Raw genomic sequence first — 57,671 nt, forward strand, 5'->3', positions numbered from 1 at the left:
GCGATTTCATTTGTCGTGGCCTTATTCGGTGGTGCAGCGGGCTTGTCTTTGACCAAAGACTTGTCGCGCAAATCAGTTGCGCAGCGCAAACTTGCGGTGGCATTGGCGTCGATTGCCTTCGGGGGTGGCATCTGGTCGATGCACTTCATTGCGATGCTGGGTTTGAGCATGCCGATTTTGTTTTATTATGACGCGGCGCTGACTTTGGTTTCGGCTTTGATGGCGATTTTGATCGTAGCGCTGGCTTTGGTGATCCTGCATTTCACCCCGCGTACCAAGTTGAGCATCATGTTTGCAGGCGCTCTTGTCGGCGCTGGCATTTTGGCGATGCATTATGTTGGCATGGCGGGGATGCAGTTGTGTCGGCCCGTGTATACGGTTTACGGGGTGCTAAGTTCGTCCGTGTTGGCAATCGGTCTGTGCATCGTCGCGTTTAGCGTGGCGTATCGGCAGCGGTCCAATCGGACGATTTTGATCGGAACGCTGTGTTTTGGGCTGGCGGTGTTTTCAGTGCATTTCATTGCGATGTCCGAGACCAATTTCATCGCTTTGCCCTCGATCCGCGAGTTTGGACCTTTGATCAGCAATGAGACCATGGCAATTGGCGTGATCTTGTCGAGCTTTGTAATTTTGGGAGCGTTTTTGTGGGTGGGATCAACGATTTTGATTCCGACGGAAACGGCAATTGATCCAAGCCAGAACACATCAGCGGACACTGCACGGGCCGCAAGCGCGCAGGCTGATAGTGAACGCCAAGCCGCCTTGCGGCGCATTCCATGCGAGCGCGATGGCGGTAAGGTTTTTGTCGCCCCTAGTGACATCAATTTTGTGCGTGCGGATGGGCATTACTGCCAAGTCTACACGGCCAGCGCGCGCTATTTTTGCGTCTGGCCGATCACTGAAGCGACCAAACGGTTGGTGCCTGCAGGATTTATCAAAGTGCATCGCAGCTATCTGGTGAACCCGTCCAAGGTCACGCGGTTTGAGCGGAGCAAAGATAAAGGCCAGTGCTTTTTTGCCGAGGACAAAATGCCGCCTGTGCCCGTTAGCCGATCGCAATTGAAAGATGCCGAGGCCGCCTTCAACGACGCGGCGGCGCAACTCGTGCGCTGAGAGGCGCATTTCGTGCAAAATGCGCGGAATTTAAGCGTTTTGAAAAGCGTCTGCATGCATTGGTGTGCAGCCTCTCCCTAGCCAGAAATTAAGCTTAGGGAGGAAAAGCGATGATTCCAGCGGCGTTTGAATACTATCGCCCGACAGATATGGACGGTGTTTTAGCCATCCTGGCCGAGCATGGGGATGATGCTCGTGTTCTTGCGGGCGGGCATAGCTTGATCCCAATGATGAAGTTGCGCATGGCAGAGGTGCCGCATCTTATTGATTTGCAAGATGTCGGCGGACTAAAAGGAATTACAGTCGAAGGCGGCACAATCCGCCTTGGCGCGATGACCACACAAACCGAAATCATCGGCAGCGATACTTTGACTGCGGCGGCGCCTATTTTGCGCGAAGCCTCTTTGCAAATTGCTGATCCACAAGTGCGCTACATGGGGACGATTGGCGGTAATGTTGCCAATGGCGATCCGGGCAATGACATGCCGGGGTTGATGCAATGTCTTGATGCGACCTTTCATTTGATCGGACCTGATGGCACTCGCTATGTTGCTGCGCGTGATTTTTATGAAGCGGCTTACATGACTGACCGCGAAGACGACGAAGTTTTAACCGCAGTGTCTTTTGACCAGCCGGTAGGCGGCTACGCTTATGAGAAACAAAAGCGCAAAATCGGTGATTACGCGACGGCTGCTGCTGCGGTGCAAATCGTGAAAGAGGGCGGCAAATGCACGTCTGCCTCAATCGCGATGACAAACCTCAGTGACACGCCGATTTATTCGCAAGAGGCCGGCGCGGCTTTGGTTGGCACGGTTGTGGATGATGCGGCGATGGACGCCGCCGTTGCGGCGATGCTCGGCGATATTGACCCGACTGAAGACAACCGTGGGCCGATCGAATTCAAACGCCATGTGGCATCTTTGATCTTGCGCCGTGCGATCGCACGGGCGTGGTCACGGGCGTAAAGGGAGAACATTATGTCAAATAAAATGCACATCAAGCTGACTGTGAATGGCGAAGCGCACGAATTTCTTGCCGAGCCACGCGAGCTGTTGATCCACACATTGCGCGAGCGGCTGGACATTACGGGGCCACATATCGGTTGTGAAACAACACATTGCGGTGCCTGCACCGTGACGATGAATGGCAAGTCTGTGAAATCTTGTACGGTTTTCGTCGCACAAGCCAATGGGGCCGATCTGACCACAATCGAGGGCATCGGCGATCCAGACAATCTGCACGCATTACAAACGTCGTTCAAAGAACATCACGGGCTGCAATGTGGGTTTTGTACCCCCGGTATGATCACCCGCGCCGCCAAGTTTTTGGAAGAAAACCCAAATCCGACTGAAGAAGACGTGCGCTTTGGTATGGCGGGCAACTTGTGTCGCTGCACGGGGTACCAAAACATCGTGAAAGCGATCCTCGCCACGGCGGACGAGTTGAACGCAGCTAAGGAGGCGGCAGAATGAAGGACGATATCACCCGCGAAGATCGCGTCGATGCTTTGGGCGGCATGGGCTGTAAACGCAAACGTGTTGAAGATGCGCGCTTCACCCAAGGCAAAGGCAACTATGTCGATGACATCAAATTGCCCGGCATGCTGTTTGGCGATTTTGTGCGCTCTCCCTACGCACACGCACGGATCACATCGATCAACAAAGAGGCCGCTTTGGCCATCGACGGCGTTGTTGCCGTTCTAACGGCCGAAGATTTGGCGCCACTTGGCTTGCATTGGATGCCCACGCTTGCGGGCGACAAACAGATGGTTTTGGCAGACGGTAAAGTGCTGTTCCAAGGTCAAGAAGTGGCCTTTATCGTTGCCAAAGATCGCTATGTTGCCGCCGACGCAGTTGAAATGCTCGATGTGCAATATGAAGAACTTCCTGTCATCACTGATCCTTATGAAGCGCTGCAATCTGACGTGGTTCTGCGCGAAGATCTGGACACGAATGTGCCCGGCGCGCATGGCCCACGCAAACACCACAACCATATTTTTACATGGGAAGTGGGCGATGAGCCTGCGACGAACCAAGTCATGGATGACGCAGAAGTCGTGGCAGAAGAATCCATGTATTATCACCGCACGCACCCTTGTCCGCTTGAGACCTGTGGGTCTGTTGCGTCTATGGACAAAATCAACGGCAAGCTGACCCTATGGGGCACCTTCCAAGCGCCGCATGTTGTGCGCACAGTTGCGTCTATGTTGTCTGGTATCGAAGAGCATAACATCCGCGTTGTCTCGCCTGATATCGGGGGTGGTTTTGGCAACAAAGTTGGCGTTTATCCGGGGTATATCTGTTCCATCGTCGCCTCCATCGTGACGGGCAAGCCTGTTAAATGGGTCGAAGACCGTATGGAAAACCTGATGTCCACCGCCTTTGCGCGCGACTACTGGATGAAGGGTAAAATCTCGGCCACTAAGGACGGCAAAATCACCGGTCTGCATTGTCATGTGACAGCCGACCACGGTGCCTTTGATGCCTGTGCCGATCCGACCAAATTCCCTGCTGGATTTATGAACATCTGTACAGGGTCCTACGATATTCCTGTGGCTTACCTTGGGGTTGATGGGGTTTACACCAACAAAGCGCCGGGCGGTGTGTCATATCGCTGTTCGTTCCGTGTGACCGAAGCTGTCTACTTTATCGAGCGGATGATCGAAGTTCTGGCCATCAAGTTGAACATGGATTCAGCTGAACTGCGTCGGATCAACTTTATCCGCAAAGATCAGTTCCCGTACAAGGCCGCCTTGGGCTGGGAATACGATTCTGGGGATTACCACACAGCATGGGACAAGGCGCTGAAAGCCGTCGATTATGATGGGTTGCGGGCCGAACAAGCCCAGCGTGTGGAAGACTTCAAAGCTGGCAAAACCCGCAAACTTATGGGCGTTGGTCTGTCGTTCTTTACCGAGATCGTTGGCGCTGGTCCTGTGAAAAACTGTGACATCCTTGGGATGGGCATGTTCGACAGCTGTGAAATCCGTATTCACCCGACGGGCTCTGCGATTGCGCGTCTTGGTACGATTTCGCAAGGCCAAGGTCACGCGACAACATTCGCGCAAATTCTTGCCACGGAAATCGGCCTGCCTGCGGATAGTATCACCATCGAAGAAGGCGATACAGATACGGCGCCTTATGGTCTTGGCACATATGGGTCACGCTCGACCCCTGTGGCGGGGGCGGCCACAGCCCTTGCAGGTCGTAAAATCCGCGCAAAAGCGCAGATGATCGCGGCTTACCTTTTGGAAGTGCACGACAGTGATGTCGAATTTGATGTGGATCGTTTCACAGTCAAAGGCGCGCCTGAAAAGTTCAAAACCATGAAGGAAATCGCTTACGCCGCCTATAACCAAGCCATTCCAGGTTTGGAACCCGGCTTGGAAGCGGTCAGCTATTATGATCCGCCCAACATGACCTATCCTTTCGGCGCATATGTCTGCGTGATGGATGTCGATGTTGATACAGGTGTGACAGACATTCGGCGCTTTTACGCGCTTGATGACTGTGGCACACGCATCAATCCGATGATCATCGATGGTCAAATCCATGGCGGTTTGACTGAGGCGCTGGCTGTGGCTTTGGGGCAGGAAATTGCCTACGACAAACAAGGCAACGTGAAAACCGGTACATTGATGGACTTCTTCCTGCCCACAGCATGGGAAGTTCCAAACTATGAAACCGATTTTACCGTCACCCCAAGCCCGCATCACCCGATCGGTGCAAAAGGTGTTGGTGAAAGCCCGCACGTGGGCGGTGTTCCGTGTTTCTCAAACGCGGTCAACGATGCCTTCCGCGCCTTTGGTCTGACCCACACCAATATGCCACACGATCACTGGCGCATTTGGAAAACGGCCAACGCCCTTGGCTTGCACGATTAAGCCACTTGCACGCGTAAACCAAAAGTAGGGTGGGCTTCGGCCCGCCCGAACAAGGACAGACCCATGACTTGGACTTCGCTTCAAACTGCTCTGGCAGATCAAAATTATATTGCCTCAGACGATCTGGCTGTGGCGCTTCATTTGGCTTTGTCGCTTGAGCGGCCGATGCTGCTTGAAGGCGCTGCGGGCGTTGGCAAAACCGAAGTGGCGCGTGTGATCGCGGCGGCGCGTGACACCAAACTGATCCGTCTGCAATGTTATGAAGGCTTGGACGCCGCACAAGCGATTTACGAGTGGAATTATCAACGACAACTGCTTGCGATCCGTGCTGGCAGCGCATCGGGGACAGAGAGCGGGCAAGAGATCGAACAGCGCATTTTTTCGCGCGACTACCTGTTAGAACGCCCGCTGTTGCAGGCCATCACCCAAGACACGCCCCCTGTGCTGTTGATCGATGAGATCGACCGCGCGGATGAAGAATTCGAAGCCTTTTTGCTGGAAATGTTGGCGGAAAACCAGATCACTGTGCCCGAGCTTGGCACCATAACCGCGACCACAAAACCGATTGTGATTTTGACCTCGAACGGCACGCGCGATCTGTCGGACGCTCTGCGCCGCCGGTGTTTGTATGCTTATGTTGAATACCCGGATCGCGATACAGAATTGGCGATTTTGCAGACCCGCTGTGCTGATGTCGAGGCGCGCTTGGCCGATCAAATCGTTGGTTTTGTGCAAAAGCTGCGCGAACAAGAGCTTGAAAAAACACCGGGTATTGCCGAGATGCTTGATTTTGCCGCAGCCCTGATGGGGCTTGGCATCGCCGATCTATCACACGATCCCAAAGCCCTGCACGCAACATTGACCACGTTGCTGAAAACCCAAAGTGACCGCGCAAATATTACGCAAGATGTGGCACAGCGCATTGCAGGCAAAGCCGCATGAGCCGGATCACCAAATTTGCAGGTCGCGATCCAGGCCCCGCCGCACGTATGGGCGGTTTCATCGCCCATATGCGCGACAACGGTCTGCGCCTTGGGGTGAGGGAAACCCAAACGGCGCTCGCCGCTTTGGCATGTTTGGACGACATCACTCCCGCGCAAGCGCGTGCTGCGCTCAAGGCGGTGTGTGCCAGCTGCAAAGAGGACGCCGAGCGGTTTGATGACCTGTTTAATTCTTACTGGATGGACATGGGCCGCGTGCGCCAAAAGGTGATCTCGACGCCCAATCCGGCCAAGCCCACGGACGATATGCATTCCTCGCGTGATGCCAAAGGCGAAGACAGCTCTGGGACGGGCGATGCGACCCGTCCAGATGGCGGCGAGGGCGAGTCGACAAGTGACGGTGAAGGCAAATTGATTGCTGTTGAGATGCGCAACCTCGCGCGCCGCGATCTGCGTGACTTGGTGCGCCCTGAAGAAGTGAAAGACGCTGAAGAGGTTGCACGTCGTCTTGGCGCAGCCCTGCGGGATCGTCGCTCGCGCCGCCGGATTGCTGCGCGCAAAGGCGACCGTTTGCATTTTCGCAAAATCATTCGGCGGTCACTATCGACGGGGGGGGAACCTTTGCATCTTTACCGCAAAAAACGCCCTGATCGCAGTTCCAAAATCGTCGCGATTTGTGATGTCTCTGGCTCGATGAGTGTCTATGCGCAGGTGTTTTTGGCCTTTCTTGCGGGGCTGATGCGCGCTGATGCGGACTCTGACGCCTATGTGTTTCACACGCGGTTGGTTCGGATCACCGAAGCCTTGCGTGACAAAGACCCAATGCGTGCCGTTGGGCGTATGTCGCTTATGGCGGATGGCTTTGGCGGTGGGTCCAAAATCGGCGCATGTCTTGGGCGGTTCTCAGACACCTATGCACGCCGCTTTGTTGATGGGCGCTCGGTGGTGATCATTTTTTCTGATGGATTCGACACCACAGGGCCAGACCATATCGATGCGGCGCTGAGCAAACTTAGCAAACGCGGCTGTCGGATCATTTGGCTGAACCCGCTGAAAGGTTGGAAAGATTACGAACCCATGGCCGCTGGTATGGCCGCCGCCTTGCCGCATATCGATTTGTTTAGCGCGGCCAATACTTTGTCTGATTTGGCCGCTTTGGAAAAGGAGCTTGTTCGATTATGAGTTTTACAGAAATTCTTTCAACTGAGCTTACCACTGCCGCGCATGATCTGCGGGCAAAGGAAGAACCCTTTGCCTTTGCCACCATCGTGCGCACAGTGGGCACCACAGCGGCCAAGCCCGGCGCAAAAGCCTTGATTGGTTCTGATGGCGCCATCGTGCAGGGGTTTTTAGGCGGTGGATGTATCCGAGGTGCTGTGAAACGGGCAGCGCTTAAAGCGATTGAAAGCGGCAGACCGCAGTTGATTTCCGTGGCCCCTGATGAGGCGTTGAAAGACCTCGGCGTGGCTTCTGGCGCTGTCACTGCTGGTGTGACTTACGCGCGCAATGGCTGTCCGTCGCGAGGCACGATAGATATCTTTATTGAGCCGATCTTGCCGATGCCTGAGTTGGTTTTATACGGCGATTTGCCGATTGCCGATGCGCTTGCGCGCTTGGCGCCACAACTGCATTGGTCGGTCAGCCGTGAGGCGGATGCGCTGCCAATCACGCCGCGCTTTCGCGCCATTGTTGTGGCCACCCAAGGCCAAGGCGACTTGGACGCATTGATAGCTGCGGTGCAATCTGAGGCAGATCACGTGGCCTTTGTTGGCAGTGGTAAAAAGTTCGCGGTGCTGGCTGAAAAGCTCAAGGCCGCTGGCCTGTCTGAAGCGCGGATTGCCAAAATTTCCTCGCCCGCGGGTCTTGATATCGGCGCTGTGACGCCAGAAGAAATTGCGCTCTCTGTTATGGCAGAACTCACGCAATTGCGCCGCGCAGACAAAGGTATAAATCAAAATGGTGCGCGCGATGAATAACGTCGATGCGATCATTTTGGCGGGCGGTTTGTCGCGTCGCATGGGCGCGCAAAACAAGTTGCTTTTGGATTGGGGCGGCGTGCCAATCATCCGCAAAGTGGTGCAAACTTATTTGGATACAAATATCGCGCAAGTCACCGTTGTGACAGGGTTTGAAGCGGGTCGCGTGCAAGAGGCCTTGAACGATTTACCGCTGCATTGGTGTCATAATCCTGCGTTTGAACAGGGACAAAACACCACTGTTGCTGCGGGTTTGCGCCAGCCGTCAGATGCGGACGTGACCTTGATTGGGTTGGGCGATCAACCTTTGCTTGAGCCTGCTGACCTGCGTGCGTTGCTTGACCTGCATTTCGCCAGTGACCCGCATAAAATTTCCATTCCCGTTGATGGCGACAAGCGCGGCAATCCCGTTGTGTTGCCCAACGGTTTACGCCCGAGACTTTTGGAAAATCGCGCGCAGCCGGGCTGTAAGCGATTTATCCAGATGAACTCCGAATTTGTGCAACGGCAAAGCCTGAGCGCTGCGGGGTTTTACACCGATATCGATACGCCCGAAATCTATGCCCATCATCAAGGAGACCCCCATGAAATCTCTCACTAAATGGATCAAGGCACGATTGACCCTCACACCTGCGCAGGCCGATGCTTTGGCCCGCATGAAATTCCCCTGCTGTTAATAAAAGGAAAAACAATGGAACTTGCCGACGAAATTAGAATCGCCGCCCCAATGCATGTGGTCTACGCCGCATTGAACGACCCAGAAGTGCTAAAGCAGTGCATCCCTGGATGTGAAGAGCTGATCAAGCATTCAGACACGGAGCTGGAAGCCAAAGTTGTGCTAAAGGTCGGCCCTGTGAAAGCAAAATTTGGTGGCAACGTGACGCTGGATACGGCGGGTGCACCCGAGGCGTTTTCATTAACAGGTCAAGGCAATGGCGGCACGGCGGGCCACGCTAAAGGCGGCGCTGATGTGACGTTGACAGCGGATGGCGACGAGACGATCCTAGTGTATAATGCCAAGGCTGAAATCGGCGGAAAACTTGCACAGCTTGGCAGCCGTTTGATCCAAAGCACGGCCAAAAAACTGGCGGCTAAGTTCTTTAAATCTTTCGCAGAGATTGTATCGCAAGAACATGCAGCCTGAGCGGATCACCTATGTGGAACACGCCGCCGATGTCATGGCGCATGCGGTTCGGCTGCATGCGTCTGACAAAGGTTTCGTGCTGGTCACCTCCATTGATATCAAAGGGGGGGCCGCGCGCGAACTTGGGTCGATCGCTGTGGTTGATCCAAACGGTGAAATGTTTGGCTATATGTCCAATGGCTGCATCGATCGCGACATCCAACTGCGTGCGATGCAAATGGTCGGAAGTGATCACGCACGAGTTATGCGATATGGCGAAGGCTCGTCGTCCTTTGATCTGAAATTGCCCTGTGGCGGTGCCTTGGAGCTGTTGTTAGATCCATCGCCCGACATGGATGCGATTGAGCGGGCCTATCGTGATTTGCAAAACAGAACGGCCAGCACGCTGTGCTTTGCTGTGCCAGATAGACCAGAGCCTATTTGCTTTGAATACACGCCCAAGCCGCGTCTGTGTTTGGCGGGGCGGGGGGCTGTGTTTCGGGCCACGGCGCAGGTTGCAGCAACAGCGGGATTTGAGGTGGCACTGTATTCACCAGAGGCAGAGGACCTAGAGGCCTTGGCCGATGTGCCAAGCGTTGAGGCGATCTTGCTGACCAGTCCAAGTGCAGTACCAGACTTAAAGATGGATTCTTATTGCGGGTTTTTGACCCTGTTTCATGATCACGATTGGGAACCTATGTTGCTGGCCGCAGCTGTCAAAACCGACGCGCGGTTTATCGGCAGTTTGGGCAGTCGTAAAACCCATGCGATCCGTTTGGAGACGCTCAAAGCGATGGGAGTTGACCCCGCACAGCTTGACCGATTGCGCGGCCCGATTGGGTTGGTGCCATCTTTGCGCAGTGCGCCGTTTATCGGAATTTCGTCCATCGCTGAACTCGTTGACGCGTTCCCGCGTACCATTTTTGTAAAGGACATTTAAAATCCGCGTATGCTTTACGCCTGATATAGCGCTGCCCATTTTGGGTCAGACGATATGCCTGCGCAGCATTGTCTAAACGCTTAGACACAAACGCCGTGGTGTAGGGCTGTGTTCAACACATTTGCTTTTTGTTGAACATGGATATATGTTCAACAAAGTATATTTTTGTTGAACATGGGTCTCGCGATGATAAATCGACATTCGACAACGGCACATGCGGCTTACCACGATCTTCAAAGATCGTTGTTAGACGCATCCATATCCAGCATGCGCGGCACACCAACACGGGTTGTTCGAAATCATAAAACCTATTGGTATGACAGTTATCGTATCGGCACCGATGTGCGTAAAACCTATATCGGGGAAGAAACACCAGAGTTGTTAGATCGTTTGAATCGTTTGAAGTCGTTGCGTCAAGACAGCGATGACCAGCGGAAACAACGCACACGACTGATCCGCATTTTGCGTGCTGAAGGGTTTCAAGGTGTCGACGCGGCCACGGGCAGTTTACTGTCCGCATTGGCGAGCGCGGGCGTGTTTCGATTGGGCGGGACAGTTGTCGGAACCCATGCGTTTCGATTGTATGAAGGGGTCTTGGGAGTTCAGTACCGCTTTGATGAGATGGCCCAAACCGGCGACATCGATATCGCCAGCTTTGAACAACTGTCATTGGCGCTGGACGACGTAGTGGCCCCCCCATTGCAGCAGGTTTTGGGAGAGTTTTCATTTGCGCCGGTCCCCAGCCTGAAGGGCAACAAAATCTGGCGCTGGCGGCAAACGCGTAATGATCTGATGGTCGAATTTTTAACCCCGTCTTTTCAAGAGGATGAAGGCATTCGGCCTTTGGCTGCGCTGGGGGTAGATGCGCAGTCTTTGCATCATCTAAATTATCTTATTGCCGATCCCATCAAAGCTGTTGTCGTGTATCGCAGCGGTGTTTTGGTGCAAATCCCACGGCCTGAACGCTTTGCGATACACAAGCTGATCGTGGCAGATCGGCGACGCAAAGGGGATGATAGCTTAAAGGCCGAAAAGGACCGTTTACAAGCCAGTTTCTTGATCAATGTCTTGGCCGAAGATCGCCCAGACGAGCTGTGGGAAGCCTATCAAGAGGCCCGCGACATAGGCCCCAAATGGTGTGCACGCCTTGATGCAACTTTGGACCGCCTGCCGCATATCCGCACCACGCTTGAAAGATTGGCGTAGGGTGGATGCGTGTTGACGGTATTGCCAAGTTGTTTTCGGCTTAAGCGGCGGTTTGAGGATGATGGACTGAATTGAGTTCATATTCATCACTTTTGTCTGGAGATATTGCATTATGTCTAGATTAATAGGAAAATGAGGCGAACAGACGGCAGGGTCAAGTCAGTCTAGCTACATGACCGTTTAGATTTTCTTTTTGGTCAACGTGGACAGGTTGTGCTTGGCGTGAGTTGCTGTTGCGCGCAAAGGCGTGCGCTGTATTAGTAGACACAAAGCATAAGAATTGGTCATTCATGAAAGTCACGTACAAAGAGGTCAAGTCTGATATTTTAGCAAAGATCATCAAAGGTGATTGGGCCCCCGGTGATTTGGTGCCGAACGAGGTAGACCTTGCCGAGACGTATAAATGTGCCCGTGCGACAGTTAATCGTGCGATGCGCGAACTGTCGGACGATGGCATTATCGAACGCCGCCGCAAGGCTGGTACACGCGTACGTATGTCTCCGATCCGCCAAGCTCGTTTTGATATTCCGGTTATACGTGACGAGATCGAAGACAAAGGCGCATCCTATCGGTATTCTTTGGCCCGTCGCAGCGTTCGGGTTGCGCCCGATTGGTTGCGCGCACGGCTTAGATTGCCTGATGACGGCATGGTCTTGCATCTGGTCTGTATGCATTACGCCGATGGCACTCCTTACGAACATGAAGATCGTTGGATCAATCTGAGCGCCCTACCAACAGCCGAAACTGCGGATTTTACCGAAAACGGCCCAAGCGAATGGTTGATCTCAACAATTCCTTTCTCTGAGGCCGAAATCAATTTTTCGGCCGGATTGGCAGATGAAAAGCTGTCAGAATATTTGGCTTGTTCTGTTGGCGATCCCTTGTTCACTATCGAACGTTCGACATGGTGGAAAAACGATGCGGTCACCTATGTGCGGTTTTCCTATCGCCCTGGCCATCGATTGACCACGCGCTTTTGACCTCAAAAACCGTAGATCAATGAACCGCCGCAACCCCAAGGTTACGGCGGTTTGTTCTTATAAAATTCCAGGTAGATTCAGACCATTTTCACGGGCGCAATCCAGTGCAATGTCATAGCCAGCGTCTGCGTGACGCATCACGCCTGTGGCCGGATCGTTCCATAACACACGTGCGATGCGGTGATCTGCGTCTTCAGATCCATCACAACAGATCACCATGCCAGAGTGCTGGGAAAAGCCCATGCCGACCCCGCCGCCGTGATGCAATGACACCCATGTCGCGCCTGAAGCCGTGTTCAGCAAAGCGTTCAACAGCGGCCAGTCAGAGACTGCGTCAGAGCCGTCTTTCATGCTTTCTGTTTCGCGGTTTGGCGAGGCAACAGACCCTGAATCCAAATGGTCGCGGCCGATTACGATGGGCGCGGACAATTCGCCGTTGCGCACCATCTCATTAAACGCGAGACCCAGCTTGTGACGCACACCCAAACCGACCCAGCAAATACGTGCTGGCAGACCTTGAAAGGCAATCCGCTCGCGCGCCATATCCAGCCAATTGTGCAGATGTTTGTCTTCGGCCAAAATTTCTTTCACCTTGGCGTCTGTTTTATAAATGTCCTCAGGATCTCCAGACAAAGCCGCCCAACGGAACGGACCGATGCCGCGACAGAACAGCGGACGGATGTAAGCTGGCACAAAACCAGGGAAGTCAAAGGCGTCTTTCAACCCTTCGTCCAAGGCCACCTGACGGATGTTATTGCCGTAATCAAAGGTCGGAACGCCCATTTTCTGCAAATCGAGCATCGCTTGAACATGCACTTTCATCGAGGCACGTGCCGCTGTTTCCACCGCTTTAGGGTCGCTTTCGCGCTTTTCTTTCCACTCCGCCATGGTCCAGCCTTGGGGCAGATAACCATTGATCGGATCATGGGCAGAGGTTTGGTCGGTCACCATATCAGGGCGAATGCCGCGGGCCGCGATTTCGGCAAAGACGTCGGCGGCGTTGCCCAAGAGTCCAACAGATTTCGCCTCACCCGCTTTCGTCCAGCGATCAATCATCGACAAGGCTTCGTCAAGCGATGACGCTTTTTCGTCCACATATTTTGTACGCAGACGGAAATCGATGCTCTCGGTATTGCATTCAACCGCCAAACAGCAAGCCCCCGCCATTACAGCCGCCAAAGGTTGCGCGCCGCCCATGCCGCCCAGACCACCGGTCAAAACCCATTTGCCCGTCAAATCACCGTTGTAATGCTGGCGACCTGCCTCGACAAACGTTTCATAAGTGCCTTGCACGATGCCTTGGCTGCCGATGTAGATCCAAGATCCAGCGGTCATCTGGCCATACATCGCCAGACCTTTTTTATCGAGCTCGTTGAAGTGATCCCATGTCGCCCAATGCGGCACAAGGTTGGAGTTCGCGATCAAAACGCGTGGTGCGTCTTTATGGGTTTGGAACACGCCAACTGGCTTGCCCGATTGCACCATCAAGGTTTGATCTTCTTCCAGATCACGCAAGGCAGCAACGATCAAATCATAGTCTTTCCACGTGCGCGCGGCGCGGCCAATACCACCATAAACCACCAATTCATGTGGGTTTTCCGCCACATCAGGGTGCAGGTTGTTCATCAACATCCGCAAAGGCGCTTCAGTGAGCCAGCTCTTGGCAGAAAGTTCTGTGCCTGTTGCGGGATAAATATCACGGGTGTTCTTGCGCGGATCGCTCATGATGTGCCTTTCAAAGTCGGGGCCAATGCAGCCAATTGTGTCAAAATAGAAGAAAGATGAACGCGCAGGCGTTCGGATTTATCGGCGTCATAGGTCCAAGGGGCAGATTCATCCCTCAGATACGTGCTTTGCGCCAACTCCATTTGGATGGTGTGGAACCCCTCTGCTGGACGGCCATAATGACGTGTGGTCCAGCCGCCCTTGAAACGACCATTTGTGATCGAGGTATAGCCAGCGGCAGCCCCGCACACCTCTTGTGTGAGGGCTTCGATTTCAGGTGCACATGTCGCGCCGAGGTTTGTACCGATGTTGAAATCTGGCAATGTGCCCTCAAACAAAAACGGAATGTTTGAACGGATCGAGTGGCAATCATACAAAATCGCGATGCCATGAATGTCGCGCACGCGATTCAACTCAGCTTGCAACGCGGCATGATAAGCCGCGTGATAGATCTGACGACGTACTTCAATCGCGGCCTCTGTTGGGACAATGGTCCAAATGTCATGACCGTCAAAATCGGTCAAGGGCACAAGCCCCGTGGTGTTTTGACCAGGGTAAAGCGAGACACCAGAAGGGTCGCGATTGGCATCCACAACATAACGGTGGAAGGTCGCGCGCACGGTTGTCGCACCATCTAAAACACCGTCATAAAGCTGATGAATGTGCCAGTCGGTATCATCCAGCCCACGCCCGCGATTGTTTAGGTCAGCTAAAACATCATCGGGAACAAAGGTCCCTGTATGTGGCAAGCCCAAAACGATTGGGCTGTCATCTTGGGTGATCTCTACAGGAGTCATAGGCTCAACTCCGGCATTACGATACCTGCCGCTGTGACGATGTCACCAGAGGTGATCATTACGGCCGCGCGTTCCAGATCAGGGGCGAGGTAGCGATCTTCGCCCATGGTTTCGACCTCTTGGCGCACGCGTGTCACGACCTTTTGCAAGGCGGCGCTGGTCGCCAAAGGCGCGCGAAATTCGATGCCTTGGGCCGCGCAAAGCAGCTCAACACCCAAAATACGCGCAAGGTTTTCATTCATCGCCCCCAAACGACGCGCCCCGTGGGCCGCCATGGACACGTGATCTTCTTGGTTGGCTGAGGTCGGCGTGCTGTCTGTCACACAAGGGTTTGCCAGATGTTTGTTTTCACTCATCAGCGCCGCAGTGGTAACTTCGGCGATCATATAGCCACTGTTCAGTCCCGGATTGGGCGTCAAGAAGGGTGGCAAATTAAAGCTGAGCACAGGATCAACGATCAAAGCCACACGACGTTGCGCAATCGCGCCAATCTCGGCAATCGCCAAGGCGATCATATCAGCAGCAAAGCCAACAGGTTCGGCATGGAAATTGCCCCCCGACACGATGACATCAGCCTCAATCAACACCAGTGGATTGTCTGTGGCGGCGTTGGCCTCAATCTCAAGCGTGCGCGCGGCCATGCGCAACACATCCATAGCCGCGCCTGTGACCTGCGGCTGGCAGCGGATGCAGTAAGGGTCTTGGACCCGCGCATCATCGACCACATGACTTTCGCGAATATCCGATCCGTCCAAAAGCGCCCGCATGGTTTCGCCCGCTTGAATCTGTCCAAGGTGGCCGCGTAGGGTGTGAATTTCAGGTTGCAGCGGCGCGGTGGACCCCATGATGGCATCCGTGGACAAGGCCGATGTGACCAATGCAGAATGGGCAGCACGCCAAGCACCAAACAATCCAGCAAGCGCGAAAGCGGTCGAGAACTGCGTGCCGTTGATCAACGCGAGACCTTCTTTGGGGCCAAGCACAACAGGCGTCAGGCCAGCAGCTTTCAGGGCTTTGTCGCCCGACATCACTTGGCCGTCAAATTCTGCCTCGCCATGCCCCATCATTGCGGCGGCCATATGGGCCAAAGGCGCCAAATCGCCAGAGGCCCCCACAGACCCCTGCGCGGGGATCACAGGCGTTATGCCTTTGGCAAGCATGCCTTCAATCAAAGTCACAACCTCAAGCCGCACACCCGATGCACCACGGCCCAAGCTGAGCAATTTAAGCGCCATCAACAAACGCGCATGACGGCGCGAAATCGCAGGGCCAACACCACAGCAATGCGACAAAATCAAATTGCGTTGCAGCGTCGTGGTGTCTTTGGATTCAATCTTGACCGAGGCCAATTTACCAAAGCCCGTGTTCACACCGTAAACGGCATCCGTTCCAGCCACGGCTTTTGAGATCCGCGCATGGGCACGCTCGATGTCAGGATGACACATAGGGTCGAGACGCACAGAGGCCTCATCCCAATAAATGGTCGCAAGATCGTCTAACGTAACAGCGCCAGGGGTGAGGGTTAATGTGGTCACGATGTGCCTCCAAAAATGCGCGAATGAAGTGGATTAAAGCCGATGCGATACGCCAGTTCGGCTGGGTGTTTAATGTCCCAAACGGCCATGTCAGCCCTCATGCCAACAGCCAATGTGCCGACATCTGTTAGGCCGAGCGCGCGTGCCGCATTTTGGGTCGCCCCGCGCAGGGCTTCTTCAGGTGTCATACGGAAAAGAGTACAGCCCATGTTTAGGGTCAAAAGCAGCGAATTGATCGGCGCAGTCCCTGGGTTAAGGTCCGTCGCCAAAGCCATCGGCACGCCGTGTTTGCGCAACAAATCAATGGGCGGCGCTTGGGTTTCGCGCAGGGTGTAGAACGCGCCGGGCAAGATCACCGCAACAGTGCCTGCTTGCGCCATCGCTTTGACGCCCTCCTCATCCAAATATTCGATATGATCTGCGGACAGCGCGCCAAGTTGCGCCGCGAGTTTCGCGCCACCGATATTGGACAACTGCTCTGCGTGCAGCTTGACCGGCAGGCCGAGTTGCTGTGCAACATTGAAAACGCGGGCGATCTGTGCGGGTTGAAAGGCGATGCCTTCGCAAAATCCGTCCACCGCATCAACCAAACCTTCAGCATGAGCGGCGCGCAATGTGGGGATGCAAATCTGGTCGATATAAGCGTCATCGCGGCCTGCAAATTCGGCAGGGGTCGCATGGGCGCCAAGGAATGTGGTTTTCACGCGAATAGGGCGGTGGTCTGCAATGGCGCGCGCGACACGCAGCATCCGCAGCTCTGTCTCGACATCCAAACCATAGCCCGACTTCACCTCTATGGTGGTCACGCCTTCCGCAATAAACGCGTCTACACGGCGCAGCGCGGATGCGAGAAGCTCTTGGTCTGACGCAGCTCGTGTGGCTTTCACGGTCGAAATAATACCACCGCCTGCGCGTGCGACCTCTTCGTAGCTGGCCCCATTCAGACGCATCTCAAACTCAACCGCGCGGTCACCGCCATGAACAACATGTGTGTGACAATCGATCAGGCCGGGGGTCACAACGCGCCCCCCAAGATCGGTGCTCGGCAGGTTTTTATAAGTGTTTGGCAGATCATCCACAGGGCCAAGCCAGTCGATCATACTCTCCGTCACCACGATGGCGCCATCTTCGATCCAGCCATAAGCCGCATCCGATTCGCCCATCGTCGTAAGGTTTAAATTCACAAAAACCTGAGTATCTTGGGTCATTTTGGCTCCGCCACAGTTGAATTTGTACTTTTCTAGTATGTGTAAGTGTGCTTTATGTCTATACATAAAAATTGAGGACCGCCAAATGATTTTTGCAAAACAAGCTAAGCTTTCATCCGGATGGGCCACAAATGTGCGCGTGATCCTCGCCGATGGCAAGATCACGTCAGTGGCAGAAAACCAGTCGCCGGTGCAGGGTGATACCATCGTTGATACGCTACTGCCCGCGCTTGGAAACCTGCACAGTCACAGCTTTCAACGCGCGATGTCAGGCATGACCGAGTACCGCATGGCGGGCAAAGACAGCTTTTGGACATGGCGCGATTTGATGTATCGGTTCACGTCACATCTGACGCCAGAGCACGTTGAAGCCATCGCCGGATTTGTGTTTTTGGAAATGCAAGAAGCAGGTTATGCCAGCGTTGGCGAGTTTCATTATTTGCACCACCAACCAAACGGCACGCCCTATGATAACTTGGGCGAATTGTCGTCACGCATCGCGGCTGCGGCCAGTGAAACAGGCATTGGCCTGACGCATTTACCCGTTTTATACACCTACGGCGGCGCAGGCAAAGTGCCGCTTGCAGCAGGGCAAGCGCGTTTTGGCAACCCCGTGGATCGGTTCAACGATTTGGTGGGGCAGGCGCAAGTGGCCGTGTCAAACCTGCCCGCAGATTGCCGCGTCGGCATTGCACCGCATTCGCTGCGCGCCACATCGCCTGAGGATTTGAAAGCTGTTTTGGCAGCCAGACCTGATGGCCCAGTTCACATCCACATCGCCGAACAGCCCAAAGAGGTCGCCGATGTGCAAGCCTGGTTGAACGCCCGCCCCGTGGACTGGCTGTTGGCCAACGCAGACGTCAACACAGATTGGTGCCTGATTCACGCAACGCATATGACCGAAGCAGAGACCGTAAATATGGCCAAATCAGGAGCCGTCGCGGGTCTTTGCCCTGTGACCGAGGCCAATCTTGGTGACGGGCCATTTAATGGCCCACAGTATCTTAGCGCAGGTGGTGCCTTTGGGGTCGGATCAGATTCAAACGTACTGATTTCACTTTCAGAAGAGTTACGGACCTTGGAATACTCTCAACGCCTGCGGGATATTGCCCGTAATGTCATGGTTGTGGGGGAAGGCTCTGTTGGTGAAACGCTTTATATGGGCGCTGCAAAAGGTGGCGCGCAGGCTTTGGGGCGTGGCGCGGGTGAAATATTGGTTGGGGGGCTCGCTGATCTTGTCGCGATTGACAGTTCCGGCCCAGCCTTGTGCGCCTTGCGTCAAGATCAGCTGCTTGACGGCTTGGTGTTTGGCGCCAAGGACAGTGTTGTGACAGATGTTTGGTCCGCCGGTCGCCATGCTGTCCAATCGGGACGACATGTAAAACGCGACACGATCATCGCCGCTTACCGATCTGCAATGGCCAGTTTGATGGCCGCGCTCTGATCCATATAGCTTAGGCAAATCTCAAACAAAGCGTCGCCTCTCGCCAGATCCACCACCGCGTTTGTCGCTGTTACGAACGCGGTGTCGCTGACACCCAAGGCTGTGCCGTCGATTTTGGGTGCACCCGCCAAACCATGCAAGATCACGATGCCATGCTCAGGCGTTTGGATCGCATGCTGCGATGCCTCTTTATGCACCGTCACGACGCCCTCGCACAGCGTTGGATCAAACATCAAATTCAGATCGGTAAGCGGACCGGCGGTTAAGTGCGATTCAATCGCGATGCCGCCATCAAAAATCACAGGCCGCCATAACGATGCGTCAAGAGACAGGTTTGGGCCCGTCAGTTTCATACCGCCGCCAGACACAACCGTCAAAATGCGCCTCATACCCGCAAAATCTGAAAACGGACCGTTTTGTGCCACATCCGCACGGCTGACCGTCCAAACGGCTTGCGTTCCAAGCAAACCTTTGGCGATATTACGGGTGATACCGCCGCCGTTTTTCCATGGCACATCAATAAGCGCTTTGGCTGCCAACACTTGCATGGCATTGTCCTTGTGTTTATGTGACAGGTCGCTTGAACCAAACTAGATTACACCTTATTTAATGTGCTAATTTACAATAAGTACATACATAATAATCATGGAGCCGTCCCAATGATGAGAACTCGCGCCGCCGTTGCCGTTGCTGCTGGTCAACCACTTGAAGTGATGGAAGTGAACCTTGAGGGCCCGAAAGCGGGCGAGGTTTTGATCGAGGTTAAGGCCACGGGTCTGTGCCATACCGATGAATTCACCCGCTCTGGTGCCGATCCCGAAGGCATTTTCCCGACAATTCTTGGCCACGAGGGCGCAGGCGTTGTTTTGGAAGTGGGCGAGGGCGTTACCACGTTGGAAGTGGGCGATCACGTGATTCCGCTCTACACGCCAGAATGTCGCCAGTGCGAATACTGCCTGTCAGGCAAAACCAACCTGTGCCAAGCGATCCGCGTCACCCAAGGCCAGGGCCTGATGCCAGATGGCACAACGCGTTTTTCCATGCTCGATGGCACGCCGATCTATCACTACATGGGCTGCTCAACCTTCGCGAACCACACCGTTGTGCCAGAAATCGCATTGGCCAAAGTGCGCAAAGACGCCCCCTTTGACAAAATTTGCTACATCGGCTGCGGTGTCACCACGGGTATCGGTGCGGTGATCAATACGGCCAAGGTTGAAATCGGCGCACGTTGTGTTGTTTTCGGTTTGGGCGGTATCGGCTTGAACGTGATCCAAGGTCTGCGCATGGCTGGCGCGGATCAAATCGTTGGCGTTGATTTGAACGACGATAAAGAAGAAATGAGCCGCTATTTCGGCCTCACAGATTTTGTAAATCCGACCAAAGTCAAGGGCGATCTTGTGGCCCATCTGGTCGAGTTGACAGGCGGCGGCGCGGATTACACCTTTGACGCCACAGGCAACACAACCGTTATGCGCCAAGCCCTTGAAGCGGCACATAAAGGCTGGGGCGAAAGCATCGTCATCGGCGTGGCCGCAGCTGGTGCAGAAATTTCCACCCGCCCGTTCCAATTGGTCACAGGGCGCGTTTGGCGCGGGACTGCGTTTGGCGGTGCCAAAGGCCGCACAGATGTGCCGAAAATCGTTGATTGGTACATGGGCGGCAAAATCGAAATCGACCCGATGATCACCCACAAACTAACACTGGATGAAATCAACCACGGATTCGATTTGATGCATGAAGGCAAATCGATCCGCGCTGTTGTAGAATTCTAAACGCCCAAAAGCGGAACCAAAGGAGCTTGGCCATGAAACATGTTGTTGTCATTGGGGCAGGGCAAGCGGCCAGTGCTTTCGCCTTTAAACTGCGCGCCCTTGGTCACAAGGGCGCGATCACTTTGATCGGCGACGAACCTGCTTTGCCCTATCAACGCCCGCCCTTGTCGAAGGCATATTTGCTTGGCGACATGTCGCGCGAACGTTTGTTTTTGCGGCCTCAGTCAAGCTATGATGAGGCCGACATCACGGTGCGTATGGGCGCCGCTGTCACCAGTATCGATCCCAAAACGCAACAGGTGTACCTTGGCGGCGAAGGTATAGCCTATGATGAATTGGTGCTGACCACCGGCTCTGCGCCGATCCGATTGCCCGCGCAGATTGGCGGTGATTTGCAGGGTGTTTTCTGTGTGCGCACGCTTGCCGATATCGATGCGATGGCACCGTATTTTATCGAGAACCGTCGCGTCTTGATTGTCGGCGGCGGATACATCGGCCTTGAGGCCGCGGCCGTGGCTGCAAAACGCGGCCTGCACGTCACGGTGGTCGAAATGGCCGAACGTATTTTGCAGCGCGTGGCCGCACCGCAGACCTCGGATTACTTCCGCGCGCTGCATCATAGCCACGGCGTGACACTTCGCGAAGGCGTGGGTCTGACCCAGCTGAACGGCGACGATCACGTCACGCAGGCGGTACTTTCAACTGGCGAGACGTTGGATGTGGATTTTGTCATCGCGGGCATTGGCATTCGCCCCAATACCGCACTGGCCGAAGCCGCGGGGGTGAAGATCAAAAACGGCATATCCACCGACGCTTTTGGCGCGACGTCAGACCCGCACATTTGGGCTGCTGGTGACTGCGCGTCTTTCCCGATAGGCGATACGCGTGTGCGCCTTGAAAGCGTGCCGAATGCCATCGATCAGGCTGAAATCATTGCGCAAAACATCATGGGTGCAGGCATTGTCTATCACGCCAAACCGTGGTTTTGGTCGGATCAATATGATGTAAAACTGCAAATCGCAGGGTTGAATACAGGCTATGATACCGTCGTCACGCGTGTCGGAGATAAGCCTCATTCGGTGTCGCATTGGTATTATTGTGGCGAGACCTTGCTGGCCGTCGATGCCATGAACGCGCCTCGTGATTACATGATCGGCAAGCGGTTGATCGAAGCGGGAAAATCACCGGCATCAGACGTGATTACTAACCCCGACACGGTCCTGAAATCGCTATTGTCATAAATGCCGCGCGCCTGCGTGAACAGGCGCGCGGTTCTTGGGTTATTCAGCGGCTGTTGCGACAGGTTTAACGCCCAGCTTGCTGTCCATGTAGCTCAGAAAATCCCAGATCGTGCCTTCCAAATCATCCGGCGCCAATGGCCCGCCCGCCTGCGAAGAACCGTGTTTTCTGCGCTTGTTGCAGGCTTTCCAGCTTCTCTTTGTCCTCGGCGTTGAAGGCTTTGCTCAGATCCACATAGGCGACAACTTCAGGGTCTGTTGGATCGGTTTTAAGCCCACAAACACCCCAGCGAATTGACACTTTATCCGCACCATTGGGGCGCAAACACAAGAACAACGTATAGTTCGCCACAACAGCAACCACAAAGCTTGGGAAGATGTTGAACAAAACAGCTTGATATTTTAACCTCTAAACCTGTCTGGCAAGGCTGGTCGGCAGGGTCATGACGATTGTGAGACCATTTTGCGAATTGCTCAACGTCAAATCTCCCCCCAAGCTTTCAGCAACGGCGATTGAAATCGGCAGGCCAAGCCCGCTGCCCCCCGAAAGTGAGACTTGACCAAAACGTGCCGTCGCGATGTCCAGCTTATCAGGCGGAATGCCGATACCATCGTCTGCAACCGTCACTTGAATAGCGGCAGGCGTGGCACGGGTTTTCAAACTGATTTTCGTCAACTTAGCCCCACCGTGACAGAGCGCGTTGTCGATCAGATTGAGAACACCTTGTTGAAGAAGAACCGGATCTGCGTGCAAGACGCAGCCAGTCGCACCAAGATCAAACTCAAGCGTGATGTCGTGATCTGCCGCACGTATTTGGGCATTGTTTTCTAATTCGCCGAGCAATTCGTCAATCACTACGATAGGGAAGTCTGCGATCTCTCTTGGTGAAATCGCACGCTCAAAGGCCAGAAGACTGTTTGCCAAATCGGACGCATCTTGCGCCGCAAGGACAAGGTCTTCGCTGCGCGTTTTCATATCAGATAAGGTCTTGGCAGAGCGCACGGCCTCTGACATGGCAAGAACCCCTGCGATGGGATTGCGCAATTGATGTGCCGCGTTTGAAATGAATTCGTCTTTGGCGCGCAGCGTGGCACGCAGCTCTGACAAAAGACTGTTCAATGTCTGTACGACCCCTTTGACTTCAACAGGAACAGCGCGTTGAATTTCGTTCAACTCGCGTGAGGAGCGTTGCGAAATCGCGTCTTGTAAATCATGTAGAGGACGCAGGCCAACCCGCACGCCAAACCACACACTAAGGGCCAGCGCGGTGATAATGATTGCAATTATGCCAAAGGTGCGTTGCGTTATGTCCCTGACAAAACTGTTGCGTAACGCAATATCTTGCCAAACTGTAAAGGTGAAGTCACCGCTCAGCCCTTCAATCGACATAGCATCAACATACCGCAGCGCCCGAACGGGCAGCGTGCGGTAAATCGCATCATAATAAATTTGAGCCTGTTCGTTCTGATCTAGTGTTTTCGGTAAAACAGGCGGTGTCGCATAGCCTGTGACATAGGCACCATTTGGCGCGTAGACATGATAAAAAACCGGCCCGCCTGATGTGTCGCCGAGTAAAGAGAGCGTCTTAGGGCTAAGCGCGTCGCCACCCGACAGGGCTGTATCGCGTGAAATGGCCAAAGCAATGGACAAAAGTGAGCGATCAAAGCGATCGTTCGCGCGGGCGTTTGCATCATTTAGGGTAAGCACACCAAGCCCCAACGAAATCACCATCAAGGGCGTCAGTATGATCAGTGTCAATCGCGCCCTAAGTGACATTGTCCACATCATGCCCCACCATAATGCATTGAATACCCAAGCCCGCGTTGGACTTTAATTTCGATCGCAAAAGGCTTTAGCCGTTTGCGCAGGCGTGAGACATAGACTTCGACCACTTGTTCATCGACCTCTGCCCCCGTGCCATAGATTTTATCCAGTAGGGCCTGTTTTGATAACGTACGCGTTTGGGCCATCATCAAGGCTTCAAAGATCGCCACCTCACGTCGCGGCAGTTCCAATGGCCCGTCTGTGCTGACGACTTGGCGTGCGGCCAGATCGAAAGTAAGTGGGCCGACTGAATGGGTCGGAACCGGTTTTGCGACAGCGCGCCGCATAAGAACCTGCAAACGTGCGGTCAATTCGGCCATCTCAAAAGGCTTTGCCAGATAATCGTCCGCGCCAGAATTTAAACCGGACAGTTTATCCTCAAGTGTTGTGCGTGCGGTCAACATCAGGACTGGGCGTTGATCGCCGCGTGCCCGCAGACCTTTGAGCACTTCAATCCCGCTGAGATGAGGCAAGTTGAAATCAAGTATTATAACGTCAGCGCCATCGTCTCTTAAGAATTCATCGGCTGCTGCGCCGTCAAAAATCAAATCGACTGCATGGCCTTCGTCGCGCAGGACATAGGCTATGCCATTGGCAACGCTTTTATTGTCTTCGACTATGACAATCCGCAAAACTCTGTCCTCTTCAAATTTCCGCGATGCAAGCTTGGTGAAAGGTTGGCGCGCGATGGTCAGAATATCAAGAGGGCTTTGGAGGGCTGGCTTGATTCGTATTGCCTGCTCTGAAGACTAGAGCAAAACTGTCTGGGAGGACAACATGACATTGAAAGCATTCTTGCGTGCAAGCGCAATTGGCGCGGCTGCGCTATCGTCAACAGCGGCTATGGCAGATGACCACCGTCTCGATTTATCTGGCGAGACTGTAGAATGGATTATTCCTTTTTCCGAGACCGGCGGCTCGGCACGTTGGGCCACTTTCTACGCACCATTGCTCAGCCAGGCCTTGCCGGGCACTCCAACGGTTGTGGTCACATTTATGCCAGGCGCAGGGTCAACAACCGGCGCAAACCATTTCCAACGGCTAAAATATGAGGACGGCACAACCCTGTTCGGCTCGTCTGGATCGACACAATTCCCGTATCTGCTGGACGATCCGCGCGTGCGCTACGAATACAGTGACTGGAACGTTGTGCTTGCATCGGGCACTGGTGGCGTTGCCTACCTTCCGCCTGCTCTTGCCGAGGCTTATGCCGCGGATCCGACAGCTTTGAACGATGAAGATTTCATTTACGGTGCGCAATCGGCGACGGGTCTTGATCTCGTGCCATTGTTGGCATGGGAAATGCTCGGTCTCAACGTCGAACCTGTATTTGGCATCGAGGGCCGTGGTGACGGACGTTTGATGTTTGAACGCGGTGAAGCCAATATCGACTACCAAACATCGTCGTCTTATTTGTCAGGTGTTGCCCCATTGGTAGAGGCGGGCACAGCGACACCTTGGTTCAGCTTTGGCGCGCTTGATGATGATGGCAACATTGTCCGCGACCCAACATTCCCTGACATGCCAAGCTTTAAGGAAGTCTGCGAAGCGAACCCAAACTGTGAGACAAGCGGCACGACTTGGGACGCATGGAAAGCCTTCTTTATCGCCGGTTTCCCAGCGCAAAAGATGGTGTTCTTGCCAAATGGCGCCTCTGAAGACGCAATCGCGACCTTCACAGAAGCCTTCGCAGCCATCAAGGACCGCCCTGATTACGCAGAAATCTCTGAAACAGCTCTGGGCCTTTACCCACAGTTGACTGGCGCAGGCGCGAAACGTGCGATGGCTGATGCGACTGTCGTTCCAGAAGAGGCAAGCGACTTTGTGAAGACATGGCTTCAAGAAAGCTACGGCATTGTTCTAGAATAAGAACCTTTTGCTCTCGGCCCCCGCCCAATGGTGGGGGCCCACGCAGTTAAATCTCAAATTTGGGGACTTCAGATGGATGTTCTAGCGACAGCGCTTCCTGCGCTTGGCGATGCTTTTGCCATGATTTTACAACCACATGTCTTGGGCTATTTGGTTCTTGGTGTGCTTATGGGGCTGTGCATCGGCGTGTTCCCAGGATTGGGCGGTATCGCTGGCCTGTCACTTTTGCTACCCTTTATGTTTGGAATGGAGCCTTTGACCGGCTTGGCTTTAATGGTTGGGATGGTCGCGGTCGTTCCAACCTCGGATACGTTCTCATCTGTTTTGATGGGCATCCCTGGGTCTTCAGCCTCACAGGCAACGGTTTTGGACGGGTTTCCGATGGCCAAAAAAGGCCAAGCTGCCCGGGCTTTGTCTGCAGCCTTCTCCTCCTCGTTGTTCGGGGGGCTTTTAGGCGCTGCATTCTTGTCGGTCTTTATTCTGATCGCGCGGCCCATCGTGTTGATGTTCCAAACCCCTGAATTGTTGATGATCACGATCTTCGGGCTTTCTATGGTCGGAATTCTTGCTGGACGCGTTGCCGTGAAAGGCATTGCTGCGGCAGGGCTTGGCGTGTTGATCGGCACAATTGGGCAGGGGTCCAGTGCGGGTGCGCTGCGCATGTCGACCTTTGACACGCCCTACCTGATGGATGGCCTTAAGCTGGTGATCGTTGGACTCAGCATTTTTGCTATACCTGAAATCGTGGCACTGTTGCGTCAAGACAAAGCCATCTCGGATCGCGCGGCGATTGGCGGGGGGTGGCTTGACGGCGTAAAGGATTGGTGGGCCAATATCTGGCTTTCAGTCCGCTGTTCGTTGATTGGTGTCACTGTTGGCGTCATCCCCGGACTTGGCGGTTCCGTTGTCGATTGGATCGCTTATGGTCATACGATTCAAACGGCCAAAGACAAATCGCAATTCGGGTCAGGCGACGTGCGTGGAGTGATTGGGCCTGAGAGTTCGAACAACGCCAAAGAGGGTGGCGGTCTGGTGCCCACGCTTTTGTTCGGCATTCCAGGGTCTGGGTCAATGGCCATCTTTATTTCCGGCATTGCCTTACTGGGCAGCGGAAATATCGAGGTTGGCCCCTCGATGCTCAAGAACAATCTTGATATCACCTACTCAATCGTATGGCTCTTGGCTTTAGCGAATGTTGTTGGCACCCTTGTTTGCATCGCGGCCTCTGGTCCTATCGCTAGACTGACCAACATCCGCTTCGCCCTTTTGGCACCCTTTTTGTTCATGATCATCGCTTTCGCGGCCTTTCAGTCACGCCAATCTATCATGGATTTGGTGGCTCTGTTCGGTATCGGTTTGTTGGGTATTTTGTTGCGCCGCTTTGATTGGTCACGGCCCGCATTCTTGATCGGGTTCGTTTTGGCCTCTCCTGCCGAACGTTACACCAATCAAGCCTATCAGATCGCGGCATCCCGTTTCCGGCGTAGCTTTGAAGAGGGTATCGATTATGTGTTCAGCCCTATTGTTATTATTCTGATCATCATCACCGTTATTTCTGTTGTTGTTGGCATAAAAAATGCCAAATCAATTTTGGCTGAAGGTGATGTTAAAGACGGCAAAAAGCGCGCGCCTTTGATCTTTTTACTCGCCATTACGGCCTATGTTGCACTGGCCTATTTTAATGCGTCCCTGATCCCGGATTACGCCCGCATGGACCGTGTGTTCCCAGTTTTTGTGGCAACTGTTACGTTGATATGTTTGGCGATTTTACTTGTGCAAATGCGGTATTCACCTGACACCAACGCACTTTTCGCGGATCGAGAAGCACAAGACGCAGAAATAAATACGCACGGGCTTTGGTCAACACTTGCTTGGTTCGCTGCCCTTTTGGCAGGAACCGCAGTGTTCGGATTTATCATCGCTTTGGCAGTCTTTCTGGTGACCTTCATCCGCTACAGAGCTGAAAAAAGTTGGGTGTACGCAGGACTTTATGCTGCCTCAGGCATCGCGTTCATCTGCGCAATGGCGGCAACATTGAACCGTGATTTCCCTCCGGGGTTGTTGCAAGAATTCGTCCGCTTGCCTTGGCCACTGTCATGACTCAAACAAAAATCCCGTTTTTGTTCATGCGTGGGGGCACCTCGCGAGGTCCTTACTTTAACCGTGCCGATTTGCCCCAAGATCGTGAAACACTGGCGCAAGTGCTTATCGCGGCTGTGGGCTCGGGCCATGCGCTTAACATCGATGGTATAGGTGGCGGCAATGCCGTCACCACCAAAGTGGCAATGCTGTCGCAATCACAAGACGACTGGGCGGATATCGACTATTTTTTCGCGCAAGTTAGCGTCGAGGACAAACAGGTTGATTTCAAACCGACCTGCGGCAATATCTTGTCTGGGGTTGGTCCCGCTGCGATTGAAATGGGGCTTATGCCCGCAACAGGTGCGACCACGACGATCAAAATCTTGGCCGTGAACACAGGCGCACGGGTCATTGCAACGGTTCAAACCGGACCGGATGGCGTGGCCTATGTTGGCGCGACCGCCATCGACGGCGTGCCGGGCACCGCCGCACCGGTGCAATTGCAATTCATGGATACCGTGGGAGGCGCAACGGGGGCATTTTTACCCACGGGAAATCTGCGCGACACCTTTAACGGGATCGAAGTGACTTGTATGGATGTTGCCATGCCGATGGTCATCGCGCGTGCAGATGCCTTTGGGCTGACGGGCTATGAAACAGCAGCTGAGTTGAACGAAAACCGTGATTTCTTTGCTGCAATGGAGGCCGTGCGTATTCAGGCAGGCGAAGCGATGGGGATCACCGATGTCGCATCATCTGTGACGCCGAAATTCGGCCTATTGGCACCTGCGCGAGACGGCGGCACCGTTGCCGCGCGTTATTTCATGCCATGGACTGCGCATCCAACGATGGCTGTCACGGGGGCTCAATGCCTTGCGTCTTGCGTTTTGACTCCTGAAAGTGTTGCGTCAGGTTTGGCGCATTTACCGAACGAAAATCCTGCCAAAATCACGCTTGAGCATGCCTCTGGTTTAATTGACGTGTTGGTCGACTACGAAATCAACGCCGGTGGCATCGTGTTGAAATCCGCAGGGCTTGTGCGGACCGCACGGCTTTTGGCATGTGGCGACGTCATGGTGCCACGCGAAATTTGGAGTGCACAGAATGAAAATTCATATACTGGATGACTGGTTTGACACCCTGCAAAGCTTGCCGTGTTTTGCCAAATTGCAAGATCATGAGGTCAAGGTCTGGAACGACCATGAATCCGATCCCGCAAAATTGGCGGCGCGGGTCGCGGATGCAGATTGCCTTGTGCTGTTTCGTGAACGCACCAAAATTGGTGCAGACCTTTTGACGCGCCTGCCAAATCTAAAACTCATCAGCCAACGCTCTGTCTACCCACATGTGGATGTGGAAAGCTGCACTGCAAATAATGTGCTGTTGAGTTCAAATATGCACAGCGATACGCCCTCTTATGCAGCAGCAGAAATGACGCTTGCACTGATCCTTGCCAGCTATCGCCAGATTCCCCAGCAAGCCAAATCGCTGAAAGACGGCACTTGGCAAATGGGGGTCGGGCGCACGTTGCGAGGGCGCACTTTGGGCCTTTACGGATATGGGCGGATCGCCGGCGCCCTTGCCGAATATGCAAAAGCCTTGGGTCTGACTGTACAGTGGTGGGGGTCCGAGGCCGGACGCGCCCGCGCGATTGCAGATGGGCAACAGGTTGCATCTAGCCGGGACGCATTCTTTGCCACATCTGACATCGTCAGCCTTCATGTCCGCCTGAAGCCCCAAACCAAAGGCATCATCACGGGTGCTGATCTGGCCGCGATGGCCCCTCGCGCGTTGTTCGTAAACACATCACGGTCTGGATTGGTTGCCAAAGGCGCGCTCGAGGCCGAGATCATGAAAGGACGCCTGTTTGCCGCGGTTGACGTCTTTGATGACGAACCGATGCGCGACAGGCATCATATTCTGGCCACGCATCCCAATGTTTTGGCCACGCCGCATATTGGTTATGTAACCGAGGATGAGTTTGATCTGCAATTCAGTGATATTTTTGACCAAATCAACGCCTATGCTGCAGGTGATCCGATCCATATGATCAACCCTGTTGTCTGGGATTCAAAATCTTAGCGGCAATCGGTGCCCCAAGGATCACAACAAAAATACGCAGAACATGATGGGCGATAACAAAGGCCATATCAGCCCCAACAACCAGCGCGAGCACTGTCATCTCAGCCTGACCGCCGGGGGCGAAGGCCAAAAGCGTTTCCATAGGAGGCGCGAGACCTGCCAGATGAATGATCTCTGCAAAGATGACAGTCATTACAATTAGGATCACACAGAACCCAAGGGCGGCGCTCACGTCTTTGCGCACCTCTGGCATCGTGACCCCAGCATATTTGGCACCGACAGTCATACCGATGAAAAACTGTGCCATCCAGATCGCTTCGGCAGGTGGGCGATGATGCAAAATCCCGAGCAAGGCCAAAATAGCAGCAAGGATCAGCGGTCCTAAAATGGAGGATCCGAACATCCCAAGAGCCTTGGCCACGCGCCATCCGATGAGGCCGCAAAGCACCATAATGATCAATTGCGATGGCGCGATAGACGAAGCGGGCTCACCGGGAGGGCTCGACAAATCGACATCCCAATAGCCTTGCAAAATAAACGGAAGTGCCACGACGACGACCATAACCCGAGTGGCATGAACCAATGACAGCGCGCGCACGTCCCCGCCTGCTTCTTCGCCAAACGCCAACATGTCTTGCAAGCCTCCGGGCATCGCGCAGTAATAACTGGTGGCAAAATCAAACCCCCAGATCCGTTGAAAATAGGGAATACCAATCAGCCCGATGGCCGCAACCATAACAGGGATCATCAACAAGGTTGGCCACATCGAAATCATGGAAGCCAAAATCGTCATTGTGAAGGTCGCCCCAACAGCCACCCCAAGGATGGAACGCATCGCATCATTCACCAATTTGTTGCCCTTCATGGGCACCCCTGCCAAAGCGGCAATCAAACACGCGACGATTGGGCCAATCAGCCATGGCAAAGGCAAATCCAGCAGGTGAAAGACACCAACGCCAACAGCAGCAATTATATATGTTACAAAAAGATGTTTCATCCGCGCATGACCTCAAGACGATGACGCAGCGAGGTTTGCAGATGTGCTTCAGCACTCGCGCCTGCGGCTTCGACATCGCCATTGCGGATCGCGTCTATGATGTCTTGGTGCTGTCTGCATACCGTTGAAATTCGCGCCTCATCCGCGAGGGTCGTGGGCCCGAGCAACATCAAGGCATTGTTCAACGCGCGGGCTGATTCAAGTAAAAAACGGTTGCGCGTCGCCAGATAAATGCAACGGTGGAACTGTTGATTGATCGACGCCGCCTGTGCAGGCGCATTCAGTGTCTTTGCGATTTCTGCATTCAGGTCTTCAAGTTCATCTATTTCCGCGGCGATAGCATGTTTGGCTGCCATTTCTGCTGCTGTGCGTTCCAGCACCAATCGCATTTCATACAGTTCGACCACCTCTGTACGGCTCAAGGCACGCACCACAGCCCCTAAACGTGGACGATGCTCAACAATTCCGTCGGCTTCCAGCTTGCGCAGGGCTTCGCGGACTGGGGTACGCGATAGGGACAAACGGGCCGCCACATCTTCTTCACGTAGGCGATCATGAGGTTGGAAGACCCCAGATCTGATCGCATCAAGCAACCGTGCATAAGCGATACCGCCTTGCGACATGTCTGTTGAGTTTGACTTTGGCATCTTGGATTCCCATATTGTATCCGCTTGGATACAATATTTGATAAAGAAGGATTCCCTCAATGTCAAAAAGGAATATCGATGTTGGTATTTTCACGCGCCTTAATTCAAGCGCCAATCGCAAGTCGTATCGCGAATGCGATAACGGCTAAAATCAGAACACTGATAATCCAGAGACCAATAAACCAGCCAACACGCTTAACGGTTTTCGACAGCATCAGTGATAGCCCTCATCAGGATCGATTTTCCCGCGAAAGACCCAGTATGCATATGCTGTATAGGCAAGGATCATAGGCACAAGAACCACCGTACCGACAAGCGCAAACAACAGACTGGACTCTGGTGCGGCAGCTTCTTTGATCGTCAGACTCGGCGGCACGATGTTGGGATAGAAACTGATCCCGATTCCAATAAAGCACAAAACAAACAAAACCAGTGCAGCAAAGAACGGTTGCGCATCTTTATCCGCTTTTAGTCCCGAGAAGAATGCCCATGCTGTTACAAGTACCGCGCTTGGCATCAGAACACTTAGGATACTACCGGGCAGATTGAACCAACGGTGAAAGTAGATCGGATCCTGAAACGGCGTCAGCAGACTGGCAAGACCAATAAACCCTAATGTCGCCACGGCAAGCCATCGTGCATACCCCTGCATTTTGCGTTGCAGCCCGCCCTCGGTTTTGAGGATAATCCACGTTGATCCGAGCAAAGCGTAGCCGATCACAACGGCCAAACCTGTTAAGACAGAAAACCCGCTCAGCCAGTCCCACCAGCCGCCAGCGTAAGCGCGGTCTTTGTATTCGATACCCTGTACCAAGGCACCAAGGGCGATGCCCTGCATGAATGCGGCCACGACTGAGCCGCCAAAGAATGCCACGTCCCAAACCGGTTTCCAGCGTTTGGTCCGCCAGCGGTATTCAAAGGCAACCCCGCGAAAAATCAAAGCCAAAAGCATCAAGATGATAGGCATGTAAAGCGCTGGCATCACAACTGCATAGGCTAGCGGAAACACCGCAAACAGCCCGCCGCCGCCAAGCACCAACCATGTCTCATTGCCGTCCCAAATCGGGGCAATGGAATTCATCATCGTCGCCTTTTCCCGCTCGTCATCCGCGAAAGGAAACAAGATACCAACACCTAAATCAAATCCATCAAGGATCACGTAGGTCAAGACAGCAAAGGCGATAATGCCGGCCCAGATAAAGGAAAGTTCAAACATAGCAAAATACCTTATTCACTTGGATGTGCGTCTGGATGTTTTTGGGTGATTTGTGTGCTGCCTGCCGTGCGGATCGGTCCGTCTTTGAGGCCCAGATGCGGTGTCGCGGCGGGTTTATTCATCATCCGCAAGAGGTAAAATGTGCCCGCGCCGAAGACAAAGAAATACACCACAATAAAAGCAAGCAAAGACGCCGCCACCGCCGGTGCAGCAACTGGCGCAAGGCTGTCGCTGGTCCGCAGCACCCCATATACGGTGAAAGGCTGACGCCCGACCTCGGTTGTCACCCAGCCCGCTAACACCGCAACGAAACCCATTGGCCCCATCACAATTGCGGCGCGGTGCAGCATGGGCGTGTCATACAAACGACCACGGTAACGCCGCCAAGCGGCCCATACCCCAAAGCCCAGCATCGCCATTCCAAGACCAACCATCACGCGAAAGCTCCAAAAAACGATAGCGACTGGCGGTTCGTCTGCGTCTGGAATGGTATCCAAGCCATTCAATGGCGCACCCCATTTGTGTTTCAGGATAAGACTGGAAAGCTGAGGAATTTCTATCGCATAGTCGATCCGCTTTTCAGTCGGGTTTGGAATGCCGAATAATATCAATGGCGCGCCGTGTGGGTGACTGTCATAATGCCCTTCCATCGCCATCACCTTTGCCGGCTGGTGTTCTAACGTGTTGAGACCATGGAAATCGCCCGCCAAAATTTGCAACGGGGCAACGATTATGAGCATCCACATGGCCATAGAAAACATTCGGCGCGCGGGCGCATCGGTCCGGTTACGCAAAAGATGCAACCCGCCAACGCCGCCGACAACAAGCGCTGTTGTAAGATACGCCGCCAAAACCATATGAACCAATCGATAAGGAAAGGATGGATTGAAAACGATGGCCCACCAGTCTTCTGGCACAAACTGTCCAAGCGCGTTTATGCTGTAACCTGTGGGCGTCTGCATCCATGAATTCACGGACAAAATCCATGTGGCCGACATCAGCGTGCCAAAAGCCACCATTGCTGTGGCGAACATGTGCAGTTTATCTCCCACCCGCTCGCGGCCAAACAGCATGATACCCAGAAAACCGGCCTCAAGAAAGAAAGCCGAAAGCACCTCATAGGCCATGAGTGGGCCAAGCACAGGACCGGTCTTGTCCGAGAACACAGACCAATTCGTGCCAAACTGGTACGACATCACGATCCCGGATACGACGCCCATCCCAAACGCGACCGCAAAAATCTTTTTCCAATAGGTGAAAAGCGTCAGATATGTTGCGTCGCGGGTACGCAACCACAGCGCATTCAATACGGCCAGATAACTGGCGAGACCGATCGAAAATGCCGGGAAAATGATATGAAACGACACCGTGAACGCAAATTGCATCCGCGCGAGGGTTTCAGCGTTTAAACTGTCAAACATGGGCGTCTCCGACGTTTGTGTTTAGGGTGCAGTAATCTGTTGACCTCAGCGCTGCCTCCCATGTGCAGCACCCCAATCTAACATGCATTACAAACAAATCGTTCATCGGCGGCTTAACTATATTGATTTACTAAAGCAATATTTTTGATATATCTTTTGCTGCGGCAATAGGATGCACCAATGAAATTGACGAGCTATACAAACTTTGCCCTGCGGTCTTTGCAGCTTGCGGCGCTCAAATCGCCCGAGCTTGTGCGCATCAATGATGTCGCACGCATTCACAACCTATCGCGGCCGCACATCATGAAGATCGTGCATGAATTGGGTAAGGCGGGCTATCTTGAGACAGTGCGTGGTCGGGGGGGCGGTTTTCGTCTGGCACGCCCGGCGCAGGACATTATCGTTGGGGAAATCGTCCGGCTCACTGAGGGATCTATGGATGTTGTCGAATGCTTCAATCCTGAAAAAAACACCTGTTCATTGATTGGTATATGTGTGCTGTCACGCAAGATGCAGGAGGCAACAGCAGCCTTCATGGCCGTGCTGAATAATCTTACAATTGCCGACATCGCCGCCAATAAGGGACAATTGATGGAGCGGATCGCGCCACTGGAACTTCCCGATAAAGAAATGACACCGTCCTGACGGAGTTCCGCCCAAAACAGCTTTTTTGCAACATTCACATGCATAACAATCAGAGTTGGCAAGGCACGTACCATGTCACCAGTCTATGGTCGCTTGTATAAAAAGCGGCCAGTGTCGAATTGATGTCGCTAAATTAATTATTCTGACGAGGCTGCTTGAAACTGATCCGTTAGAATGTGCCCAGCCTCGCCAAATTATCGTATAATCGATGTTATGTAAAAATAATCTCATTTAGTCCGACGACCTTAGTAAACTCGTTCAAGCCCAAGTTCGCACTGTTTGATAAACACCGTCCCCATACAGGCTATATTTTGCTCAATAGGTTGCTGACCGACGCCTTTGCATCGCCGTAAAACATCCGCGTGTTTTCTTTGTAGAACAACGGGTTTTCGATACCGGAGTAACCGGTGCCTTGACCACGTTTAGACACGAACACTGTAAATATGTACGGACTCTCGGGACACTTCCTGTAAATTACCCAATTTTGGGTGGAGGAAGTTTTTATGACGAACGAAGAACGTGACATTCAACGCAAGCTGAGAGTGCTCCAGCATGCTGAGAAGATCGGCAATGTACGCAAAGCATGCCGGTATTTTTGGGGTTGGGAGATCCAGCTTTTATAGATGGCGGGATGCCTATCAAAAGCATGGGGAGGCTGGCTTGAAGAATGCCAAATCAATTCCGAAGAACCCGGCCAATCAAACACCTGCTGAAATCGTCGAGAAGGTTCTGTATCTGCGCCGCAAGTATCACTTGGGGCCCATAAGGATCGTCTGGTATATGGCACGTTACCACGGCATCAAAATCTCAGATGCCAGGGTCTACCGTATCCTCAGACGCAACGGCCTTAACCGGTTGCCCAGAGGCACACGAATGCGCAAGCTGCATACCAAGTGATATCACAAGCAGGTTCCAATACACCGCGATCGACGATGCAACCAGAGTTCGCGCCCTCAAGGTCTACGATAAACATACGCAGGCAAACGCCATCGACTTCATTGACCACATCATCGAAAAGTTCCCGTTTCGCATTCGTGAAGTGCGCACGGATAATGGCCACGAGTTTCAGGCCAAGTTCCATTGGCATGTCGAAGATCTCGGGATCAGGCACGCCTACATCAAACGCGGCACACCGCAATTGAACGGCAAAGTCGAGCGATCCCACCGTTCCGATCAACAAGAGTTCTACAACTTCGCCAGGCCGCACGGTGCCCACAACGGACAAACCCCTTACGAGGCGCTCAGAGACAAGCTACAGTAACCCCACAAGTGTCCCGCGGGTCCGTCTAGGTTACACCCGTGCGGTCGTTTTGATAAATCCAAGGTTCGCCTATCTCCTTGTGATCTTTGCTGCCGCTCCGATGTGCATAATGGCATTCTTCGGAATTTCGCCTTACGTTTATGTTGACAGGTTCGGGATGTCTGAACATGCCTTCAGTGTTATCTTCGCGTTCAACGCGGCCTGTGGAATGATTGGTCCTGCACTTTACCTAAAACTTTCCCGAGTTATTCCGGTCCCAAGCATCATTCTGGGGTGCTTTGGGATCATGGCTATCGGTGGGTTAGTGATGCTATCCTTTGGAAGCCTATCGCCATTTATTTTTGCCGCAGTCGCCGCCACGACAACAGTTGCAGTGATCATCGTGCGCGTTCCAGGGGCTAACTTGCTTCTTGATCAACAAGTGGGTGATACTGGATCGGCGGCAGCCCTCATTCAGTTCAGCGCAACCCTTATGGGGGCAGCCGGCATCCAGATCGTAACGCTCAATTCAGGCGACCTCATTGCGAACTACGGCATCCTATTAATTGTGATCGGAGCGATTTGCACGACCTTGTGGCTATTCGTCAGAAATCGCTCCTTTGTCACAGATAATATTGTTCACCTGACGAACAGACTGTGATCGGTCGCACCATCTCTGGTCGATATGATACCTTCACAAGTATCGATTGGCAGGATTGAGTATTACGCACAATAGCGGCGGGACACCGATATGCCCACTATTCTTTGACCAACGTTGGATCGAAATCCAACGGGCTTCATCAACCGCACCTGACAAAGCGTGGGATGCCCCCTCTAAAGTAGTTCACCCACTGGGATATGTTTATCCCGATTTCAGGAGGACCACAGGATGGCTGGAAAACGAGTGAAGCCCAAAGATATCGTGCTGAAACTGCGACAATTTGCAGTTTTTGCAAGGACAAGGAAGGTCGACGGAGGAAGCTGCGCCTGTACCACGGCCATACCGTAACCCGGTATGATGATAACGCCATCCTTGTCAGAGGTCAGATCAGTCATCAGCGGGCGGATCTTGGTAGCGTAAAGTGTCGATGCTTGCGCGGCCATCGGTGATGGGCTGCCGCAAATTCAGGTAAGGAAACGGAAGCGTAGCCACCAAAGGTTGCGCCCTCTGCCTGTTCTTCCTCGCACCCTTTGCGAGCAGCCTGCCACAGGTGCAGGCCGCCTAAATTGGTCAGCATCGGATTTCAGCTTTTGACATGGCTGATCCCTTTGCTAAAAATTGACCCGATCGCCGCCCTTCAGATCCAAAATCTCGCGTGCCTCGTCCGGAGTGGCGACCTCACAGCCCAGATCCTCAACGATACGGCGGATCTTGGCGACCTGCTGCGCGTTGCTTTGCGCCAGCTTGCCGCGTGAGATAAACAGGCTGTCTTCAAGGCCAACGCGAACGTGGCCACCCATCTGGCTGGCCGTGGTGCCCAGCGTCATTTGCGATCCACCCGCGCCCAGAACCGACCAGCGGTAATCGTCGCCAAACAGACGATCGGCGGTGCGTTTCATAAAGATCAGATTGTCGATCTCAGGGCCAATCCCGCCCAGAATACCAAAGATGAACTGGATAAAGACAGGCGCTTTGAAAAGGCCGATATCCATACAAAATTTCAGGTTATACAAGTGGCCCACATCATAGCATTCGTGTTCAAATTTCACGTCATGGGGGGCTAGAGTTTCGGCAGCTTCTTTGATGTCTTTAAAGGTATTGCGGAAGATATTACCGTCCGAATTGGCAACGTAATCCTTTTCCCAATCAAACTTCCAATCTTCATCTTTGTAACGGTTGGCGAGCGGATGAAACGAGAAGTTCATCGACCCCATGTTCATCGAACACATTTCCGGGGAAAACGTTTTCGCAGGATTGATCCGGTCCTGAATCGACAACGTCAACGATCCGCCCGTTGAGATATTCACAACTGCATCCGTCGCCTGTTTGATGCGTGGCAGAAACGGCGCGAAATCGTCGATTGCGACGGACGGCGCGCCCGTTTCATTGTCGCGTGCGTGTAGGTGCAAGATAGATGCCCCCGCCTCTGCGGCATCTAGCGCCTGCTTGGCAATATCGTCATACGTGAAAGGCAGAGCATCAGACATCGTTGGGGTGTGAATGGCCCCTGTGATCGCGCAGGTGATGATGGTTTTTTGCTTCTTGGCCATGCTTAGGCTCCTTTAGACGAATTGGATTGTTTGACGCGGAAACTCAGTGGGAACAGTTCCAGATTAAAGCGTGCACGAATGAGCCCCCAGATGCCGTTTGGGGCCTTGAGCATGATGACAATCGCGACCACCCCCAGCACCATCAGGTAAATAGTACCCAGATCGGCGAGCGTTTCGCGCAGGGCAAAGAAGATCAGCGTGCCGATGATCGGCCCCTCGATTGTGCCAATGCCGCCAATCACGACGATGAAGATGACGAATGCCGTCCAGTCGTTCACCGAAAATGCCGCGTCCGGCGAGATGCGCAGTTTCTGCAAAAAGATCAATGCGCCGATCATCGTCGTCAGCGCCGCCGTCACGACGTAGACGATGAATTTGGTGCGCCAGATGTCGATACCAAGTGATCCGGCGGCCAGTTCATTGTCGCGAATGGCCGTCAGCGCCAACCCGTTGCGAGACCGCAGGAACAAATAAACAGCCGCAATCACGATCACGGCGGATCCAAGCGCCAGCCAATAGCTGAGGGATTCACGCCCCGAGCGCGACTCTGACAACGACCTCACGATACCAACCGGCAAGGACGAACCCGATCCGCCACCAAGTGAACTGACTTGGGCAAAGGACAGGCGGAACACCTCTGCGATAACCCATGTGCCAATGGCGAAATAGGCGCCGCGAAGTCGGAAAATCAGCAGTGCGACGGGGATCGCAATGATCGCCCCAAGAACGCCTGCAACACCAATCGCGGCGACGGGATGCATCCCACCGAACATGGTCAGCGCAAACAGCATATAGCCGCCGAACCCAACGTAGGCCTGCTGCCCGACAGATACGAGGCCAGCATAGCCCGCCATCAAATTCCAAAGACTGGCCAGCGCGAGGTACAAAAACAGCTCGCCCATAAGGCGCATATCCGCACGGCCTGCCCACCAAGGGGCGGCGATCAGGACGATCATCACAAGGATGGCAATGATGGCTGCGGCCTTGGTCGCAGCAGAGCTACGGGTGACGTGAAAATCAGAGTGGTTCATCCGCTTATCCTCGGGAAAAGTCCATTCGGGCGCACGGCCAGGATCGCAAGGAACACAAGATGCCCCGCCAAAAGCTGCCAACCGGGATCGATCTTGGCACCCACCGTCTGGGCCACTCCTAGAATAACGCCGCCTGCAAGCGTTCCCCAAAGATTGCCAAGCCCGCCGATGATCACAGCCTCGAACCCGAAGATCAGGCGACCGCCGCCAATAGACGGATCAAAACTGGTGCGAATACCTAACATGATGCCCGCTATCGCAGTGACGCCGAGCGCGAGAGCCATCGCCAGCCCGAATATGTGACGCCGGTTCAGCCCCATCAATTGCGCGATTTCCTGATTGTCAGACGTCGCACGGAAGGCGCGTCCTAGGGCGGTCCGGTAGAACGTCCATTGCAGGGCGGCAATCACCGCTACGGCGATGGCAAACGTCAGCAAAGGCAAAACCCCCAAGGACAAACCGCCAACAGAAACGCTCGCAGTTTCTAAGGAACCCGCATTCATTTTCTGTGGATCAGCGGTGTAAATTTCAAGAAGCGCGTTTTGCAGGATAACCGATAGTCCGAACGTTACCAAAAGCGGCGGCAACAGATCTCCGCCGAGCGTCTGGTTCAGGATGGATCGCTGTAAAACATACCCGATTACTGCCATGCACGGCACCACGATGATCAGAGCCATCAGCGGGTGAATTCCAAGGATGGCCGTCACGCTCAGACCCAGATAGGCCCCCAGAACGATCATGTCGCCGTGAGCAATGTTCACAAGCCGCATCACGCCAAAGATCAATGAAAGACCCGCCGCGAACAGCGCGTATAGCCCGCCGAGCAAAGTGCCCTGAACCACTGCATTCACCCATTCCATATTATTCAACTCCGAAATAAGCGCGCGAAATGTCTTCGCGGGCAACAGTTGCAGACGGGCCGTTCAATGATACGCGACCCTCTTGAAGACAGTAAAACCGGCTGGACACCGAAAGCGCCTTGCTGATGTCTTGCTCCACGATCAGCGCGCTCATGCCTTCCCCGATGATGCCGGGGAGGGCGGCGTAAATGTCTTTGATGATGATCGGCGCAAGCCCGAGGCTGATTTCATCAAACAGGATCAAATCGGGGTTCGCCATCAGCGCACGGCCAATCGCAACCATCTGTTGCTGCCCCCCTGAAAGCGACGTTGATTGCTGCGCGCGGCGTTCTTTCAGGATCGGGAACAGCTTGTAAACCGCTTCCAAAGACCACGGTCCTTTGCGCCCGATCTGCCCGCCAATGATTAAGTTCTCTTCTACGGAAAGAGACGGGAAAAGCTGGCGCCCTTCTGGAACCAAAGCGACGCCTCTTTTGGCCACCTCATCAGCACGTAATGCGCCGATCCCCTCGCCACGATATTCAACCATTGCTGCGTCGTTCTGCGTCAGCCCCGAAATGGAACGCAACAAGGTCGTCTTGCCTGCGCCATTGGCCCCGATAATCGCCAGAACCTCGCCCTCGGCGACCTCCAGATCGACGCCATACAGGGCCTGAAAATCTCCGTAGTGAGCTTCAAGCCCAGAGATGTGCAAAATTGGATCAGGCATCGGCTTCTATCCCCAAATAAATTTCCTGCACTTCGGGGCTTTTCATGATCGCGTGAGGTTCGCCCTCGGCAATCTTTTTGCCAAAATCGATAACGATCAATCGGTCCACCACAGCCAGAAGCGCGTGAACCACATGTTCGATCCAGATGATCGTGACGCCACTTGCGTGAATGTCTTTGATGGTTTTCACCAAAGATGCGCATTCAGCCTCTGTCAGCCCGCCCGCGATCTCGTCCAGCATCAACAGTTTAGGTCTTGCGCAGAGTGCTCGAGTCAATTCGAGTCGTTTGCGCCCCAATAGGGTCAGCCCGCCCGCCAAAGTGTTTGCACGGTCTAACAATTCGGTTTGTTCCAACACTTCAAGGCAGAATTTCTCAGCTTCATGGCCTGACAATCCCGCAGCTTGTGTGGCGGCAACCATCGCGTTTTCAAAAACGGTCATCCCCGAAAACGGCTGCGGCACCTGAAAACTACGCGCCATGCCTGACCGGCATCGTTTCGCGGCGTTCATCGAGGTCACGTCTTGCCCATTGAAATGCACCTTGCCGGAATTCGGCTGCAACGTGCCCGTAATCAGATTGAACATCGAGGTCTTACCAGCCCCGTTTGGCCCGATCACGCCAAGCGCTTCACCCGCCTCGACGCCGTAGGTTAGCTCGTCGGCGACCGTCACGGCGCCAAAGGATTTGGTAACTTGGTCGAGTTGAAGAAATGCCGTCATTGCGTTTTCCTGTTGCGTTATTATTGGTCGCGCCTTCCAGTAGGCGCGACCAGAGTTCTTGTCAGGAAAGCAGCTTGAGTTCGCCGGTCAACGGGATGTCGGGATGCGCTGAGTTTGCAACGATTTTGAGGTCCATCCCGTCGCCATCACGCTGCCACTGGCCCGCGACCAACGGCGTCTTCGTGACGTTGTTGATCGGGCCGGTTGACCAATCAACATTACCAACGATGGTATTGAGATTGGTCGATGCAATCGCCGAAACGATCGCTGCCGGATCTTCCAAATCTTCAGCACGCTTAACGACGTCAGCAACGACCTCGAACAAAGCGTGTTTGAACCCGATAGGCTGCGTCCAAGGGCGGCCTGTCGCCGCAGTAAACCCGTCTGCCAATTCTTTCGAGCTCGCACCCGTCAACGACGAGTTAAACGGGTGGTTTGGTGACCACCAAACCTCGGATGACAATCCGTCACCACGATCGCCAAGCGATTCAATCACGGACGGGAAAAGCAATGCCTTACCAATCGTGACGATTTTCGGTGCAAACCCCTGTTGGGCAGACTGTGCCCAGAATGTCGCGAAATCCGGTGGAATCATGTTGCCCGTGACGATCTCACAGCCCGCGGCCTTGAACGCTGCGATCTGGTTGCTGAAATCGTCTGACAGTGGCTGATACCGGCCCGGATCAATCAGATCATAGCCTGCTTCCGCGAACGGTTTTGGCAAGCCAAGTTCAGGGTCGCCCCATGCGTTGCCATCAGCGTCATTCGGGAACAACCCGCCAACGGTTTTGGACACACCTGTCGGGCCCCACATATCAAGGAAAGCACCAATGACGTCCTCTAGGCCCCAAAAGAAGTGATAGGTGTTTTGGAACCCTTCGCCCGGCACGCCGTTGCGACCAAAGAAATACGGCTGCCAAGGACAATCGGTGGTGATGCACGGCACTTCGTTGATCTCGGCCTGATCGGATACGGGGTTTACCGTTTCAGGAGTAGACGCGGCAACGATGATGTCGACCTCATCCCCAAGGATCAAATCTGCCGCAACCTCGGCGGCGCGGTTGGGGTTGGATTGGCTGTCTTTTGAAATGATTTCAACGTTGTAGGTCTTACCGTTGTTCTCAATTCCGGCAGCAAACCTTTGGCTAATCGCATCCAGAACGTAATCATCCGCTTCTGCAAATGAGGCCAATGGGCCCGTACGTGGGCTAACATGCCCGACGCGCAATGTCGGACTCTGGGCATAGGCCCGTGTGCTTGTCAAAATCGCAGGTGCAGCAATTGTTGCAGCACTGGCCGACAGGAACCTGCGGCGTGTCCATGTTGTCTTTGTCATCTGGTCGTCCTCCCTAAGTCGGTTTGTTCAACCGTGTTATCGTTCGTTTCAGTCCAATAAAATTCCATCAAGACGGTTCAGATGTCGCGCGACACGCGCCCGTACTTGGTCGGCTTCTTCGGGTGTCCATTTGCGGAACCCTTCCCCCGATTTCATGCCCAGCCGTCCCTCCTCGACAAGCTGTTCAAGATACGGTGACGGCCCTTTTCTGCTTTCCAGATCGAACAGCACGTTCTCGTGGATATCGAGGGTCAGGTCCGTGCCAACCAGATCGGCATTTTCCAATGGTCCAAGCACGGCAAGCCGCCGCCCGAAACTGGCTTTGATTACGGTATCAACGGATTCAGCGTCACAAATGCCATTCTCCACAAGGCTGATTGCCTCGCGCCAAAGGGCATGCTGCAGCCGATTACCGATAAACCCCGGCACGTCTTTGTTGACGCGAACGGGCGTCTTTCCCGCGTCTTCCAACAGCGCCATCATATCGTCCGCCACCGCGACATCGGTCCACTCTGTGCTGACGACTTCGACCAACGGGATCAAATGCGGCGGGTTCCACCAATGGGTGCCGATTGCCCGCCCCTTAATGCGCAGCTCGCTCATGATTTTGGTAATCGGCATCACGGATGTGTTGGACGCAAGGATACAAGTCTCGGGTGCGAGCTCTTCGATTTCAGCAAAAATCTTGCGCTTTAGGTCCAGCTTCTCGGGGGCCGCTTCAAATACGACTTCAGCGTTCTTAACTGCCCGTTCAATCGACCCCGTGATCTCGATTTTCTTAAGGATTTTGGCGATCTTCTCGTCGGACTCACCCATCCCCTTGAGACTGTCCATAATGCGGCGCGATACGCTCGCTCGTGCGTCCTCGACAGGGTCCGTGATCAGCACATATTGTCCGGCACGGGCCAACGTCAGGGCAATGCCGTGCCCCATGAGGCCGGCACCAATAACTGCGATTTGGCGGTTCTTTTTCATCGATCAGCCTGCCGTATATCCACCGTCAGCATACAGAATATGCCCGGTGTAAAAATCAGATGCTTTTGATGCGAGGAACAGAAGCGGCCCCGCCAGATCTTCCGGTTCGCCCAATCGCCCTTTGGGGACACGGGCAAGAAAACCGGAGCGTACCGCGTTGGCCTCTTCGTTGTCTTCAAACATCCACGCAGTCAGTGGCGAACGAAAAACCGTTGGTGCGATCGCGTTTACCGTGATGCCTGTTGGCCCTAATTCGCAGCCAAGCGCCTTGGTCAAACCATCGGTCGCCGCCTTAGATGCACAATAGGCAGTGTAGCCCGCAGGATGCCCCAAAAGGCCACGTGCGGATGACACCAGAACGATCTTGCCGCCCTCACCCTGCGCCTTCATTTGCGCAGCAGCGGCGCGGGCCAAAAGCCAGCTTTGCGTAACGTTGGCATCCATCACCGACTGAAACGTTTCTGGCGACATATCATTAATCAACGCCACCTTATTCATGCCAGACGCGACCACCAAGATATCGAGTTTATTATATGTCGCGACAGCCTGTGCAACCATGTCAGCGCAGACAGATTCATCTGTTGGGCGTGTATTAATTGCAGTCACTTCCGCGCCCATGCCACGGCATTCTTCGGCGATCATATCCAATGCAGATTGATTCCCCGCAACCAGCACAAGTTTCGCTCCAGCCCCTGCCAGAATACGCGCCGCCACCATGCCAAAGGCACCTGACGCGCCTGTGATCAGAGCAACTTTGTCTTTCACGTCAAACATCGAAAGAGGGTTTTGCATTACGTTCATATTCAGGACTCCGGAGGATAAGGAATGACGACCAGCATTTTTGCTGTCTCATTGCTGCGGTTCTCAATCTTGCGAACTTCGCCCGAGGGAATGGTGCAGCTGTCGTATTTTTTCAGAACAGTCTCGACACCATCAACAATCACGGTCATCTCACCTTCCAGCATGACGTAGACTTTCTCGAACGGGGTTGAATCCGGCCCAGCACCGCCCCCTGGAAGGAACTGACTAAATCCAACCCACTGATTGGTCGGTCCGCCCTCTTCAAACCCTTGCAAGCGTAGCCCATGACATTCGAAATGGTTTGGCGCAACATAGGGCTGTGCGTCGGCAAATCGCTTAAGGTGCATGTCTTCTCCTCCCAGAAAATCGTGCGATTGACGTGCTACCCTATCCCTCCAGACAGGACAGCACGTTTTGCTTTTAGAATTCAGCGCCGTCGTCGATGCGGAAGTCTTGGCCCTTGTCGATCATCGCCACGAGGCGAATGATGCAGCCATCACCACGGTCCCAGTTCCAAGGGAAGAAGGCGAAGGTACAGCGCTTGCCGGTCACCGCGTCTAGATCGCCGCCAACGTTCTCGATGCCGAGAATACCGTTCTTGAACAACACGTTGTGCACTGGCTCCCACTCGGGGAATGCGTCTTTCCAATCGATGCCGCCGGACCATTCCTTGTACTCTTCGGCCAGGTGCGGCAGCAGCGGACCGTTGCGCTGCGGGCCGATCGCGGTGGCCAGCGGGTGGTCGTTGGCCTGGGTGTCGTGACCGACAACCTTCACGCCCTTTTCGACCATCCATTCGCCCGCCGACTTCACGAAGCCGGGACAATAAGCGAAGTAATCACCGTCTTCGTAACGCTTGTGCCAGCCGGTGTTGATGATCAGAACGTCGCCCTTACGGATCGCGTGACCGCAAGCCTTTTCAAGGTCTTCGCCTGTGATCGGCTCCCACTTTTTCTTGGGCAAGGATACGACAATCCCAGTGCCAAAGAAATGCGGCAGCGGAACTTCGTCGATGAACGGCGTGCCCTGAACAACGTGTGCGGGTGCATCAATATGGGTCGTTGCGTGCATAGTTGTCGTAATGCGCTGACTCAGAACGCCAGATTTCGCCATGTAGTGGATACGTTCGATTTTTGTATCCTCAAAATAAGGCCAGTTCGGGTTCTGAAACCCAAAACGGTGGCTGAGGTTATAAAACTCAAGCCCCATATCGTTGTCGGTATTTGCTTGAAACTCTATGCCGCGGATTTCGACCATTGGATACAACTCCTCCGTTCGCGGCCTTGGCCACGCTGTTGATTTGCGAATGTCAGGATGGTTCCTCCCAGTCCCGTCTCTACAAATAAAGCATATGGTCTATCCTGACGTCAACAAATTAATCGCATCGTGATACTGCTGTATTGCATTGCGATTTGATATGTTGACAATGTCTAAAATTCAGTGTGTTACGGGAAAGCAAAAAAGAGCCGGAGCTGATCATGACGAAAGAGAACACTGAAACAACTAAGGGTGGTATTCAGGTTATTGCGCGGTCAGCAGCGATTCTTCGCGCCCTAAAGGATCAGCCAAATGGCATGAGCCTCGGCCAAATCGCAACCGCCACATCCCTTCCCCGCTCCACCGTTCAACGGATTGTTGCGGCGCTACAAACAGAACGGTTTATTATTTCAGTTGCGAACGGTGGTGGCCTCAAACTCGGGCCGGAACTGGGTGCACTCGCCGAGGCGACCCACTATAACATCGTTGAACAATGCCGCATTTTCCTGTCAGAACTTTCCCAAGCCACAGGAGAGACAGCGGATCTATCTGTCCTGCGGGGCAATAAAATGATCTTTCTTGACCAAGTGCCCGGCACCCAGAGGTTGCGCGCAATTTCCTCCGTTGGAGATGTTTTCCCGGTAACAACCACCGCGAATGGCCGTGCATGTCTCGCGATGCTGCCTCGCGAAGATGCCCACAAACTCGCCGCGCAGGAATGGGCTCGGCAGAACGTCCGGCCCGACGTCATTAAATTTGACCGTATGTTAAACGAGGTCGCAGAAAACGGCATTGCCCGCGACGTCGATGATCATACCGACGGTATCAGCGCGGTTGGCTTTGCCTTTGAAGATTGGACCGGCAACATTCACGCGATATCCGTACCGGTCCCGACATCGCGATTTTCCCGTCAGAGCGCCGAAATCGAAACTGCAATCCGCGCCACCCAAAAGAATATCGCTAAAATGATGGATCGTGGAAACTTCAATTAGTCAACGAACGGCAAAGACGGCCATTCAGGATTCTCGTACGAACCCAGCCCCCAAAACCCTCAGTCTTGACCGTGGCACAGCGTGCCATCTGCGTGGCACAGCGTGCCATCTGCGTGGCACAACGTGGCACGGCGAAAATAAGCTATTGAAAACATTGAGAAACAACACTCTTTGGTGCATTTGCACCAAAATCGCCGAAAAACCCTTTATTTATAGTGACTTAGAGGCAACGGGCAGCTTGCTGCGTCAGGTGTGTATGAATTTCCCCGAAATTCGATCGTTTCAGGTCTGAGAAAACTGCGAGATTTACACTCGATCACGTTACTTGTGGCCGTTCAAAGGTCCTTACGGACGAACCAACAAGTGCGAGTACGGCCACAATTGAGTATTTTCGAAATGCGTGAAGCATCCTATCGCGTAGGGTGTAAGCAGCTTGGCCCCATTAGATATTATTGCAATTTCAAATATAGTATTGACGCATCTTTCGACGATTGCTTGAGCAGCCGTTCAGTCTTGCCCAAGCAATCGAAATCTATCCACACACAATAGTACTCAGACCTTTACCCTTGCTGACGTCGGATCATACAGCGGCTTAAGTGACGCCGTGGCGGCAAAACGCTGCCCTGCGACTTCGATTTCATAGGCCGAGGCCAAAACCTGTTGCACGGTTTCCCCCGCACAAGGCACATAGCCCAGACCAATCGCGCCTCCCAATGTGTGCCCGTAATTGCCCGAGCTGAGATACCCCACCAGTTGACCATCGCGCAGGATCGGTTCTGCGTGATAGAGCAAGGGATTAGGATCGGTCAGTTGGAATTGAACCATCCGTTTTTGCAAACCCTGTTCGCGTCTGCGCAGCACAGCATCCCGCCCGATATACAAGTCATCGGTTTTTTTGATTGCAAAGCCAAGCCCCGCTTCAAGAATGTGATCTTCGCTTGAAATGTCATGACCGAAATGGCGAAAGCCTTTTTCAATCCGGCAACTGTCCATCATGTGCAAGCCACACAATTTGGCATCCATATCGCGGCCAGCCTCAAGCAAAACCTCAAACACATGCGCCGCCATATCGGTGGACACATACAATTCCCACCCCAGCTCGCCCACATAGGTCACGCGGTGCGCGCGAGCCAAGCCCATGCCGATCTCAATCTCTTGGCAAGTCCCAAAGGGATTGACCTCATTGCCAAAATCATTGGGTGACACGCGCTGCAGCAATTTGCGCGCATTTGGTCCCATGACGCAAATCACAACCTCGGCTGCTGTCATATCCGTCAGCGTCACGCGGTAATCACCGATCAAACGCCGCATCCATGCGTGATCTGCAATGCGGGTGGCCGCTGGCGTGACGACCAAATATTCGGTTTCGGACAGGCGCGTGATGGTCACATCCGCCTCGATTCCGCCAGATGCATTCAAGAACTGACTGTAGACGATCTTGCCCACAGGCACCGACAGATTGCTGGCCGCAACCGCGTTTAGAAACGCCTCGGCATCTGGCCCGTCCACTTTGATTTTGCCAAACGATGACATGTCGTAAATGCCAACATTTTCGCGGATGGCTTTATGTTCGCGGGCGGAATTTTCAAACCAATTCTGCCGCTTCCACGTGTATTCATATTCGGCTTTTTGCCCAGCATCCGCAAACCAATTGGCCCGTTCCCAGCCTGAAAATTCACCAAAGACAGCACCTTGCGCTTTAAGCGCATCGTGCAGCGGTGACCGGCGAATGCCCCGCGCCGTGGCCTTTTGGCGGTATGGAAAATGGTCAGCAAACAACAGACCAAGCGTTTCTTTGGAGCGTTCAAACAGATAGGTTTTATTGCCCTGAAACGGCTGCATCCGCGCAATGTCAACGTCACCCAAATCAAAGGGTTTCTCGCCTGTGTCCATCCACGCCGCCAGCGCCATGCCTGCGCCCCCCGCCGATTGAATACCGATGGAATTAAACCCAGCGGCAACCCAAACATTGTCCATCTCAGGCGCAAGGCCAAGGTGATAGGCATCATCAGGCGTGAAACTTTCAGGTCCATTGAAGAACGTGTGAATTCCCGCGCTTGCCAACAAAGGCATACGATTGACCGCCTGCTCTAAGATAGGCTCGAAGTGGTCGAAATCCTCGGGCAGTTGATCGAATTCAAAATCCTCAGGGATGCCTTTCATCGCCCAAGGTTTGGCCACCGGCTCAAACGCACCCAACAGCAATTTGCCCGCGTCTTCTTTGTAATAGGCACATTCTTCGGGCACGCGCAGGGTCGGCAGTTGCGCAAAATCTGGGATCGTATCGGTGACGATATAAAAATGCTCACAGGCGTGCAGCGGCACATTAACGCCCATTTGACGGCCCACATCGTGCCCCCACATGCCCGCGCAATTGACCACGTGATCGCACACAATCGTACCGCTCTCGTCACCCGTTTCCCATGACACGCCCGTGATGCGACGGCCTTCACGTTGAAACCCTGTGACTTTCGTACGCTCGATAATCTGCGCGCCGCGCTGTTTGGCGCCCCGCGCCATCGCCAGCGCAATATTCGCCGGATCCCCCTGCCCGTCTTTGTCCAAATACACCGCCGCTGTCACGTCATCCACATTGACATGCGGATACCGTTTGACGACCTCTTCGGGGCTGATCTGTTCCACTTCGACCCCGAAAGCACGCGCCATCGAGGCTTGACGTAAAATTTCTTCGCGACGCTCAGGCGTCAGCGCAAGGGTGATCGATCCGTTGCGACGAAACCCTGTGGCAACACCGGTTTCAGCCTCAAGATTGCCATATAACTCTTGGCTGTATTTCGCCAAGCGGGTCATATTTTGCGAGGCGCGCAGCTGCGCGATCAACCCCGCCGCATGCCATGTGGTGCCAGAAGTCAGCTGCTTACGTTCCAGCAGCACAACGTCTTTCCAACCCAATTTTGTCAAATGATAAGCAACGGAACAACCGATCACGCCGCCACCGACGATCACGACACGGGCCTGTTTAGGGGGCAAAGTCATATCAAAACCTTTCAAAGGGTTACGCGCGAATGCGGCTGTTGTCTGCGTCCCAAAGGCACGCGGAGGCTTGGATCGTCGCCTTATGGCGCTGACCGTAAATTTCGACCTCGACCAAAGCACCTGCAACCGCCGCTTCGGTCTTGATCATTGCAATCGCGATGGCCGCCTCGACGCGGAACCCATAAGCCGACGAGGTCACTTCACCGACACGTTTCCCATCTGCAAACACCGCCGCCATATAAGGCGCGTCTTGCGCGGCCCCCTCGACCACCAAGGTGACTTGGGTTTTGGCTGACCCTTTCGCCTGCTCGGCAATCAAGGCGGCCTTGCCAGGGAAATCTTGCGGTTTATCCAATTTCACAAAGCGCCCCAGACCGGTTTCCAACAAAGAATAATCCGTCGACAAATCGCCCTTCCATGTCAGATAGCCTTTCTCGATCCGCATCGCATTGAGCGCATACATGCCAAACGGCGAGGCTCCTGCCGCGCGAATTGCGGTATAAATCTCAGCCGCATCATCCATCGCAACATGGACTTCCCAGCCCAATTCACCGGCAAAAGACACCCGCGCCAAACGCACATTCACCCCAGCGACCACCGCGTCTTGATGCGTCAACCAGCCCTGCGACAAATCACCATCTGAAATCTCAGCCAAAAGATCACGCGACTTTGGCCCCGTGACCAAAAGCGTCATCAACTGTGTGGTCGTATCAACAAGATTTAAGTTTTCAGGCAATTTGCGCGACAGGATTTCGAAATCATGCCATTGGGCCACGGCAGCGGTCATCAAAGTAAACTGATCTTCGCCGTGACGCATACACGACATCTCGGTCAGCACATGCCCACGCATATCTGACAGGTAAATCAGGTTTAAACGTCCAACTTTGGGCAAAGCGCCCGCGATCTGTCCACGCAGCCACTCTGCGGCCCCTGCCCCGCTCAATTCAAAGCGCGAAAACCCGCACATATCAATCACACCAACACCGTCGCGCACGGCCTCGACCTCGGCGCGCACCCGTGCTGTCCAAGGGCCAGTGCGATCCCATGTCAAGGTTGCGGCCTCGGATGTGTCATCGCCCTCTTTGGCAAACCAATTGGCCCGTTCCCAACCATTATATGCGCCCATTTGCGCGCCATCTGCGATCAGGCGATCATGGTTTGGTGACAGCTTTTTATTCCGCTCCGCAGGCCATTCATGATGTGGGAAATGCATCGCATATTCATGACCGTAAGTCTCAAGCGCCTTACCAAGATTATACTGCGTGTCAGTGTAATCGGTGTAACGGCGCGGATCGATTGCCCACATATCCCATTCGGTCTGTCCGTGCATGATCCATTCGGACATGACCTTGCCAGCCCCACCACCTTGGGCGATGCCAAAGGTGAAACTATGGGCTTCGAACGCATTCGGCACCCCTGGCATTGGCCCAACCATCGGCAAACCGTCCGGCGCATAAGGAATAGGACCGTTGATGTTGCGTTTAACGCCTTGGGTGCCAAGCAGTGGCACGCGCTCCATCGCATCCATGATGTAAGGCTCAAGCCGGTCCAGATCATCGGGATAGAGCTGAAATGAAAAATCAGCAGGCATTTGATTGTCCGGCGTGATCCAAGCCGCTTCGCAGTTCATCTCGTAAGGGCCAAGGTTCAAACTATAGCTGTCTTGGCGCAAATAATAAGATGTGTCCACGTCGCGCAGCATCGGCACTTTGCGGCCCTGCTCTTTACTCCATGCCTCGATTTCAGGGATGCTTTCCGTCAAGAAATACTGATGGCTCATCACCGTCATCGGCACTTTGCGCCCACCGAACGCCTCGAACCATTCGCCCACACGGCCCGCGTAATATCCCGCTGCATTGACCACATAGTCGCAGCGAATATCGCCTTTTTCCGTATGAACGATCCATTCGCCCCCCTCACGGCTGACCCCTATTGCGGGGGTAAAGCGCGCGATTGTAGCGCCTAGAGTGCGCGCGCCTTTGGCCAAGGCTTGGGTCACTTGCGCCGGATCAATGTCACCATCCAGTGGATCCCAAAGCCCACCTTCCAGATCATGGATCTCCATAAAGGGGAAATGCTCTTGCAGCTGATCGGGGGTACACATATCCATCGTCAGACCCATATGCGCCGCCATGCCGCGCACGCGGTCAAATTCCATCATCCGTTCATGGCTATGTGCCAAACGCACAGCCCCCGTGACGTGATAGTTGATCGGATAAGACACAGTCTCGCCAAGATCACGATACAGCGCAAGGCCGTAACGCTGCATATTCATCACGCCATAATTGGTCGAAAAATTTGGGCAATTGCCAGCGGCGTGCCATGTCGAGCCCGCCGTGAGTTCGTTCTTTTCAAGTAAGACACAATCCGTCCAGCCAGCCTTGGCCAGATGATACAAAGTAGACACACCGATGACACCGCCGCCAATGATGACGACGCGCGCAGTTGTAGGAAGGGACATAGCAAGACCTCAGTATACAGGGGGGGAAATGACCCAGACCGCGATGGCCTGTTCATCATAAGGATTGGCCCAGCGATAGCTTTCGCCACGAATGCGAAAGGCATCGCCGGAAGAAATGGTGAATTTTTGTTCCTCGATCCACAGATCAAGAGTACCCGAAATCACATAGGCGACCTCGATCGTAGGACGTTGGATGGCATTGGTCAGTTTGGAATGCGGCTTGAAAATGGAATGAACCACTTCGAAATCATCGGTCAGATCGGGGGACACCAAGGTCTCGATCAGGCCGTTGTCATGCGACCCTATTTCGCGCCGCGCTGCCGCCCGCACGATAATGCCGCGCTCGTGATCTGGCGCGTCAGCTGTGCCGAAAAACAACGATACCGGCACGTCAAGCGCGCGGGCAATGTCTTGCAGGCTTTTAAGGCTGGGGCTGGTGTGATTGCGCTCGATCTGTGACAGCCAGCCAACGGATTTACCGATAGCTGTGGCCAAAGCCTCAAGCGTCATTTTACGCGCCACCCTAAGGGCGCGGATGTCGTGGCCTAGATCATCAGTGTCGGGCATGGGTTCTCCAGAATCAAACGCTCAGCAGGCACTTCCCGCTTAAGTGAAAAATTGGCACGTTTTTTCATTCTTGGAAATGAAAAATGATCCTATATTTTCATTTTTTGATTTTGAATGGACCAAACGTCTAAAAAATATGCAAGGCAGGACGATAAAGACCGCCCTGCCCCCGACTGGCGACAACAACGCCTTAGTTGATTTCACCCATGCATAGGTATTTCAGTTCAAGGAAATCATCAGTGCCGTACTTAGACCCTTCGCGGCCCAGTCCCGATTGTTTGACACCACCAAAGGGCGCAAGCTCGGTGGAAATCAGGCCAGTGTTGATGCCAACCATCCCCGTTTCCAGCGCCTCGGCCACACGCCAAACCCGCGCCAGATCACGGCTGTAGAAATAAGCGGCAAGGCCAAATTCACTATCGTTGGCCATCGCCACAACATCAGCCTCGTCGTCGAATTTAAACAAAGGCGCTACAGGCCCGAAGGTTTCTTCGCGTGCAACTTTCATGCCTGTGGCCACACCCGTTAAAACCGTCGGCTGAAAGAATGTCCCACCTTGATCCATGCGCGCGCCCCCTTGGGTGATCTCAGCGCCTTTCGCCACCGCATCCGCGATATGATCCTCGACCTTGCTCACGGCGGCCTCGTTGATCAGCGGCCCCGTTGTGACACCATCTGCAAACCCATCACCAATCTGCAACCCTGCCACTTTGTCTTTCAACTTGGCGGCAAAATCGTCATAGACGCCGGACTGCACATAGATGCGATTGGCGCAAACACAGGTCTGCCCGTTGTTGCGAAACTTCGCGATCATCGCCCCCTCAACTGCCGCATCCACATCGGCGTCATCAAAGACAATAAACGGCGCATTGCCGCCCAGCTCCAGCGACATCTTTTTGATCGTATCCGCACATTGACGCATCAAAATCTTGCCCACACGTGTCGACCCCGTAAAGGTGATCTTTGCCACTTTTTCATTCGCGCAAAGCTCTTGCCCCACGCCCGCGCTATCCGTGGAGGGGATCACATTGAACACCCCCGCTGGAATTCCCGCGCGATCCCCCAACACAGCCATGGCCAACGCAGACAATGGCGTCAGCTCGGCAGGGCGCGCCACAAAGGTACAGCCCACAGCCAGCGCAGGCGCCACCTTGCGCGCAATCATCGCGTTGGGAAAATTCCATGGCGTAATCGACCCCACAACCCCGATCGGTTGCTTCAACACCACGATACGCTTGTCGCGCTGATGACCCGGAATAACATCACCGTAAATGCGCTTGGCCTCTTCCGCGAACCACTCGATGAACGACGCCCCGTACAGCACCTCACCACGCGCCTCGGCCAGCGGCTTGCCCATCTCAGCCGTTAAAATCGTGGCAAGGTCATCTGCGTTTTCAACAATCAAATCATACCAACGCCGCAAAATCACACTGCGCTCTTTGCCCGTTTGCGCCGCCCATTCCGCTTTCGCTGCATAAGCGGCATCAATGGCATCCTTGGTCTCGGCCACACCCAAATCGGCGACATGCGCAATGCATGCGCCAGTGGCAGGATTGTGAACCTCAAAGGTCGTGTCAGACGAAACCCAAACCCCATTCACATAGGCGCGTGTTTCAAGAAGTGTTGGGTCCTTAAGATTAAGCGCAGTCATTTTGTTTCCTTTTCCCCACGCCCTCAGGCGCGTCCAAATTGATAAATGCTCGGCATGCAAAACACGCGCCCGCCGCCTCACAATTCTATTGTAACTTATTCCGCCACCTCAAAGGCCCCAGGTGCTATATCTTGCCAAAACGTCACAATCGCTGCGTGATTAAGCGATGACACCCAGCCGTAATTCTCAAAATCCAAAAGCTCAGCCCCATCCAACTTTGACATAAACAACCGTTTATCTGCATCGCGTTGCGTGGGCGATCTGGCACTCACAAGCCTTTGCAAAATTTCAAGCCGTTTGGCCCGCTCAGCCCCCTTTTCACTCAAAGGCGGTTGCTGTTGCTGGTTTCGCGGCGAAACCGTACTGCCGCTAAAGTCTTGCTTAAGAGCTGCGGTCAAATAGCTGACAGGGTTCTTTACACCCCCCTGCCCCGCCACATAATCAACCTGCTTGCGCACATAGGCTTCGTCATGCTCGTTCATCCATTGCAGCGCCAAACGATCACTCACCCCAAGCGCGCGCATCCGTTTGTAAATGTCAGAATTGCGCAGGCCTGCGCCATCATCCAAATCCAAAATCGACAGTTGCGGATTCTCCGCGATTTTAAACCGAATTTCCGACACGGACCGACCAACTTTGCGGGTCTCAGGCGTCACAACAATGTTCGAAGTCTTATTGACCTCCGCCACAGCCGGTTTGATGATCTTAGCATTCAGATGCTTGTACACCTCGTAATAGGAACTCTCGGACACCCCCATCAGGCGGCGGAACAGATCGAGAGACCACCAGCCAGTCGATCCTGTGCGCACAAAGCGATAGCAATTCTCATACAGCGCCAAAGCATGTCCCGAAGTAAATCGCCGCTGAATATTCAAATTGATCAAAGCAAAGACTTTTGGATCATCCAGCTTTTGCGCCAAGGCGGGGGAATAGGCGTATTCACACACCCCACCCTTCAACTTGGCATAACTCAGCAAGGACGACACGCCCCATTCCTGACGCCCCTCCTCATCCAACATGTCCCACTCGGCCACGGTTTCGGCGAGGCCACGCAGCGACTGTTTGAGCGTGTCCATATCGTTGGAATTATAGCCAATCATCATACACAAAGTGCGCGCATCGATCTGATGCACTTGCTGGCTCATCAAGGTGTCATAGGCATTGAGCAAAAGAACGTTGGACAGTTTCCGCTGCAACAAAGTCAGCTTACCCGACACATGGATCGCGGCCACATTCTTTTTCACCGCGCCACGCCGCAATGATCCGGTCAGATTCTCTTTTTCAATATCATCCATTGCCTGTCTCATTACTCATGCGCACCTATGGGCCTGTTTTTCTGACCTCGTTTTTGCGATTCGTATCACAGTGCTTCACAATCTCAGTATTTGCGATAAGGTCCCCACGTTCAAGCATTCAATTGGCACCTTACAGGCAATCCCGCAGCTGGGTACTTTAGACGCCCATTGTCTCGCTAAGGGACCCAAATACAGGACAATCAGATGTTAGGATTCGCACATAGGATATCCGATTCGTTTACAAATGACCCTAAACCAGCACTTTTAGGGTCTAACGTCTCAAACGACAGCGCGATCCTGAGAATCGGCACCTTAATTCCCGTATATGGGTCCCCTTCGGCCCGCATTCAGGCACCTTTCCCCCTGTATTAAGGCACCTATAAGTCCATAACCTATTGATTTTTAAAATTTTTTCTATGCATAAAGATTCTAAAATCTTATAAAGATTACTAAACAGATTGGGGTTTGTTCTTAAATTTGATTTTCAATTTAGATCAGCCTTCAAATTGATTCACATTTCCAAGCTCATGTGCCATACTTCAACGGATATCGCATAAAGTAGCGAACATGCAGAGGCACCTAAACCATGACGTCAGGCAATAAGGGCAAAGATGCTCTCCCACCTTATTTCAATATTGACCCGAAAGCAGCAGCAGAAAGTTTGGCAGCGCCGATCGACACCGCGCGATTTGCAAAAGCAGCCGCTTTCGCAGGGCGAGGTCGTGATGATTTGGCAAAGCGTGGCTATGCGCCGGATGGCAAAAAGCGTCTGCGCAAGTTCTCGACATGGGAAATCTGTAAGTATCTCATTCCAGTGGCTGCGGCCCATTTACGACGTGTTTTGAAGGCCAACCCAGAATTGCCGCAGGGCGAAGGTGAGGGGAATTCAAAGTGGTTCAGCTTGGAAGATGTGCAAAAACTGCGTGAGCATTTTACCAAGGAAGGTGCCGCAAACCGCGAATACACCGCTTGGCGCCCTGAGGGTTTGCCAGCCAAGGTTGTGGCGGTCGCAAATTTCAAAGGCGGTGTTGGTAAAACCTCGACATCGGCGCATTTGGCAATGTCTGCGGCTCTTGATGGTTATAAGGTTTTGGTCATTGATTTGGACAGTCAGGGGTCAATGACATCGATTTTGGGCGGAACTGTTGCTGACGAATGGGAAACCGCTTTCCCGCTTTTGGCACGTGATTATGCCTTGGCCTTGCAGCGTGAAAACAAGGTACGTGAAGCGGCGGGGCAAGCGCCTTATCCGTTCGACGAAACCCTTAATGAGGCGTTAACAGTTTCGCCGCGAAACCTGGTTCAAAAGACCCATTGGCCCAACATCGATCTCATCGGTGCCCAGCTGAATCTGTATTGGGCGGAATTCCAAGTGCCCGTTTGGCGGATGCAGTTGCGTTCATGGACGTTATGGGATGCCTTGTCTAACGCGCTTGAAGACGGCGGTTTGCTTGACGACTATGATTTGATTTTTCTCGATACACCGCCTGCGCTTGGATACCTAACAATCAACGCTTTGGCCGCCGCCGACATTATGCTGGTTCCCCTTGGCGCTTCGTTTTTGGAATTCGATTCTACGGGCCGTTTCTTTGACATGATCTATTCCACTTTTGCCTCAATAGAAGAAGGCGAAAACCGGAATCGGCGTGCTGATGGTCTGCCTGAAATGCGTTTTGAGTGGGACGCCGTTTTGGCGCTCATCACCCGTTTTGACGCCGCTCAACAAACGGATTTGGCCAACGTGATTCAGGCTTATTTCGGTGACTTCATGACGACCTATCGTCAAGATGTGACGGCCATGGTGGGGCAGGCCGGTGAGCAAGTGTCGGGCATCTATGAGACCGATTACCGTGACTTTAACCGCGACACCTATGTGCGTGGACGCGAGACATTTGACCA

Annotated in this window: 51 protein-coding genes and 2 pseudogenes (1 of these 53 running past the window's edge); 24 read left to right on the top strand and 29 right to left on the bottom strand. The window is 53.7% G+C overall.

Annotated features, from left to right (window positions below):
* From KO497_RS02055 to KO497_RS02110, 12 genes are all read left to right on the top strand, one after another.
* Positions 1-1,113 (top strand): MHYT domain-containing protein (locus tag KO497_RS02055; protein WP_215942304.1); only part of this gene is annotated, 1,113 nt, incomplete at its 5' end.
* A 110-nt stretch (positions 1,114-1,223) separates the two neighbouring features.
* On the top strand, positions 1,224-2,078 hold the full coding sequence (locus tag KO497_RS02060; protein WP_215942305.1) for an FAD binding domain-containing protein: 855 nt from the start codon (positions 1,224-1,226) through the stop codon (positions 2,076-2,078).
* 12 nt (positions 2,079-2,090) lie between these two features.
* Positions 2,091-2,585: a (2Fe-2S)-binding protein gene (locus KO497_RS02065; protein WP_215942306.1), complete on the top strand. Its 495-nt coding sequence runs from the start codon at positions 2,091-2,093 to the stop codon at positions 2,583-2,585.
* Positions 2,582-4,996: an aerobic carbon-monoxide dehydrogenase large subunit gene (locus tag KO497_RS02070; RefSeq protein ID WP_215942307.1), complete on the top strand. Its 2,415-nt coding sequence runs from the start codon at positions 2,582-2,584 to the stop codon at positions 4,994-4,996. The genes KO497_RS02065 and KO497_RS02070 overlap by 4 nt, the downstream gene beginning before the upstream one ends.
* A 63-nt stretch (positions 4,997-5,059) precedes the next feature.
* On the top strand, positions 5,060-5,938 hold the full coding sequence (locus tag KO497_RS02075; protein WP_215942308.1) for an AAA family ATPase: 879 nt from the start codon (positions 5,060-5,062) through the stop codon (positions 5,936-5,938).
* Complete coding sequence (locus tag KO497_RS02080; protein ID WP_215942309.1) at positions 5,935-7,119, top strand: vWA domain-containing protein; 1,185 nt, start codon at positions 5,935-5,937, stop codon at positions 7,117-7,119. Before KO497_RS02075 ends, KO497_RS02080 begins: the two co-directional genes overlap by 4 nt.
* Positions 7,116-7,913: an XdhC family protein gene (locus KO497_RS02085; RefSeq protein WP_215942310.1), complete on the top strand. Its 798-nt coding sequence runs from the start codon at positions 7,116-7,118 to the stop codon at positions 7,911-7,913. The genes KO497_RS02080 and KO497_RS02085 overlap by 4 nt, the downstream gene beginning before the upstream one ends.
* Positions 7,906-8,514: a nucleotidyltransferase family protein gene (locus KO497_RS02090; RefSeq protein WP_215942311.1), complete on the top strand. Its 609-nt coding sequence runs from the start codon at positions 7,906-7,908 to the stop codon at positions 8,512-8,514. Before KO497_RS02085 ends, KO497_RS02090 begins: the two co-directional genes overlap by 8 nt.
* A 90-nt stretch (positions 8,515-8,604) precedes the next feature.
* Positions 8,605-9,057 carry a CoxG family protein gene (locus tag KO497_RS02095; RefSeq protein WP_215942312.1) on the top strand — a complete coding sequence of 151 codons (453 nt, stop codon included), beginning with the start codon at positions 8,605-8,607 and terminating at the stop codon, positions 9,055-9,057.
* On the top strand, positions 9,047-9,976 hold the full coding sequence (locus tag KO497_RS02100; protein ID WP_215942313.1) for an XdhC family protein: 930 nt from the start codon (positions 9,047-9,049) through the stop codon (positions 9,974-9,976). The genes KO497_RS02095 and KO497_RS02100 overlap by 11 nt, the downstream gene beginning before the upstream one ends.
* 186 nt (positions 9,977-10,162) lie before the next feature.
* A complete protein-coding gene (locus KO497_RS02105; protein ID WP_215942314.1) occupies positions 10,163-11,182 on the top strand; it encodes a nucleotidyltransferase family protein in 1,020 nt (339 codons plus the stop codon).
* Positions 11,183-11,472: 290 nt separating this feature from the next.
* A complete protein-coding gene (locus KO497_RS02110; RefSeq protein WP_215942315.1) occupies positions 11,473-12,162 on the top strand; it encodes a GntR family transcriptional regulator in 690 nt (229 codons plus the stop codon).
* Between the two features lie 57 nt (positions 12,163-12,219).
* On the opposite strand, the gene hutU is transcribed toward KO497_RS02110, so the two are convergent.
* From hutU to hutI, 4 genes are read right to left on the bottom strand one after another with little or no spacing between them, the layout of a single operon-like run.
* On the bottom strand, positions 12,220-13,887 hold the full coding sequence (hutU, locus tag KO497_RS02115) for a urocanate hydratase (protein WP_215942316.1): 1,668 nt from the start codon (positions 13,885-13,887) through the stop codon (positions 12,220-12,222).
* Complete coding sequence (gene hutG / locus KO497_RS02120; protein WP_215942317.1) at positions 13,884-14,684, bottom strand: N-formylglutamate deformylase; 801 nt, start codon at positions 14,682-14,684, stop codon at positions 13,884-13,886. The genes hutU and hutG overlap by 4 nt, the downstream gene beginning before the upstream one ends.
* Positions 14,681-16,219: a histidine ammonia-lyase gene (hutH, locus tag KO497_RS02125; protein ID WP_215942318.1), complete on the bottom strand. Its 1,539-nt coding sequence runs from the start codon at positions 16,217-16,219 to the stop codon at positions 14,681-14,683. The genes hutG and hutH overlap by 4 nt, the downstream gene beginning before the upstream one ends.
* Complete coding sequence (hutI, locus tag KO497_RS02130; RefSeq protein ID WP_215942319.1) at positions 16,216-17,427, bottom strand: imidazolonepropionase; 1,212 nt, start codon at positions 17,425-17,427, stop codon at positions 16,216-16,218. Before hutI ends, hutH begins: the two co-directional genes overlap by 4 nt.
* A gap of 85 nt (positions 17,428-17,512) precedes the next feature.
* Between hutI and KO497_RS02135 the strand changes: the two genes are divergently transcribed.
* Positions 17,513-18,871 carry a formimidoylglutamate deiminase gene (locus KO497_RS02135; RefSeq protein WP_215942320.1) on the top strand — a complete coding sequence of 453 codons (1,359 nt, stop codon included), beginning with the start codon at positions 17,513-17,515 and terminating at the stop codon, positions 18,869-18,871.
* Here the strand turns inward: KO497_RS02135 and KO497_RS02140 are convergent.
* Positions 18,832-19,419, bottom strand: coding sequence for a HutD/Ves family protein (locus tag KO497_RS02140; protein WP_215942321.1), 588 nt, complete (start codon positions 19,417-19,419; stop codon positions 18,832-18,834). The genes KO497_RS02135 and KO497_RS02140 overlap by 40 nt on opposite strands.
* A 114-nt stretch (positions 19,420-19,533) precedes the next feature.
* Between KO497_RS02140 and KO497_RS02145 the strand changes: the two genes are divergently transcribed.
* Both KO497_RS02145 and KO497_RS02150 read left to right on the top strand, forming a co-directional pair.
* Complete coding sequence (locus KO497_RS02145) at positions 19,534-20,646, top strand: S-(hydroxymethyl)glutathione dehydrogenase/class III alcohol dehydrogenase (protein WP_215942378.1); 1,113 nt, start codon at positions 19,534-19,536, stop codon at positions 20,644-20,646.
* A gap of 32 nt (positions 20,647-20,678) precedes the next feature.
* The gene (locus KO497_RS02150; RefSeq protein WP_215942322.1) at positions 20,679-21,887 is read left to right on the top strand and encodes an NAD(P)/FAD-dependent oxidoreductase; all 1,209 of its coding nucleotides are present in this window, start codon (positions 20,679-20,681) and stop codon (positions 21,885-21,887) included.
* A gap of 121 nt (positions 21,888-22,008) precedes the next feature.
* Here the strand turns inward: KO497_RS02150 and KO497_RS02155 are convergent, their stop codons facing one another.
* Genes KO497_RS02155 through KO497_RS02165 form a run of 3 tightly spaced genes read right to left on the bottom strand, consistent with a single transcriptional unit; the run spans position 22,009 to position 24,341 of the window.
* Positions 22,009-22,272 (bottom strand): SRPBCC family protein, encoded by a 264-nt coding sequence (locus KO497_RS02155; RefSeq protein ID WP_354668075.1) that lies wholly within the window; start codon positions 22,270-22,272, stop codon positions 22,009-22,011.
* A gap of 21 nt (positions 22,273-22,293) precedes the next feature.
* Entirely contained in the window at positions 22,294-23,643 is a 1,350-nt protein-coding gene (locus KO497_RS02160; RefSeq protein WP_215942324.1) for a sensor histidine kinase, read from the bottom strand.
* A gap of 26 nt (positions 23,644-23,669) precedes the next feature.
* Complete coding sequence (locus tag KO497_RS02165; RefSeq protein WP_215942325.1) at positions 23,670-24,341, bottom strand: response regulator transcription factor; 672 nt, start codon at positions 24,339-24,341, stop codon at positions 23,670-23,672.
* Between the two features lie 145 nt (positions 24,342-24,486).
* On the opposite strand from KO497_RS02165, the gene KO497_RS02170 reads away from it, so the two are divergent.
* The 4 genes from KO497_RS02170 (at position 24,487) to KO497_RS02185 (ending at position 29,742) form a co-directional block, all read left to right on the top strand.
* Positions 24,487-25,578 carry a tricarboxylate transporter gene (locus tag KO497_RS02170; protein ID WP_215942326.1) on the top strand — a complete coding sequence of 364 codons (1,092 nt, stop codon included), beginning with the start codon at positions 24,487-24,489 and terminating at the stop codon, positions 25,576-25,578.
* Positions 25,579-25,650: 72 nt separating this feature from the next.
* Entirely contained in the window at positions 25,651-27,678 is a 2,028-nt protein-coding gene (locus tag KO497_RS02175) for a tripartite tricarboxylate transporter permease (protein ID WP_215942327.1), read from the top strand.
* Positions 27,675-28,787, top strand: a complete 1,113-nt coding sequence (locus KO497_RS02180; protein WP_215942328.1) for a 4-oxalomesaconate tautomerase — start codon at positions 27,675-27,677, stop codon at positions 28,785-28,787. Before KO497_RS02175 ends, KO497_RS02180 begins: the two co-directional genes overlap by 4 nt.
* Positions 28,765-29,742, top strand: coding sequence for a D-2-hydroxyacid dehydrogenase family protein (locus KO497_RS02185; protein WP_215942329.1), 978 nt, complete (start codon positions 28,765-28,767; stop codon positions 29,740-29,742). Before KO497_RS02180 ends, KO497_RS02185 begins: the two co-directional genes overlap by 23 nt.
* Here KO497_RS02185 and KO497_RS02190 read toward each other — a convergent pair.
* From KO497_RS02190 to KO497_RS02210, 5 genes are all read right to left on the bottom strand, one after another.
* Positions 29,711-30,739, bottom strand: coding sequence for an AbrB family transcriptional regulator (locus tag KO497_RS02190; RefSeq protein WP_215942330.1), 1,029 nt, complete (start codon positions 30,737-30,739; stop codon positions 29,711-29,713). The two genes, KO497_RS02185 and KO497_RS02190, sit on opposite strands and share 32 nt — an antisense overlap.
* On the bottom strand, positions 30,736-31,386 hold the full coding sequence (locus tag KO497_RS02195) for a GntR family transcriptional regulator (RefSeq protein ID WP_215942331.1): 651 nt from the start codon (positions 31,384-31,386) through the stop codon (positions 30,736-30,738). The genes KO497_RS02190 and KO497_RS02195 overlap by 4 nt, the downstream gene beginning before the upstream one ends.
* A 104-nt stretch (positions 31,387-31,490) precedes the next feature.
* The gene (locus KO497_RS19355; RefSeq protein ID WP_215942332.1) at positions 31,491-31,601 is read right to left on the bottom strand and encodes a DUF2474 family protein; all 111 of its coding nucleotides are present in this window, start codon (positions 31,599-31,601) and stop codon (positions 31,491-31,493) included.
* Positions 31,601-32,602, bottom strand: a complete 1,002-nt coding sequence (gene cydB / locus KO497_RS02205) for a cytochrome d ubiquinol oxidase subunit II (RefSeq protein ID WP_215942333.1) — start codon at positions 32,600-32,602, stop codon at positions 31,601-31,603. The genes KO497_RS19355 and cydB overlap by 1 nt, the downstream gene beginning before the upstream one ends.
* 11 nt (positions 32,603-32,613) lie before the next feature.
* Complete coding sequence (locus KO497_RS02210) at positions 32,614-34,023, bottom strand: cytochrome ubiquinol oxidase subunit I (protein WP_215942334.1); 1,410 nt, start codon at positions 34,021-34,023, stop codon at positions 32,614-32,616.
* A gap of 180 nt (positions 34,024-34,203) precedes the next feature.
* On the opposite strand from KO497_RS02210, the gene KO497_RS02215 reads away from it, so the two are divergent.
* Positions 34,204-34,668, top strand: a complete 465-nt coding sequence (locus KO497_RS02215) for an RrF2 family transcriptional regulator (protein ID WP_215942335.1) — start codon at positions 34,204-34,206, stop codon at positions 34,666-34,668.
* A gap of 304 nt (positions 34,669-34,972) precedes the next feature.
* Here KO497_RS02215 and KO497_RS02220 read toward each other — a convergent pair.
* Positions 34,973-35,104 (bottom strand): annotated as a pseudogene (locus KO497_RS02220) (NAD(P)(+) transhydrogenase (Re/Si-specific) subunit beta); the annotation flags it as partial.
* Between the two features lie 67 nt (positions 35,105-35,171).
* Here KO497_RS02220 and KO497_RS02225 point away from each other — a divergent pair.
* Both KO497_RS02225 and KO497_RS02230 read left to right on the top strand, forming a co-directional pair.
* Positions 35,172-35,929, top strand: a pseudogene (locus tag KO497_RS02225) (helix-turn-helix domain-containing protein).
* Positions 35,877-36,569: an MFS transporter gene (locus KO497_RS02230; protein WP_354668076.1), complete on the top strand. Its 693-nt coding sequence runs from the start codon at positions 35,877-35,879 to the stop codon at positions 36,567-36,569. Before KO497_RS02225 ends, KO497_RS02230 begins: the two are co-directional and overlap by 53 nt.
* Positions 36,570-37,180: 611 nt before the next feature.
* Here KO497_RS02230 and KO497_RS02235 read toward each other — a convergent pair.
* The 10 genes from KO497_RS02235 to KO497_RS02280 all read right to left on the bottom strand — a co-directional run bounded on the left by KO497_RS02235 (position 37,181) and on the right by KO497_RS02280 (position 45,809).
* Complete coding sequence (locus KO497_RS02235; RefSeq protein WP_215942337.1) at positions 37,181-38,119, bottom strand: 3-keto-5-aminohexanoate cleavage protein; 939 nt, start codon at positions 38,117-38,119, stop codon at positions 37,181-37,183.
* Between the two features lie 2 nt (positions 38,120-38,121).
* Entirely contained in the window at positions 38,122-39,150 is a 1,029-nt protein-coding gene (locus tag KO497_RS02240) for a branched-chain amino acid ABC transporter permease (protein ID WP_215942338.1), read from the bottom strand.
* Positions 39,147-40,010 carry a branched-chain amino acid ABC transporter permease gene (locus KO497_RS02245; protein ID WP_215942339.1) on the bottom strand — a complete coding sequence of 288 codons (864 nt, stop codon included), beginning with the start codon at positions 40,008-40,010 and terminating at the stop codon, positions 39,147-39,149. The genes KO497_RS02240 and KO497_RS02245 overlap by 4 nt, the downstream gene beginning before the upstream one ends.
* 1 nt (position 40,011) lies before the next feature.
* On the bottom strand, positions 40,012-40,719 hold the full coding sequence (locus KO497_RS02250) for an ABC transporter ATP-binding protein (protein WP_215942340.1): 708 nt from the start codon (positions 40,717-40,719) through the stop codon (positions 40,012-40,014).
* Entirely contained in the window at positions 40,712-41,440 is a 729-nt protein-coding gene (locus tag KO497_RS02255) for an ABC transporter ATP-binding protein (RefSeq protein ID WP_215942341.1), read from the bottom strand. The genes KO497_RS02250 and KO497_RS02255 overlap by 8 nt, the downstream gene beginning before the upstream one ends.
* A gap of 61 nt (positions 41,441-41,501) precedes the next feature.
* Complete coding sequence (locus tag KO497_RS02260; protein ID WP_215942342.1) at positions 41,502-42,776, bottom strand: ABC transporter substrate-binding protein; 1,275 nt, start codon at positions 42,774-42,776, stop codon at positions 41,502-41,504.
* A 48-nt stretch (positions 42,777-42,824) separates the two neighbouring features.
* The gene (locus KO497_RS02265) at positions 42,825-43,751 is read right to left on the bottom strand and encodes a 3-hydroxyacyl-CoA dehydrogenase family protein (RefSeq protein WP_215942343.1); all 927 of its coding nucleotides are present in this window, start codon (positions 43,749-43,751) and stop codon (positions 42,825-42,827) included.
* A gap of 3 nt (positions 43,752-43,754) precedes the next feature.
* Positions 43,755-44,552 carry an SDR family NAD(P)-dependent oxidoreductase gene (locus KO497_RS02270; protein WP_215942344.1) on the bottom strand — a complete coding sequence of 266 codons (798 nt, stop codon included), beginning with the start codon at positions 44,550-44,552 and terminating at the stop codon, positions 43,755-43,757.
* Between the two features lie 2 nt (positions 44,553-44,554).
* Positions 44,555-44,899 (bottom strand): cupin domain-containing protein, encoded by a 345-nt coding sequence (locus tag KO497_RS02275; RefSeq protein ID WP_215942345.1) that lies wholly within the window; start codon positions 44,897-44,899, stop codon positions 44,555-44,557.
* Between the two features lie 73 nt (positions 44,900-44,972).
* A complete protein-coding gene (locus tag KO497_RS02280) occupies positions 44,973-45,809 on the bottom strand; it encodes a cyclase family protein (protein WP_215942346.1) in 837 nt (278 codons plus the stop codon).
* A 221-nt stretch (positions 45,810-46,030) separates the two neighbouring features.
* Here KO497_RS02280 and KO497_RS02285 point away from each other — a divergent pair, with 221 nt between their 5' ends.
* Positions 46,031-46,801, top strand: a complete 771-nt coding sequence (locus KO497_RS02285; protein WP_215942347.1) for an IclR family transcriptional regulator — start codon at positions 46,031-46,033, stop codon at positions 46,799-46,801.
* 552 nt (positions 46,802-47,353) lie between these two features.
* Here the strand turns inward: KO497_RS02285 and KO497_RS02290 are convergent.
* The 5 genes from KO497_RS02290 to KO497_RS02310 form a co-directional block, all read right to left on the bottom strand.
* A complete protein-coding gene (locus KO497_RS02290) occupies positions 47,354-49,798 on the bottom strand; it encodes a GcvT family protein (RefSeq protein WP_215942348.1) in 2,445 nt (814 codons plus the stop codon).
* 19 nt (positions 49,799-49,817) lie between these two features.
* The gene (locus tag KO497_RS02295; protein ID WP_215942349.1) at positions 49,818-52,259 is read right to left on the bottom strand and encodes a GcvT family protein; all 2,442 of its coding nucleotides are present in this window, start codon (positions 52,257-52,259) and stop codon (positions 49,818-49,820) included.
* 9 nt (positions 52,260-52,268) lie between these two features.
* The gene (locus tag KO497_RS02300) at positions 52,269-52,826 is read right to left on the bottom strand and encodes a helix-turn-helix domain-containing protein (protein WP_215942350.1); all 558 of its coding nucleotides are present in this window, start codon (positions 52,824-52,826) and stop codon (positions 52,269-52,271) included.
* 190 nt (positions 52,827-53,016) lie between these two features.
* Complete coding sequence (locus KO497_RS02305) at positions 53,017-54,477, bottom strand: NAD-dependent succinate-semialdehyde dehydrogenase (RefSeq protein ID WP_215942351.1); 1,461 nt, start codon at positions 54,475-54,477, stop codon at positions 53,017-53,019.
* Between the two features lie 95 nt (positions 54,478-54,572).
* Positions 54,573-55,772: a replication initiation protein gene (locus KO497_RS02310; protein WP_215942352.1), complete on the bottom strand. Its 1,200-nt coding sequence runs from the start codon at positions 55,770-55,772 to the stop codon at positions 54,573-54,575.
* Positions 55,773-56,358: 586 nt separating this feature from the next.
* On the opposite strand from KO497_RS02310, the gene KO497_RS02315 reads away from it, so the two are divergent.
* Positions 56,359-57,671 carry the 5' portion of an AAA family ATPase gene (locus tag KO497_RS02315; protein WP_215942353.1) on the top strand. The gene runs 103 nt beyond the window's last position, so 1,313 of the gene's 1,416 nt are visible here — the first part of the coding sequence; the start codon lies at positions 56,359-56,361; its stop codon lies off the right edge, out of view.

This window comes from Pacificibacter marinus (genome assembly GCF_018860665.1).
Classification (GTDB): Bacteria; Pseudomonadota; Alphaproteobacteria; order Rhodobacterales; family Rhodobacteraceae; genus Celeribacter; species Celeribacter marinus_A.

Excerpts from the sequence above, each read along its gene's own strand:
- KO497_RS02060 (WP_215942305.1), top strand. The coding sequence starts at position 1,224 with ATGATTCCAGCGGCGTTTGAATACTATCGCCCGACAGATATGGACGGT.
- KO497_RS02065 (WP_215942306.1), top strand. The coding sequence starts at position 2,091 with ATGTCAAATAAAATGCACATCAAGCTGACTGTGAATGGCGAAGCGCAC.
- KO497_RS02070 (WP_215942307.1), top strand. The coding sequence starts at position 2,582 with ATGAAGGACGATATCACCCGCGAAGATCGCGTCGATGCTTTGGGCGGC.
- KO497_RS02075 (WP_215942308.1), top strand. The coding sequence starts at position 5,060 with ATGACTTGGACTTCGCTTCAAACTGCTCTGGCAGATCAAAATTATATT.
- KO497_RS02080 (WP_215942309.1), top strand. The coding sequence starts at position 5,935 with ATGAGCCGGATCACCAAATTTGCAGGTCGCGATCCAGGCCCCGCCGCA.
- KO497_RS02085 (WP_215942310.1), top strand. The coding sequence starts at position 7,116 with ATGAGTTTTACAGAAATTCTTTCAACTGAGCTTACCACTGCCGCGCAT.
- KO497_RS02090 (WP_215942311.1), top strand. The coding sequence starts at position 7,906 with ATGAATAACGTCGATGCGATCATTTTGGCGGGCGGTTTGTCGCGTCGC.
- KO497_RS02095 (WP_215942312.1), top strand. The coding sequence starts at position 8,605 with ATGGAACTTGCCGACGAAATTAGAATCGCCGCCCCAATGCATGTGGTC.
- KO497_RS02100 (WP_215942313.1), top strand. The coding sequence starts at position 9,047 with ATGCAGCCTGAGCGGATCACCTATGTGGAACACGCCGCCGATGTCATG.
- KO497_RS02105 (WP_215942314.1), top strand. The coding sequence starts at position 10,163 with ATGATAAATCGACATTCGACAACGGCACATGCGGCTTACCACGATCTT.
- KO497_RS02110 (WP_215942315.1), top strand. The coding sequence starts at position 11,473 with ATGAAAGTCACGTACAAAGAGGTCAAGTCTGATATTTTAGCAAAGATC.
- hutU (WP_215942316.1), bottom strand. The coding sequence starts at position 13,887 with ATGAGCGATCCGCGCAAGAACACCCGTGATATTTATCCCGCAACAGGC.
- hutG (WP_215942317.1), bottom strand. The coding sequence starts at position 14,684 with ATGACTCCTGTAGAGATCACCCAAGATGACAGCCCAATCGTTTTGGGC.
- hutI (WP_215942319.1), bottom strand. The coding sequence starts at position 17,427 with ATGACCCAAGATACTCAGGTTTTTGTGAATTTAAACCTTACGACGATG.
- KO497_RS02135 (WP_215942320.1), top strand. The coding sequence starts at position 17,513 with ATGATTTTTGCAAAACAAGCTAAGCTTTCATCCGGATGGGCCACAAAT.
- KO497_RS02140 (WP_215942321.1), bottom strand. The coding sequence starts at position 19,419 with ATGCAAGTGTTGGCAGCCAAAGCGCTTATTGATGTGCCATGGAAAAAC.
- KO497_RS02145 (WP_215942378.1), top strand. The coding sequence starts at position 19,534 with ATGAGAACTCGCGCCGCCGTTGCCGTTGCTGCTGGTCAACCACTTGAA.
- KO497_RS02150 (WP_215942322.1), top strand. The coding sequence starts at position 20,679 with ATGAAACATGTTGTTGTCATTGGGGCAGGGCAAGCGGCCAGTGCTTTC.
- KO497_RS02170 (WP_215942326.1), top strand. The coding sequence starts at position 24,487 with ATGACATTGAAAGCATTCTTGCGTGCAAGCGCAATTGGCGCGGCTGCG.
- KO497_RS02175 (WP_215942327.1), top strand. The coding sequence starts at position 25,651 with ATGGATGTTCTAGCGACAGCGCTTCCTGCGCTTGGCGATGCTTTTGCC.
- KO497_RS02180 (WP_215942328.1), top strand. The coding sequence starts at position 27,675 with ATGACTCAAACAAAAATCCCGTTTTTGTTCATGCGTGGGGGCACCTCG.
- KO497_RS02185 (WP_215942329.1), top strand. The coding sequence starts at position 28,765 with ATGAAAATTCATATACTGGATGACTGGTTTGACACCCTGCAAAGCTTG.
- KO497_RS02190 (WP_215942330.1), bottom strand. The coding sequence starts at position 30,739 with ATGAAACATCTTTTTGTAACATATATAATTGCTGCTGTTGGCGTTGGT.
- KO497_RS02195 (WP_215942331.1), bottom strand. The coding sequence starts at position 31,386 with ATGCCAAAGTCAAACTCAACAGACATGTCGCAAGGCGGTATCGCTTAT.
- KO497_RS19355 (WP_215942332.1), bottom strand. The coding sequence starts at position 31,601 with ATGCTGTCGAAAACCGTTAAGCGTGTTGGCTGGTTTATTGGTCTCTGG.
- cydB (WP_215942333.1), bottom strand. The coding sequence starts at position 32,602 with ATGTTTGAACTTTCCTTTATCTGGGCCGGCATTATCGCCTTTGCTGTC.
- KO497_RS02210 (WP_215942334.1), bottom strand. The coding sequence starts at position 34,023 with ATGTTTGACAGTTTAAACGCTGAAACCCTCGCGCGGATGCAATTTGCG.
- KO497_RS02215 (WP_215942335.1), top strand. The coding sequence starts at position 34,204 with ATGAAATTGACGAGCTATACAAACTTTGCCCTGCGGTCTTTGCAGCTT.
- KO497_RS02235 (WP_215942337.1), bottom strand. The coding sequence starts at position 38,119 with ATGGCCAAGAAGCAAAAAACCATCATCACCTGCGCGATCACAGGGGCC.
- KO497_RS02240 (WP_215942338.1), bottom strand. The coding sequence starts at position 39,150 with ATGAACCACTCTGATTTTCACGTCACCCGTAGCTCTGCTGCGACCAAG.
- KO497_RS02245 (WP_215942339.1), bottom strand. The coding sequence starts at position 40,010 with ATGGAATGGGTGAATGCAGTGGTTCAGGGCACTTTGCTCGGCGGGCTA.
- KO497_RS02250 (WP_215942340.1), bottom strand. The coding sequence starts at position 40,719 with ATGCCTGATCCAATTTTGCACATCTCTGGGCTTGAAGCTCACTACGGA.
- KO497_RS02255 (WP_215942341.1), bottom strand. The coding sequence starts at position 41,440 with ATGACGGCATTTCTTCAACTCGACCAAGTTACCAAATCCTTTGGCGCC.
- KO497_RS02260 (WP_215942342.1), bottom strand. The coding sequence starts at position 42,776 with ATGACAAAGACAACATGGACACGCCGCAGGTTCCTGTCGGCCAGTGCT.
- KO497_RS02265 (WP_215942343.1), bottom strand. The coding sequence starts at position 43,751 with ATGAAAAAGAACCGCCAAATCGCAGTTATTGGTGCCGGCCTCATGGGG.
- KO497_RS02270 (WP_215942344.1), bottom strand. The coding sequence starts at position 44,552 with ATGAACGTAATGCAAAACCCTCTTTCGATGTTTGACGTGAAAGACAAA.
- KO497_RS02275 (WP_215942345.1), bottom strand. The coding sequence starts at position 44,899 with ATGCACCTTAAGCGATTTGCCGACGCACAGCCCTATGTTGCGCCAAAC.
- KO497_RS02280 (WP_215942346.1), bottom strand. The coding sequence starts at position 45,809 with ATGGTCGAAATCCGCGGCATAGAGTTTCAAGCAAATACCGACAACGAT.
- KO497_RS02285 (WP_215942347.1), top strand. The coding sequence starts at position 46,031 with ATGACGAAAGAGAACACTGAAACAACTAAGGGTGGTATTCAGGTTATT.
- KO497_RS02290 (WP_215942348.1), bottom strand. The coding sequence starts at position 49,798 with ATGACTTTGCCCCCTAAACAGGCCCGTGTCGTGATCGTCGGTGGCGGC.
- KO497_RS02295 (WP_215942349.1), bottom strand. The coding sequence starts at position 52,259 with ATGTCCCTTCCTACAACTGCGCGCGTCGTCATCATTGGCGGCGGTGTC.
- KO497_RS02300 (WP_215942350.1), bottom strand. The coding sequence starts at position 52,826 with ATGCCCGACACTGATGATCTAGGCCACGACATCCGCGCCCTTAGGGTG.
- KO497_RS02305 (WP_215942351.1), bottom strand. The coding sequence starts at position 54,477 with ATGACTGCGCTTAATCTTAAGGACCCAACACTTCTTGAAACACGCGCC.
- KO497_RS02310 (WP_215942352.1), bottom strand. The coding sequence starts at position 55,772 with ATGGATGATATTGAAAAAGAGAATCTGACCGGATCATTGCGGCGTGGC.